Raw genomic sequence first — 54,821 nt, 5'->3', positions numbered from 1 at the left:
GCGCAACCGAGGGCGGTGGCTTCGCGGACCACCGGCACCCGCACCGGCAGGCCGGTGACGTCGCTGAGGATCTGGCTCCACAGCGCTCCCTTCGAGCCGCCGCCGGCAAACACCAGGCTATCGAAAGTCACCCCGGAAAACTGCGATATCTGCGCCAGGTTGCAGGCGGAGACAATCGCCGCGTTCTCCTCCAGGGCGCGGAACAGAGTGGCTTTATTGCACTTCTCCGGATCGATGGAGAGGTTAATAAACGACGGCGCGGCGTGGTACCACTGCTTAAAGTGCATGGCGTCGGAAAAAATAGGCATCACGCCGTGGGAACCGGCGGGTACGCGGCTGGCCATCTCCTCCAGCAGCGAATAGGCATCGACGCCGAGGCGCTCGGCAATCAGCTTTTCTTCAGCGCAGAAGGCGTCGCGGAACCAGCGCATGGTCAGGCCGGTAAAAAAGCTGATGGACTCCGCCTGCGCCATGCCGGGAATGACGTGAGGGTTAACGCGAATATTCATCTGCGGGTCGGTGCGCACCTGCGGCAGATTCACCACCTGCTGCCAGAAGGTGCCGCCGAGCACTGCGCTTTGTCCGGCGCGCACCACCCCGAGCCCCAGGCAGCCGAGCTGCACGTCGCCGCCGCCCATCACCACCGGCGTCCCGGCGCGCAGGCCGCTCTGCTGGGCTGCCGCTTCGGTGACGGCGCCCAGCAGCGTGCCGGTCTCTTTCACCGGCGACAGCATATCGGCGCGCAGCCCGGCCATATCCAGCAGCGCCGGACGCCAGTCGCGGCTGAACAGATCGAGCATGCCGGTGGTGCCCGCGTTTGACGGGTCGACCGCCAGCTCGCCGGAAAGCTTCGCCGCCAGCCAGTCGCTGATCATGGTGATGGTCGCCGCCTTGCGGTAGATATCGGGCCGATGGTGCGCCAGCCACAGCAGGCGCGGCATCGCGCTAAGCGCCAGCGTTTGCCCGGAGACCTCGTACACCTCGGATTCAAAACGATAGTCGTGGATCTCTTTAAGCTCCGCGACTTCGCGGCTGGCGCGGGCATCAACGTTGGCGCAGGCCCAGATGGCCTCGCCGTTGCGGTCATAGAGGACGATCCCTTCGCGCATCGAACAGCAGGCGACGGACTGAATATCGGCGGGAGAGAGCCGGGCGGCGTCGAGCGCCTGGCGAATGCACTGGCAGGCCAGCTGCCAGTTGGTGGTAAGGTCGAACTCCATCGAGCCGGGGACGTTATCGACGCTCAGGTGTTTCCATTCGGCCTGGCCCACTGCCAGCTGGCGGCCATTGAGATCGAAAATGACCGCCCGAATGCTGCCGGTCCCGGCATCTAACGCTAACAGGTAACTCATGACATGCGCCTCGCTGTTGTCGCGCGGCGCCGGGCCTTCAGGAGGCCAGCGCGAGCACCGCGCGTGCTGTTGTCTCTTCCGTTACCAGGCCATTAATCCGCTTGCCAATCAGAGCGGCATGAATCGCCTGCGCTTTTTGTTCTCCTCCGGCGACGCCGACGATGGTCGGCAGCTGCGCCAGCTCATCCAGGGTCACGCCGAGCAGTTCCCGATGGATCTCCAGCCCCTCTACCGGCCGGCCGTCGGCCTGCAGGAAATAACCTAAAATGTCGCCGACCGCCCCTTTGCGGGCGTACATCAGCTGTTCGCCCTCGCTGATATAGCCGGAGCGCAGAATGGTCGCGTCGCGCCGCTGATCGATAGCGCCAATGCCAACCACCGCCGCGTCCGCCGCCGTCGCCGCCAGCATCACATCGCGCACGCTGGATTCGCGGCGCAGGATTTCGGCGACCTCCGCCGACGAGACCCGCAGCGGCGCCGGAATAATGCTCACGCTGCAGGCGGCATCCAGCTGACCGATGCCGGTCATATAGGGGCCGACGCCGCCGGAGAGGGTCACCAGCCGCACCTGCTGCGAGCCGATAAAGCCGCTGAGATGCTGCAGGCAGCTCATGGTGGCTTCGCCGAAGCCGACCGCCAGCAGCTGTCCCGGTTGCAGAATCCCCATCAGCGACTGCGCCGCGCCGATCCCCAGCCGGGTATTCATCGGCGGGGTGTTGAGCGCCGGCAGCACGCGAGCAATCTTGAGGCCAAAGCGCTGCTGGAGTTCGCTTTCCAGCGCCAGACAGCCTTCATAGCGCGAGTTGATTTGCACGCGGATCACCCCGGACTGGCGACCCTTCTCCAGCAGGCGGGAAATCTTCAGCCGCGGCAGCCCCAAACGCTCGCCGATGTCGTTTTGCGTCAGGCCGTCGTGGTAGTAACACCACGCCACCCGCGCCACCAGCTCTTCCTCGGCTAACGCCAGCCCGGCGTAGCGATGGTCTTCCGTAATGCGTTTTTCGCTCATAAATTGAACTCTTATAAAAATTTAGATCATATGTTCGCTATTGCGCGGCCGGAAAGTGTGAGCCGACTGGCAAAACGGATCTTTCCTCTCTGGCCCATTTTTTCCGGACGATCTAAAGCGCCAAACTGTGATCTTCGCACGGTTGTAAATATAGTTCACCGTCTACGCTTTTGAACATTATTAAATTTAAAAATCATTTGTTCAAACGAGGCGCGACGATGAAGCCACTGCTTGAAGCTCGCCAGATCCGCAAACAGTTCTCCGGCGTTGCCGTGCTGAAGGGCATCGACTTTACGCTATGCGCGGGCCAGGTGCATGCGCTGATGGGGGGCAACGGCGCGGGTAAATCGACGCTGATGAAGATCATCGCCGGCGTCGAAACCCCGGATAGCGGTGAACTGACGATCGGCGAACGCGCGTTTGCGCGCCTTAACCCGGCGCTGGCCCACCAGCTGGGCATCTATCTGGTGCCGCAGGAGCCGATGCTGTTTCCCAACCTCAGCGTGGGCGAGAACATTCTTTTTCGTCTGCCGAAGCGGGCGGATACCGCCGCGCGGCTGCAGGAAAAACTGCAGCAGCTGAACTGCCAGATCAACCTGGACGCCAGCGCCAGCACGCTTGAGGTAGCCGATCAACAGATGGTCGAGATCCTGCGCGGCCTGATGCGCGAGGCGCGGATCCTGATCCTTGATGAACCCACCGCCTCTTTAACGCCGGGCGAAACGGAAAGGCTGTTTCAGCAGATCCGGGCGTTGCAGGGGCTCGGCGTGGGGATCGTCTTTATCTCGCACAAACTGCCGGAAATTCGCCAGCTTGCCAGCCATGTGTCGGTGATGCGCGATGGGGCGGTAGTGCTCAGCGGCGAAACGGCGGGCTACGGCGACCAACAGCTTATCAGCGCCATGACGCCGGCCAGCCGCGACCATGCGCTGAGCGACACGCAAAAGCTGTGGCTGGCGCTGCCGGGCAACCGCCGCACCCAGGCGCAGGATTTTCCCGTTTTGCGGGTGGAGGATCTCACCGGCGAAGGTTTTATCGATCTCAGTCTGGAGATCCGCGCCGGGGAGATCGTCGGCCTCGCCGGGCTGGTGGGATCCGGGCGCACCGAATTTGCCGAAACCTTATACGGCCTGCGTCCGCCGCGCGCCGGGCGGATCTGGCTGGAGAACCGCGAGATTAGTCAGGAGAGCACCCGCGCCAGGCTGGCCAGCGGGCTGGTCTATCTACCCGAAGACCGCCAGGTCTCCGGGCTGTTTCTCGATGCGCCGGTGCGCTGGAACACGGTGATGTTCAATCAGCCGTCGTGGTGGCAGCAGGGGAAACGGGAGGCGGCGGTGGTCGAACGCTATCACCGGGCGCTGGGGATCAAGCTGGCCGATGGCGATCAGCCGGTGCGTACCCTCTCCGGCGGCAACCAGCAGAAGGTGCTGCTGGCGCGCTGTCTGGAGGCTAACCCGCTGCTGTTGATTGTTGATGAACCGACGCGCGGCGTGGATGTCTCCGCCCGCGCCGATATCTATCAGTTGCTGAAAAGCGTTGCCGCGCAAAATGTGGCGGTGCTGATGATCTCCAGCGATCTGGATGAGTTCGTTGGCCTGGCCGACCGGGTGTTGGTGATGCATCAGGGCCGCTACAGCGGCGAACTGGCGCGGCAGGCGGTGACCGTCGATCGCATGATGACCCTGGCCTTTGGAGGGCAGGCATGAAAACGTTACTCAAGAATCGCGAACTGAGCGCCTTCTTCGCCATCGTGGCGCTGTTTGCCGTGCTGGTGGCGCTCAATCCGGCCTATTTCAGCCTGCAGACGCTGGCGATGATTTTCGCCAGCTCGCAAATCCTGTGCCTGCTGGCGCTGGGGGCAACGCTGGTGATGCTGACCCGCAATATCGACGTGTCGGTGGGCTCCACCGTTGGCCTGAGCGCCATCGCCGTTGGGGTGGCGCTGAACAACGGCTACGGGCTGGCGACAGCGATCGCCTTCGCGCTGGCGATTGGCGCGCTGGCCGGGGCTTTTAACGGCCTGCTGGTGGTGGGGCTGCGCATTCCGGCGATCGTCGCCACCCTCGGCACGCTGGGGTTGTATCGCGGGGTGATGTTGCTGTGGACCGGCGGGAAATGGATCGAAGGCTTGCCCGATAGCCTGAAATCGCTCTCGGAGCCGCTGTTTATCGGCGTCTCGCCGCTGGGCTGGCTGGTGCTGGCGCTGCTGCTGGCGGGAGCATGGCTGCTGTCGCGCACCGCCTCTGGGCGTGATTTCTATGCCGTTGGCGATAACCTCGCCGCTGCCCGCCAGCTGGGCGTGGCGGTCAACCGCACGCGGATGCTGGCCTTTACCCTCAACGGTATGCTGGCGGCCTGCGCCGGGATCGTCTTCGCCGCGCAGATTGGCTTTGTGCCCAATCAGACCGGCAGCGGCCTGGAGATGAAAGCCATCGCCGCCTGCGTGTTGGGCGGGATTTCGCTGCTCGGCGGCACCGGCACCCTGCTCGGCGCGTTTCTCGGCGCCTTCTTCCTCACCCAAATCGACACCGTGCTGGTGCTGTTCCGCCTTCCCGCCTGGTGGAATGACTTTATCGCCGGCCTGGTCCTGCTCGGGGTGCTGGTCCTTGATGGTCGCCTGCGCCAGGCGCTGACCCGCCATCAGCGGGCGCTGAAGTACAGCCGTTTCCAGCCCGGCAACAAAGGGGGCAAACAGGTTGCCCGCTTTCCCGAACGCAAAAGCAAAGAGGTGGCGTAAATGAAGCTGAAGCTTAACTGGGAAAGCGCGCTGCTGGCGTTGTTAGTCGTGGAAATCCTGCTGTTCGGCGCGCTGAATCCGCGCATGCTGGATCTCAATATGCTGCTCTTTAGCACCAGCGACTTTATCTGCATCGGCATCGTCGCGCTGCCGCTGACGCTGGTGATCATCAGCGGCGGGATCGATATTTCGCTGGGCTCGACCATCGGCCTGTGCGCCATCGCCCTCGGAGTGATGACCCAGGCGGGCTGGCCGCTGTGGCTGGCGGTGTCGCTGACGTTGCTGCTGGGGCTGCTGTGCGGGTTAATCAACGCCGCGCTGATCCACTACACCGGCATCAGCCCGCTGGTGATCACCCTCGGGACGCTGTATCTGTACGGCGGCGGCGCGCTGCTGCTTTCCGGCATGGCCGGCGCCACCGGCTATGAAGGGATCGGCGGCTTTCCCGACAGCTTCACCGCCTTCGCCAATTTAACCCTGGGCGGGCTGCCGCTGCCGCTGGTGCTGTTCGCGGTCATCACCTTTCTCTTCTGGCTGCTGGCCCATCGCGGGCGCTTTGGCCGCCATCTTTTTTTACTCGGGCAAAACCCGCGCGCCGCCCGCTATGCCGCGCTGTCGGTCAACGGCATCCCGTATGTGCTGTATGGCCTGGTGGGCGTGGCGTCGGCAGTGGCGGCGCTGGTGATGGTCTCCTATTTTGGCTCGGCGCGTTCGGATTTAGGCCGTGATCTGCTGATGCCGGCGCTGACCGCGGCGGTGCTCGGCGGGGCCAATATTTACGGCGGCTCGGGATCGATACTGGGTACCGCGCTGGCGGCATTGCTGGTGGGGTATCTGCAACAGGGTTTACAGATGGTCGGCATCCCCAACCAGGTGTCGAGCGCGCTGTCAGGGGCGCTGTTGGTTGTGGTGGTGATGGGGCGTTCGCTGAGCCTGCACCGTGAATGGGTGCGCGCGACCTGGCGGCGTCTTTTCTCGCGTAAAACAATCGGAGCACAACAATGAAAACAAAACGTATCCTGCAGGTCAGCGCGCTGGCGCTGGCGATGAGCGTGGCAACCGCGCAAGCGGCGGACCGCATCGCCTTTATTCCTAAGCTGGTCGGCGTCGGCTTCTTTACCAGCGGCGGCAACGGCGCGAAAGAGGCGGGGAAAGCGCTGGGCGTGGATGTCACCTATGACGGCCCAACCGAGCCCAGCGTCTCCGGCCAGGTGCAGCTGATCAACAACTTCGTCAACCAGGGCTACAACGCGATTATCGTCTCCGCCGTCTCACCGGACGGCCTGTGTCCGGCGCTGAAGCGGGCGATGCAGCGCGGGGTGAAAGTCCTGACCTGGGATTCCGATACCAAGCCGGAGTGCCGCAGCATCTATATCAATCAGGGCACGCCGCAGCAGCTCGGCGGCCTGCTGGTGGAGATGGCGGAAAAGCAGGTGACGAAGCCCGCTGCCAAAGTGGCGTTTTTCTACTCCAGCCCGACGGTGACCGACCAGAACCAGTGGGTGAAGGAAGCCAAAGCCAAAATCGAAAAAGAACATCCGCAGTGGCAAATCGTCACCACCCAGTTTGGCTATAACGATGCCACCAAATCGCTGCAAACTGCCGAGGGGATCTTAAAAGCGTATCCGGATCTCGACGCCATTATCGCGCCGGATGCCAATGCCCTGCCGGCGGCGGCGCAGGCGGCGGAGAACCTCAAGCGTCAGGGCGTGGCGATCGTCGGCTTTAGTACCCCCAACGTCATGCGCCCGTACGTGGAGCGCGGCACGGTGAAAGCCTTTGGCCTGTGGGATGTGGTTCAGCAGGGCAAAATTGCGGTTAACGTCGCCGATCGTCTGCTGAAAAAGGGCGATCTTAACGTCGGCGACAGCGTTGAGGTGAAAGATATCGGCTCGCTGAAGGTCGAACCGAACAGCGTGCAGGGCTACCAGTATGAGGCGAAGGGCAACGGTATCGTGCTGCTGCCGGAGCGCGTGGTGTTCAGCAAAGAGAACATCAATAACTACGACTTCTGACGGAGGATGAGATGGCTGATTTAGACGATATCAAAGAGGGCAAGGACTTCGGCCTCGACCGCCCGCAGCAGAACACGCTGTATACCCTGAAAGGCTGCGGCTCGCTGGACTGGGGCATGCAGTCGCGGCTGGCGCGCATTTTTAATCCGCACAGCAACCGCACGGTCATGCTGGCCTTCGATCATGGTTACTTCCAGGGACCCACCACCGGGCTGGAGCGCATCGATCTGTCGATTGCGCCGCTGTTCGAGGAAACCGACGTGCTGATGTGCACCCGCGGCGTACTGCGCAGTCAGGTGCCGGCCGCGACCAACAAACCGGTGGTGCTGCGCGCCTCCGGCGGCAACTCGATCCTCAGCGAACTTTCCAACGAGTGCGTGGCGGTGGCGATGGAAGATGCGCTGCGCCTGAACGTCTGCGCAGTGGCGGCGCAGGTCTATATCGGCAGCCAATACGAACATCAGTCGATCAACAACATCATCAAACTGGTGGACGCCGGCAACCGCTACGGTATGCCGGTACTGGCGGTGACCGGCGTCGGCAAAGAGATGACCCGCGATGCGCGCTACTTCTCGCTGGCCAGCCGGATTGCCGCCGAAATGGGGGCGCAGTTTGTGAAGACCTATTTCGTTGAGGAAGGCTTTGAAAAAGTGACCGCCAGCTGCCCGGTGCCGATCGTCATCGCCGGGGGGAAAAAGCTGCCGGAGCATGAGGCGCTGGAGATGTGCTGGCGGGCGATCGACCAGGGGGCGTCCGGGGTGGATATGGGGCGCAATATCTTCCAGTCCAGCGCCCCGCGCGCAATGCTGAAGGCGGTGAAAAAGGTGGTGCATGAGAATCTGAACGCGCGCGAAGCGTACCAGTTCTGGCAGGAAGAGAAACAGGGAGAGCGGAAATGAATGTGACGCTGGTGGAGATCAATATCAAACCCGAGCGGGTGGATGAGTTTCTCGAGGTGTTCCGCGCCAACCACGAAGGGGCGCTGCGGGAGCCGGGCAACCTGCGCTTTGATGTCCTGCAGGACCCGGAGGTGAAGACCCGCTTTTTTATCTACGAAGCCTATAAAGACGATGAGGCGGTGCTGGCGCATAAGAAGACCCCGCACTATTTAGCCTGCGTCGAAAAGCTGGAAGAGATGATGTCGCAGCCGCGGCAGAAGCGCAGCTTTATCGGCCTGCTACCGCAGGTGTGAGGGAAATCCAGAGCAGAAGATAATCCCGGTCCTCTTCCATTGGGAGAGGACCGGGGGGAGGGGCAGTTTATTACGCCTCTTCAACCGAGACGCGCAGGGCCGCCAGCGCCTTACGCGCCGCCTTCAGCACCTGTTCGCACTGCTCAAGGGTGAGGGTCAGCGGCGGTTCAACGCGGATCGTCTTGGCGTTGTTTAACGTCCCGGCGACCAGCACCCGCTGTCTGAACATCTCGCTGGCAAAGTCGTAGCCAATCTCGTTATCGACAAACTCGATGGCCATCAGCATGCCTTTCCCGCGCACTTCATTCACCAGGTCCGGATACTCCTGCGCCAGCAGGCGGAAACCGTCCAGCAGCATATCGCCTTTCTGCGCCGCCTGCGCCGGCAGGTTTTGCGTCAACAGCACGTTGATGGTCGCCAGCGCCGCCGCACAGGCCAGCGGGTTGCCGCCGAAGGTCGTGGTGTGCAGGAACGGGTTGTCGAACAGCACCGAGAAGACCTCTTGCGTCGCCACCGTCGCGCCGATCGGCATCACGCCGCCGCCGAGCGCTTTCGCCAGACACAGAATGTCGGGCTGAACGTTCTCATGCTCGCAGGCGAACATCTTGCCAGTGCGGCCCATGCCGGTCTGCACTTCGTCGAGGATCAGCAGGGCGCCAAACTCGTCGCACAGCTTACGCACCGCCGGCAAATACCCCGTCGGCGGCAGGATCACGCCCCCTTCGCCCTGAATCGGCTCAAGGATCACCGCCGCGACGTCGTCGCCGGTTTTCTTGCACTCGCTCAGCATGGTGCGCATGGCGTTGATATCGCCGAACGGCACATGGCGGAAGCCCGGCAGCAGCGGCATAAACGGTTTGCGGAAAGTCGACTTGGCGGTGGCCGACAGCGCGCCCAGCGATTTGCCGTGGAAGGCGCCGCTGGTGGCGATGAAGGTGAATTTACCGCGCGGCGACTGATAGGCTTTCGCCAGCTTGATGGCCGCCTCTACCGATTCGGTACCGCTGTTGCAGAAGAAGCTGTACTTCAGTTTGCCGGGCGTTAAGGCCGCCAGGGTTTTCGCCAGCATCGCGCGTAGCGGATCCAGCAGTTCCTGACTGTGAAGCGGTTGTTTCGCGAGTTGATTCTCGACGGCGGATACCACAACTGGATTACGGTGCCCTACATTGAAGATGCCAAACCCGCCAAGGCAGTCGATAAACTCCTGTCCCTGGGTGTCGACAAGCGTATTTAACCCTCCCGCTTGCCACTCTACGGCTCCGTAATCCCCGCCGGCTGTGACCGATTTTCGATACTCTAAAAACCCCGGATTCACATGCTCTTTAAAGTATTCTCTGACCTCCTGGTTAAGTGCTTTCATTTCCTCATGGTCAAGCGTGCGCTTTTCAATGAGATTCAGTGCGTGTGCGCTGCAGGCCAGAGCCGATGCGCTGGAAGGTAACCTGTTCAAAATGTGCTCCTGGGGCGGACGTATCACACGATACTGGATTAAGTATTGCAGGGATTACGCCAGTTCGGCAGAAGCGGTGAAAATCGGGATAAATGCAAAGTAAAAGACGAAATGTGTAAAATTTAATCTCATGGCGCCATTATTGGCACGTTTTATTCCTGAGCTGACGAGATTTTCTGCCTTGCGGCGTTGAGCGGCACGATCCGTCGTGGTGCGGGCTGCCCCAGCGCGGGGCAGCCGATGGTGAGAAAGGAGGCTTAGTCGAGCTGGGAGATCTCCATCGCCGCCCGGTCGATAATGCCGATGATCTGCTTGAGCTGGGCGGCGCTGCTGGCCTGCTGGTTCACTTTCAGGTCGAGGACCGCTTTGAAATTCTCCAGCGCGCGCTTCATCTGCGGATCGCGGCGCAGCTCGCAGCCGACCATCCGCGCCTGCAGACGCTCCTGGATATGGGCCAGATGCTCCTGGTTCTCCGCGTGCAGCTGTTTCCCCTCTTCGCTGATGACGATTTTTTTGCGTCCGTTGTCGTCTTCCACGCTGATGAGACCCTGGTCCTGGAGCAGATCCAGCGTCGGGTAGATCACCCCCGGGCTGGGACTGTAGTTCCCCTGGGTGAGGGTTTCGATCTCTTTGATCAGCTCATAGCCGTGGCTGGCGCTGCGGCTGAGGATGTCCAGAATAATCAGCCGCAGTTCGCCGTGGCCAAAGAAACGCTGGCGACGTCCGCCGCCGCGACGGCCATGGTCGCCGTGTTCGCTGGGGTCACCGTGGCGCCCGCGCGGCCCACGCCCGTCTTCATGATGATGTCGCATGGTTACCTCCTGCTATGTTTTGATATATCTAATTTATATCTAAAAAATGAATTCTCGCAATGCTGGTTGTGATTTATTTTTTAATTTGTTGATATTTATGTGTTTATTTTTGATGGTGGTATTTTAATGCGGTTTGTTTTGACTATATCAAAAAAAGACTTGCATTCTTTTTAGATGGCAATCATTATCATTTGCATCGAGTTTAGATATATCTATTTACTGTTCACGAAGGCGAACGATGATGACAAAAACCAAAGCAGACAAGTACCCGCAGCGTGTCCGCAATGAGCTGCGTTTCCGTGAGCTGACGGTGCTGCGCGTGGAGCGCGCAGGCACGGCTTTCCAGCGCATCGTGCTGGGAGGCGAGGCGCTGGAAGGTTTCGTTTCCCGCGGCTTTGACGACCACACCAAGCTTTTCTTCCCGGAGCCGGGCGCGGCGTTTGCCCCGCCGCAGGTGACCGAGGAGGGGATTGACTGGGGCGAGGGCGTGCGGCCTGCTACCCGCGACTATACGCCGCTGTACGATGCCGAACGCCATGAGCTGGCGTACGACTTCTTTATCCACGACGGCGGAATCGCCAGCCGCTGGGCGCTGGAGGCAAAAGCGGGCGATAAGCTGGTGATCGGCGGTCCGCGCGGCTCGCTGGTGGTGCCGGAGGATTACGCCTGGCAACTGTATGTCTGCGATGAGTCCGGTATGCCGGCGCTGCGTCGTCGTCTGCTGGGTTTGCGTCAGCTGGCGGTGACGCCGCAGGTGACGGCCATCGTCACTATCGCCGATGCGTCATATAAAGATTATCTGGCGGATCTCGACGGCTTTAACATCGAGTGGGTGGTGGGCCACCATCCGGCGTTCGTCGCCGAGCGTCTGGCGCAGGTGAAGGTGCCGGCGGAGGATTATTTCATCTGGCTGACCGGCGAAGGCGCGGTGGTGAAATCGCTGCTGGCGCGCTTTGAGGATGAGAGCATCGATCAGCAGCTGGTGCGCTCGCAGGCGTACTGGCACAGCAAGTAAAAAGCCATCGTGGTCAAACCCGGATAGCGGCTTGCGCCTTATCCGGGCTACGGTTGGCGCCGATTTGTAGCCCCGGTAAGCGCAGCGCTACCGGGGGAAGTTTATCGTTCCGCCAGCGCTTTAAACACCATCGCCACCGCGTGGGCGCCGGGGTCCATATTGCCGAGCAGGCTGTCGCTATTGAGATAGGACGCCCGTCCGGCGCCGGCTTTGCCCGACTGGCAAGTGCGATCCGCGCCGGCCTGCGCCGCGGCAAAAGCGGCCTGCAGGTTCTCCGGTTCGGCGAGCAGCGCCGCCAGCGCTGGCTGCAGCGCGTCGATCATTGTCCGGTCGCCTTCCTCGGCGCCGCCGTAAAATTTCATCTGCTCCAGACCGGCGTTCAGCGCCTCGGCCACGCTGGCGCCTTGCCCCAGCTTCTGCCCGGCAGCGGTGAAGAAGATCGACATCAATACCCCGCTGGAGCCGCCCATCACCACCGTCAGGCGTTCGCCTGTGAGCGCGAACAGCGTGGGCAGATCGTTCAGCGGCAGCTGCTGGCGCTGCAACAGGTCGGCAATCTCACGCGCCCCGGCGGCGAAGGTGGAGCCGGTATCGCCATCGCCCACTTTGGCATCCAGCGCGTTGAGATGGTCTTCAAGCCCGACGAGGGTGCCGGTCACCTGGGCCACGTAATCACCCACCTGCGGGTTGGCCGAAGGCGTAAAGTCGACGCGCGGGCTGGCGAGAGTGGACGGCATGATGTTAACCGTCCGCGGCTGCACCGGCCGCGGCCAGCCGGCGGTTTCCACATCCGCCAGCAGCGCTTTCTCAATACTCTCTTCCAACACGATGGCGCTCAGCGAGAAACCCTTCATATCCAGGGCCGTCACCAGCGAGGCCGGGCCAATCAGCCAGTCAACGCGCGCCTGCAGCGGCGTGTTGGCCAGTTCGCGGGTCAGGATCGCCATTTCGGCCACCGACACGCCGCCGAGGTTATTGAGCATCACCGCCAGACGGCCGGTTTCCGGCAGGGCAGCGGTCAGTTTTTCCACCATCAGGTTGACGATGTCCGCACTGTTTTGCGTGGCGATGGTGGAGGCGCCAGGTTCGCCGTGGATGCCCATTCCCAGCTCGGCGTGGCCGGCCTGATGGCGCGGCGCGCTGTCGGCCTCCTGCGGCAGATGGCAGCTGGCCAGCGCCACCCCGATGCTGGCGGTGTGGTTGGCGGCATACTGCGCTTCGCGCAGTACGGTGGCGAGATTGTAGCCGCGCTCGGCAAAATAGCCCGCCACCTTATGGACGAACAGCGTACCGGCGATGCCGCGCGGCTGTTTGTTTTCCGGCAGCGAAATGTCGTCGCCGACGATCAGCATTTCCACGTTGTAGCCGAGACGGCGCGCTTTCTCCGCCGCGAGGCCGAAGTTCAGCCGGTCGCCGGTATAGTTTTTTACGATCAGCAGGCAGCCCGCCTCGCCGGTCACCGCCTGAATGGCGGTAAGCACCGCGTCGACGCTCGGCGAGGCGAACAGATCGCCACAAACCGCGGCGGTCAGCATGCCTTTACCAATAAAGCCGACGTGCGCCGGTTCGTGGCCGGCGCCGCCGCCGGCGATCACCGCCACGTTGTTTTTATTCAGGTCGCGACGGACCACCACCCGGATCGCCGGATCGCTCTCCAGCCGGGCGAGGTTGTTCCACGGACTGGCGATGATGGTTCCCTCAATCACATCGTTGACGAGGCTGGCGCGCTGGTTAAAAAAGAATTGAGACATAGTGGTTCCTGAAGAGTAAGTGAAAACTCACCCTCCGGAGGCAGGCCTCCGGAGCGGTAACGGACAAAGTGGATTTAGTGACGGATAAGGCGCTGGCGGCGCATATCGAGCGCGATGGGCTCGCCGGGCTGCACGCTGTTCAGCGCCTCGCCCTGCTGACACAGCCAGGCGATCCCCGCCGCGCGGGCGATAATCGCGCCGTGGGCCTGTTCGCTGCCGTCGCGCAGGCACAGGCCTTTCACGCGGCTGGCATCCAGTTGCAGGACGGCTGACGGGAACATGTTGTCGGCGATAATAATGGTCGGCTCGCCGGGCGTTGGCAGCGTTTCCTGCACGTCCTGCAGATGGCGCAGGGTGCGCTGCAGAATATCTTCGATATCGATATAGCGCGCCTGGAGATAGGGGTCATCCAGCTGGCGATACTGCTGGCTGAGCTCCATCAGCACCTGATGCCACGCCCATTCCGCCGAGCACGGCTCGGTGAGCAGACGATCGTTGGCGGCATCAAACAGATCCTCATCGTCGAGCAGGGTGTGGTGCCCGGCGAAAATCGCCGCGATATCGGCGTTAAATTTATTCTCCGCCAGCTCGGTCAGGGCAGTGAGATCCGCCAGCGTCTGGTCGATAGCCCGGCGCAGTCGCTGCTGCTCGCGGGCGACATCGGCGGCGGCCGGGCGGACCGGCTGGATCAGGGCCAGCGGATAGCGCAGCGCGATGCCTTCGACGCGCTCGGGGGCGGCCGGGGCGGCTGCCGGTTGCGCTGCAGGCGATTCGCCGAAGTTATCGGCGGCCAGCGCCTGAAACGCCGCCAGCGCCGCATCGGCCTCTGGCCCGCGGGCCAGCAGGCGCAGCTTATCGTTGCGCCGCACCTGCAGCAGGGCGATTTGGTTGAGGCTGTCCGGTTTGACGCACTTCCCGTTTTTCTCCAGCAGCAGATCGGCGTTAAAGCCCGCCAGCGCGGCGACCAGCTTCGACGCCGGACGCACGTGCAGGCCGTTGTGGTTCTGTATGACGACCGCAAGCGACTTGCTGTCGCCATCGTCGGCAAGCGTCGGCGCCGGGGCGGCGTCAGGGGTTGGCGAAGGTAAACCCAGCTGGATCCGTTTGGCCTCCAGGGCGTTCATGGCGTCGGCGATCACTTTGTCGATCCCGGCGCCGGAGGCGGCGCTGACGGTGGCCGCCAGCGTCCCCTCCACCAGCGGCGCGGCGCACAGCCGCACCTTCGCGGCAATCGCCGGATCGAGCAGGTCGAGGGCGGTTTCGGCGCTAAGCAACGCGCTGCCAATATCCATCATCACCAGCACGTGGTCGGTATCGGCGACGGATTCGATCGCTTCCATGACCTTGATCGGATCGGTGCCGATCGGGCTGTCGGGATCGTCGATCCCGGCGGCGATCGCCAGCTTGCAGCCGTCGTTGATTAACATCTGCCGGGCCAGTTCTCCGACACCTTCGCCCAGCCGGGCGCTATGAGAAACAATAACCAGGTTTACCATCGCGATTTCCTTACTCTTTGGCCGCGGCGGCCAGCATCTGCATCATAAACATCACTGACGTGGCGCCCGGATCCTGATGGCCGATGCTGCGTTCGCCAAGGTAGCTGGCGCGGCCTTTGCGCGCCTGCATGGTGATGGTGCTGTGGGCGCCGGCCTCCGCTGCTTTGCAGGCGGCATCCAGCGCGGCGGCGATCGACAGATGCTGCTCGCTGGACTGGCGCAGGGAGTCCACCACCGGCAGCCAGACGTCGCACATGGTTTTATCCCCTGGCTCCGCTTTACCGCGGTTGACGACGCCGTCCGCGCCTTCGCGGATCATCAGGTATAGTTCGTCGAGGGTCAGGCTCTGGTGGGCCTGAGTGACCTGCGCGGCGCGAATGAAGAAGGTGCCGAACAGCGGGCCGCTGGCGCCGCCGACGTTGGAGAGCAGCGTCATGCCGGTGTTTTTGAGGATAAAGCCAATATCTTTATCAGCAATCGACGGCAACTTTTCCACCACCTTGCTGAACCCGCGGTGCATATTCAGGCCGTGGTCGGCATCGCCGATCTCTTTATCGAGGCCGGTGAGAAAATCGCTCTCTTTAGTGAAGATATCGCCGCAGCGGTACAGCCAGTCGACGATTTGCGTTCTGTTCAGTGACATGTCGTGCTCCTTAGTTTCCCCAGTTCAGCGCCGGGGTATGAACCGGGGCGTCCCATAGCGCCAGCGTCTCATCATCCGCTTTCAGCAGGGTGATGGAGAAGCCCGCCATATCCAGCGAGGTGCAGTAGCTGCCGACGAGGTTGCGTTCGATGATGATGCCGGACGCTTCACAGCGCTGGGCGAGCCGGTGATAGACGCCGTACAGTTCGGACAGCGGCGTGGCGCCGAGGTTATTGACCATGGCGATGACCCGGTCGCCGTTGTGTAGCGCGGTTTTGCTCTGCTTCACTTCCTGCCACGCGCCCTTAACGGTATCCCACTGGCGCAGCGTGCGGCTGTAGGCGCCATTCTCCAGCAGGGTATCGAACATCTCATCGACGGTTTGGTCCAGTGAGCTGAAGCGACGGCGGTCGATGCCCGGCTCGCCGTGAATGCCGACGCCGAACTCCATTTCATCGTCCTGCAGGGTAAAGGAGGGTTGTCCGGCAGCCGGTACGGTGCAGGCGCCGAGGGCGATGCCAATGGAGTGGCCGAGATTATTCAGGCGGCGCCCCAGTTCAGCGCAGGCCTCCAGCGAATCGCCGCGCTCGGCGGCGGCGCCGACCAGTTTTTCGATCAGAACGGTATTGGCGACGCCGCGGCGGCCTGCGGTATAGAGACTGTCTTTCACCGCCACGTCGTCGTCGACCACCACGGTGGTGACTTTTATGCCGCTCTCATGCAGCAGCTCGGTGGCGGTTTCGAAGTTCAGGATGTCGCCGGTGTAGTTTTTGATAATCAGCAGGACGCCTTCGCCGCCGTCAATCTGCATCGCGCATTCGAACATTTTATCCGGCGTCGGCGAGGTGAAGATTTCCCCCGGGCAGGCGCCAGAGAGCATCCCCTGGCCGATATAGCCGCAGTGCATCGGCTCATGGCCGCTGCCGCCGCCGGAGAGGAGGGCGACCTTGCCGGCCACCGGCGCGTCGGCGCGGGTGACGTACAGCGGGTCCTGATGCAGGGTCAGCTGCGGGTGGGCTTTAGCCAGCCCCTGTAATTGTTCATTCAGTACATCTTCAACACGGTTAATCAGCTTTTTCATTATTCAGTGCTCCGTTGGAGAAGGTTCGATGCGGCCTCTCTGCTGGCGGAGGCGGTCATCGCGTAGGGGTATCGTCTGACGGTGCAGCGTGCCTGGCGATATGATGATTCTGGCTGAGCGGACGAAAAAAAGAATGCTCCGGCGATCGGGTTTCATTACGAAACATCGCCTGCTGATTTTGTTTCTTTATGGAACGTTTTTGCTGAGGAAACGGTGAAAATGCGAGCTGGCGCGCTTTTTTTCCTCTGCCTTAAGCGCCGGTCATCGCGGCTGGCGCAGCGGGCTGAAAAAAATTTTTTGCTAAATTTCCCCCGGCTGTGGGGAAAAAGCCTGCCGCTAAAGGGGGATAGTAAGGGAATTATGCGGCAGAGGAGCGGATCGGGATCGCAATCCTGACGAAGACTAGGGTTTTTTGTTCCAATATGGAACGTAAAAATTTAACCTGTGTTTCATATCAGAACAAAAAGGCGAAAGATTTTTTTGTTCCGTGCCAGCCCTACAGTGATCGCACTGCTCCGGTACATTCCGTTGAGGCCGCGCTTTACCGGCCGGCGCGGATAACGCCAGGGCTCATCATGTCTACATGCGCACTTATTTGAGGGTGAAAGGAATGCTAAAAGTTATTCAATCTCCAGCCAAATATCTTCAGGGTCCTGATGCTGCTGTCCTGTTCGGTCAATATGCCAAAAACCTGGCGGAGAGCTTCTTCGTCATCGCTGACGACTTCGTGATGAAGCTGGCGGGGGAGAAAGTGGTGAATGGCCTGCAGAGTCACGATATTCGCTGCCATGCGGAACGGTTTAACGGCGAATGCAGCCATGCGGAAATTAACCGCCTGATGGCGATTTTGCAAAAACAGGGCTGCCGCGGCGTGGTTGGCATCGGCGGCGGTAAAACCCTCGATACCGCGAAGGCGATCGGTTACTACCAGAAGCTGCCGGTGGTGGTGATCCCGACTATCGCTTCGACCGATGCGCCGACCAGCGCGCTGTCGGTGATCTACACCGAAGCGGGCGAGTTTGAAGAGTATCTGATCTATCCGAAAAACCCGGATATGGTGGTGATGGACACGGCGATTATCGCCAAAGCGCCGGTACGCCTGCTGGTCTCCGGCATGGGCGATGCGCTCTCCACCTGGTTTGAGGCCAAAGCCTGCTACGATGCGCGCGCCACCAGCATGGCCGGGGGGCAGTCCACCGAGGCGGCGCTGAGCCTGGCCCGCCTGTGCTATGATACGCTGCTGGCGGAGGGCGAAAAGGCCCGTCTGGCGGCGCAGGCCGGGGTGGTGACCGAAGCGCTGGAGCGCATCATCGAGGCGAACACCTACCTCAGCGGCATTGGCTTTGAAAGCAGCGGCCTGGCCGCCGCCCACGCGATCCACAACGGTTTCACCATTCTGGAAGAGTGCCATCACCTGTATCACGGCGAGAAAGTGGCCTTCGGCACCCTGGCGCAGCTGGTGCTGCAGAACAGCCCGATGGACGAGATTGAAACCGTGCTGGGCTTCTGCCAGCGCGTCGGCCTGCCGGTGACCCTCGCGCAGATGGGCGTCAAAGAGGGGATCGACGCGAAAATCGCCGCGGTGGCGAAAGCCACCTGCGCGGAAGGGGAAACCATCCACAATATGCCGTTTGCGGTGACCACGGAGAGCGTGCACGCCGCTATCCTCACCGCCGATCTGTTAGGCCAGCAGTGGCTGGCGCGTTAATTCGCGGTGGCTAAACCGCTGGCGCCGGTCGGCGGTCTTTCTTTCTCCCCTCTGGCAGCGGCTGCCGGAGGGGTTCTCTATGGTAAAACGCGGAAAACAGTATGACTGTTCAGACTCAGGATACCGGGAAGGCGGTCTCTTCCGTCATCGCCCAGTCATGGCATCGCTGCAGCAAGTTTATGCAGCGCGAAACCTGGCAAAAACCGCACCAGGCCCAGGGCCTGACCTTTGACTCGATCTGTCGGCGTAAAACCGCGCTGCTGACCATCGGTCAGGCGGCGCTGGAGGACGCCTGGGAGTTTATGGACGGTCGCCCCTGCGCGCTGTTTATCCTTGATGAGACCGCCTGTATTCTGAGCCGCTGCGGCGAACCGCAAACGCTGGCGCAGCTGGCTGACCTGGGGTTTCGCGACGGCAGCTACTGCGCGGAGAGCATTATCGGCACCTGCGCGCTGTCGCTGGCCGCGATGCAGGGGCAGCCGATCAACACCGCCGGCGATCGGCATTTTAAGCAGGCCCTGCAGCCATGGAGCTTTTGTTCGACGCCGGTGTTCGATAACCACGGGCGGCTGTTCGGCTCTATCTCGCTTTGCTGTCTGGTGGAGCACCAGTCCAGCGCCGACCTCTCCCTGACGCTGGCCATTGCCCGCGAGGTGGGCAATTCCCTGCTCACCGACAGCCTGCTGGCGGAATCCAACCGCCACCTTAATCAGATGTACGGCCTGCTGGAGAGCATGGACGACGGGGTGATGGCGTGGAACGAACAGGGGGTACTGCAATTTCTCAATGTTCAGGCGGCGAGACTGCTGCATCTTGATGCCCAGGCCAGCCAGGGAAAAAATATCGCCGATCTGGTGACCCTGCCGGCGCTGCTGCGCCGCGCCATCAAACACGCCCGCGGCCTGAATCACGTTGAAGTCACCTTTGAAAGCCAGCACCAGTTTATCGACGCGGTGATCACCTTAAAACCGATTGTCGAGTCGCAAGGCAACAGCTTTATTCTGCTGCTGCACCCGGTGGAGCAGATGCGGCAGCTGATGACCAGCCAGCTGGGCAAAGTCAGCCACACGTTTGAGCAGATGTCAGCCGACGATCCGGAAACCCGGCGGCTGATCCACTTTGGCCGCCAGGCGGCGCGCGGCGGCTTTCCGGTACTGCTGTGCGGTGAAGAGGGGGTGGGGAAAGAGCTGTTGAGCCAGGCCATCCACAATGAAAGCGAGCGGGCGGGCGGCCCCTACATCGCCGTCAACTGCCAGCTGTATGCCGACAGCGTGCTGGGCCAGGACTTTATGGGGAACGCCCCCACCGATGATGAAAATGGCCGCCTGAGCCGCCTTGAGCTGGCCAACGGCGGCACCCTGTTTCTGGAAAAAATTGAGTATCTGGCGCCGGAGCTGCAGTCCGCCCTGCTGCAGGTGATTAAGCAGGGAGTGCTTACCCGCCTCGACGCCCGCCGCCTGATCCCGGTGGATGTGAAGGTGATCGCCACCACCACCGTCGATCTGGCCAACCTGGTGGAACAGAACCGCTTTAGCCGCCAGCTGTACTATGCGCTGCACTCTTTCGAGATCGTCATTCCGCCGCTGCGCGCCCGGCGCAACAGTATCCCGTCGCTGGTGCATAACCGGCTGAAAAGCCTGGAGAAGCGTTTCTCTTCCCGGCTGAAAGTGGACGATGACGCGCTGGCCCAGCTGGTGGCCTACTCGTGGCCGGGAAATGATTTTGAGCTTAACAGCGTGATAGAGAACATCGCCATCAGCAGCGATAACGGCCACATTCGCCTGAGCAACCTGCCGGAATATCTCTTTTCCGATCGGCCGGGGGCCGATAGCGGCTCATCGCTGCTGCCGGCCAGCCTGACCTTTAGCGCCATCGAAAAAGAGGCCATCATCCACGCCGCCCGGGTGACCAGCGGGCGGGTGCAGGAGATGTCGCAACTGCTGAATATCGGCCGCACCACCCTGTGGCGAAAAATGAAGCAGTACGATATCGACGCCAGCCAGTTCAAGCGCAAGCATCAGGCCTAGTCTCCTCGATACGCGCCATGGAGAACAGGGCGTCCGACAGACGATTGCTGTAGCGTTTGAGCGCGTCGCGCAGAGGGTGCGAGCGGTCCATGGCCGTCAGCAGACGTTCCAGCCGACGGGCCAGGGTGCGCGCCACGTGCAGCTGGGCGGAGGCGAGATTCTTCCCCGGGATCACAAACTGTTTCAGGGGGCCGCTTTCGGCCATATTGCGGTCGATAAGTCGCTCCAGGGCGGCGATCTCCTCCTCGCCGATCGTCTGGCTCAGGCGGACCAGGCCCCGCGCATCGCTGGCCAGTTCGGCCCCCAGCGCGAACAGCGTCTCCTGAATCTGATGCAGACTTGCCCGCAGCCCGGCGTCGCGGGTGGTGGCGTAGCAGACGCCCAGCTGGGATATCAGTTCATCGACGGTGCCGTAGGCCTCGACGCGAATATGGTCTTTCTCGATGCGGCTGCCGCCGTACAGGGCGGTGGTGCCTTTATCTCCGGTGCGGGTATAGATACGGTACATTCAGCTTCTCTCACTTAACGGCAGGACTTTCACCAGCTGCCCGGCGTTGGCGCCGAGCGTACGCAGATGATCGCGGCTATCGGTGACGTGCCCGGTCGCCAGCGGCGCGTCCGCCGGCAGCTGGGCATGGGTTAGCGCGATCTCGCCGGCTGCGCTGAGCCCAATGCCCACCCGCAGCGTCGAGCTTCTGGCCGCCAGGGCGCTCAGCGTATCGGCGTCACCGCCTTCGTCGCAGGATACGGTCTGGCAGGGGACCCCCTGCTCCTCCAGCCCCCAGCACAGCTCATTGATGGCGCAGGCATGGTGCCCGCGCGGATCGTAAAACAGGCGTACGCCCGGCGGTGAAAGCGACATGACGGTCCCCTCGTTAACACTCAGAATGCCTGGCGGAAAATCGCGGCAATCTCCTGCTCGTTGCCCTTACGCGGGTTCGAGAACGCGTTGCCGTCTTTCAGGGCCATCTCCGCCATGTAAGGGAAGTCGGCCTCTTTCACCCCCAGATCGCGCAGATGCTGCGGAATCCCGATATCCATCGACAGACGCGCGATGGCGGCGATAGCTTTTTCCGCCGCGTCGAGGGTCGACAGTCCGGCGATATTTTCGCCCATCAGTTCGGCGATATCGGCGAATTTTTCCGGGTTGGCTATCAGGTTATAGCGAGCCACGTGCGGCAGCAGGACGGCGTTGGCCACGCCGTGCGGCATGTCGTACAGCCCGCCCAGCTGATGCGCCATGGCGTGCACATAACCGAGGTTGGCGTTATTGAAGGCCATCCCGGCCAGCAGAGAGGCGTAGGCCATGTTTTCCCGCGCCTGAAGATTGCTGCCGAGGGCGACGGCCTGGCGCAGGTTGCGGGCGATGAGGCGGATCGCCTGCATGGCGGCGGCGTCAGTCACCGGGTTGGCGTCTTTAGAGATATAGGCCTCTACGGCGTGGGTCAGGGCATCCATCCCGGTCGCCGCGGTCAGGGCGGCCGGTTTGCCGATCATCAGCAGCGGATCGTTGATGGAGACCGACGGCAGGTTGCGCCAGCTGACGATCACAAACTTCACTTTGGTTTGGGTGTTGGTCAGGACGCAGTGGCGGGTGACCTCGCTGGCGGTGCCGGCGGTGGTGTTGACCGCGACGATGGGCGGCAGCGGGTTGGTCAGGGTCTCAATCCCGGCATACTGATAAAGATCGCCCTCATGGGTGGCGGCGATGCCGATGCCTTTGCCGCAGTCGTGCGGGCTGCCGCCGCCCACGGTGACGATAAGGTCGCACTGCTCGCGGCGAAACACGGCGAGACCGTCGCGCACGTTGGTGTCTTTCGGGTTCGGCTCGACGCCGTCAAAGATCGCCACCTCGATGCCGGCCTCCCGCAGATAATGCAGAGTTTTATCCACCGCGCCATCTTTTATCGCCCGCAGGCCTTTGTCGGTAACCAGCAGGGCTTTTTTACCCCCCAGCAGTTTGCAGCGTTCACCGACCACGGAAATAGCGTTGGGGCCAAAAAAGTTAACATTTGGCACCAGATAATCAAACATACGATAGCTCATAATATACCTTCTCGCTTCAGGTTATAATGCGGAAAAACAATCCAGGGCGCACTGGGCTAATAATTGATCCTGTTCGACCGTACCGCCGCTAACGCCGACGGCACCAATTATCTGCTGGTTTAAAATAACCGGCAGGCCGCCGCCAAAAATAATGATTCGCTGTTGATTGGTCAGCTGCAGACCATACAGAGATTGTCCGGGCTGAACCGCTGGCGTAATTTCATGGGTGCCTTGTTTCAGGCTGCAGGCGCTCCAGGCTTTATTCAGCGAAATATCGCAGCTGGAGACAAAGGCTTCGTCCATCCGCTGGACAAGCAGCGTATTGCCGCCGCGGTCAACCACGGAAAATACCACCGCTACGTTGATCTCATTAGCTTTTTTCTCCACTGCCGCCGCCATTTTCTGGGCGGCGGCCAGGGTGATAGTCTGAATGTGTTGGCTCTTGTTCATGATTATCTCCCGCGCCAGGGTAATGCTGACGCGAATAGTCAGTAGGGGGCGAAAGTAAAAAAACTATCGCCACGCGGTTGGCTTAATTTATTTTTCTCAGCGTTATTTTGTCGCCCGCCATGATTTAGTCAACAGGTCTAAAAAGGCTTCGGAAAAACGCGGTGGCGGGCTTTTTTTATTAATTGATTTATATCAATGCTGGCGATCACATTTTTTATTTTAGCCGTTGCGGCGGGGTTTCATAGTGAAACTGTTTGCCGATTTAACGTGCCAGATTGAAACAAAATTAATTTTATTTTTTTCACCAGTGGCTCCTTTAAAGTTCCGCTATTGCCGGTAATGGCCGGGCGGGCAGCGACGCTGGCTCGCGTGTTCGCTACCGTCTGCGGATTTCACCTTTTGAGCCCATGAACAATGAAAAGATCAAAACGATTTGCAGTACTGGCCCAGCGCCCCGTCAATCAGGACGGGCTGATTGGCGAGTGGCCTGAAGAGGGACTGATCGCCATGGAAAGCCCCTTTGACCCGGTCTCGTCGGTCAAAGTGGAAAACGGTCGGATCGTCGAGCTGGACGGCAAGCGCCGGGACCAGTTTGATATGATCGACCGGTTTATCGCCGACTACGCGATCAACATTGAGCGCACGGAGCAGGCGATGCGTCTGGAGGCGCTGGAGATAGCCCGCATGCTGGTGGATATCCACGTCAGCCGGGAGGAGATCATCGCCATCACCACCGCCATCACGCCGGCCAAAGCGGTTGAAGTCATGGCGCAGATGAACGTGGTGGAGATGATGATGGCGCTGCAAAAGATGCGCGCCCGCCGAACGCCCTCCAACCAGTGCCATGTCACCAACCTGAAGGATAATCCGGTGCAGATTGCCGCCGACGCCGCCGAGGCCGGGATCCGCGGCTTCTCCGAGCAGGAGACCACGGTCGGTATTGCGCGCTATGCCCCGTTTAACGCCCTGGCGCTGCTGGTCGGCTCGCAGTGCGGCCGCCCCGGCGTGTTGACGCAATGCTCGGTGGAAGAGGCCACCGAGCTGGAGCTGGGCATGCGTGGCTTAACCAGTTACGCCGAGACGGTGTCAGTCTACGGCACCGAGGCGGTATTTACCGACGGCGATGACACCCCATGGTCAAAGGCGTTCCTCGCCTCGGCCTACGCCTCCCGGGGGCTGAAAATGCGCTACACCTCCGGCACCGGCTCCGAAGCGCTGATGGGCTATTCGGAGAGCAAGTCGATGCTCTACCTCGAATCGCGTTGCATCTTCATTACCAAAGGCGCCGGGGTGCAGGGTCTACAGAACGGGGCGGTGAGCTGCATCGGCATGACCGGCGCCGTGCCCTCGGGCATTCGGGCGGTGCTGGCGGAAAATCTGATCGCCTCCATGCTCGACCTCGAAGTGGCCTCGGCCAACGACCAGACCTTCTCCCACTCGGATATCCGCCGCACCGCGCGCACCCTGATGCAGATGCTGCCGGGCACCGACTTTATTTTCTCCGGCTACAGCGCGGTGCCGAACTACGACAACATGTTCGCCGGCTCGAACTTCGATGCGGAAGATTTTGATGATTACAACATCCTGCAGCGCGACCTGATGGTTGACGGTGGACTGCGTCCAGTGACCGAGGCGGAAACCATCGCCATTCGCCAGAAAGCGGCGCGGGCGATCCAGGCGGTCTTTCGCGAGCTGGGGCTGCCGCCGATCGCCGACGAGGAGGTGGAGGCCGCCACCTACGCGCACGGCAGCAACGAGATGCCGCCGCGTAACGTGGTGGAGGACCTGAGCGCGGTGGAAGAGATGATGAAGCGCAATATTACCGGCCTCGATATTGTCGGCGCGCTGAGCCGCAGCGGCTTTGAGGATATCGCCAGCAATATTCTCAATATGCTGCGCCAGCGGGTCACCGGCGATTACCTGCAGACCTCGGCCATTCTCGAGCGACAGTTCGAGGTGGTGAGCGCGGTCAACGACATCAATGACTATCAGGGGCCGGGCACCGGCTATCGCATCTCCGCCGAACGCTGGGCGGAGATCAAAAATATTCCGGGCGTGGTCCAGCCCGACACCATTGAATAAGGCGGTATTCCTGTGCAACAGACAACCCAAATTCAGCCCTCTTTTACCCTGAAAACCCGCGAGGGCGGGGCGGCTTCTGCCGATGAACGCGCCGATGAAGTGGTGATCGGCGTCGGCCCCGCCTTCGATAAACACCAGCATCACACCCTGATCGATATGCCCCATGGCGCGATCCTTAAAGAGCTGATTGCCGGGGTGGAGGAAGAGGGACTTCACGCCCGAGTGGTGCGCATTTTGCGCACGTCCGACGTCTCCTTTATGGCCTGGGATGCGGCGAACCTGAGCGGCTCGGGGATCGGCATCGGTATCCAGTCGAAGGGGACCACGGTCATCCATCAGCGCGATCTGCTGCCGCTCAGCAACCTGGAGCTGTTCTCCCAGGCGCCGCTGCTGACGCTGGAGACCTACCGGCAGATTGGCAAAAACGCCGCGCGCTATGCGCGCAACGAGTCACCTTCGCCGGTGCCGGTGGTGAACGACCAGATGGTGCGGCCGAAATTTATGGCCAAAGCCGCCCTGTTTCATATCAAAGAGACCAAACATGTGGTGCAGGACGCCGAGCCCGTCACCCTGCACGTCGACTTAGTAAGGGAGTGACCATGAGCGAGAAAACCATGCGCGTGCAGGATTATCCGTTAGCCACCCGCTGCCCGGAGCATATCCTGACGCCCACCGGCAAACCATTGACCGACATCACCCTCGAGAAAGTGCTCTCTGGCGAGGTGGGCCCGCAGGATGTGCGGATCTCCCGGCAAACCCTTGAGTACCAGGCGCAGATTGCCGAGCAGATGCAGCGCCATGCGGTGGCGCGCAATTTTCGCCGCGCGGCGGAGCTTATCGCCATCCCTGACGAGCGCATTCTGGCTATCTATAACGCGCTGCGCCCGTTCCGCTCCTCGCAGGCGGAGCTGCTGGCGATCGCCGACGAGCTGGAGCACACCTGGCATGCGACGGTGAATGCCGCCTTTGTCCGGGAGGCGGCGGAAGTGTATCAGCAGCGGCATAAGCTGCGTAAAGGAAGCTAAGCGGAGGTCAGCATGCCGTTAATAGCCGGGATTGATATCGGCAACGCCACCACCGAGGTGGCGCTGGCGTCCGACGACCCGCAGGCGAGGACGTTTGTTGCCAGCGGGATCGTCGCGACGACGGGCATGAAAGGGACGCGGGACAATATCGCCGGGACCCTCGCCGCGCTGGAGCAGGCTCTGGCGAAAACGCCATGGTCAATGCGCGATGTGTCTCGCATCTATCTTAACGAAGCCGCGCCGGTCATTGGCGATGTGGCGATGGAGACCATCACCGAGACCATTATCACCGAGTCAACCATGATCGGTCATAACCCGCAGACCCCGGGCGGGGTGGGCGTCGGCGTGGGGACGACCATCGCCCTCGGCCGGCTGGCGACGCTGCCGGCGGCGCAGTATGCCGAGGGGTGGATCGCGCTGATTGACGACGCCGTCGATTTCCTTGACGCCGTGTGGTGGCTCAATGAGGCGATCGACCGCGGGATCAACGTGGTGGCGGCGATCCTCAAAAAGGACGACGGCGTGCTGGTGAACAACCGCCTGCGCAAAACCCTGCCGGTGGTGGATGAAGTGACGCTCCTGGAGCACGTGCCCGAGGGGGTGATGGCGGCGGTGGAGGTGGCCGCGCCGGGGCAGGTGGTGCGGATCCTGTCGAATCCCTACGGCATCGCCACCTTCTTTGGGCTGAGCCCGGAGGAGACCCAGGCCATAGTCCCCATCGCCCGCGCGCTGATTGGCAACCGCTCAGCGGTGGTGCTCAAGACCCCCCAGGGCGATGTGCAGTCGCGGGTGATCCCGGCGGGCAAGATCTACATCAGGGGCGAAAAGCGCCGTGGAGAAGCCGATGTCGCCGAGGGCGCGGAGGCGATCATGCAGGCGATAAGCGCCTGCGCTCCGGTACGCGACATCCGCGGCGAACCGGGCACCCACGCCGGCGGCATGCTCGAGCGGGTGCGCAAGGTGATGGCGTCCCTGACCGGCCATGAGATGAGCGCGATTTACATCCAGGATCTGCTGGCGGTGGATACATTTGTTCCGCGCAAGGTGCAGGGCGGGATGGCTGGGGAGTGCGCCATGGAGAATGCCGTCGGGATAGCGGCGATGGTGAAATCGGATCGTCTGCAGATGCAGGTTATCGCCCGTGAGCTGAGCGCCCGACTCCAGACTGAGGTGGTCGTGGGCGGCGTGGAAGCCAACATGGCCATCGCCGGGGCGTTAACCACGCCGGGCTGTGCGGCGCCGCTGGCGATCCTCGACCTCGGCGCCGGTTCGACGGATGCGGCGATCGTCAGCGCGGAGGGGCAGATCGCCGCGGTGCATCTCGCCGGGGCGGGAAATATGGTCAGCCTGCTGATTAAAACCGAGCTGGGTCTCGAGGATCTTTCGCAGGCGGAAGCGATAAAAAAATACCCGCTGGCCAAAGTGGAAAGCCTGTTCAGTATCCGCCACGAGAATGGCGCAGTGGAGTTCTTCCGGGAAGCCCTCAGCCCGGCGGTGTTCGCCAAAGTGGTGTACATCAAGGAGGGCGAACTGGTGCCGATCGATAACGCCAGCCCGCTGGAAAAAATTCGTCTTGTGCGCCGCCAGGCGAAGGAGAAAGTGTTTGTTACCAACTGCCTGCGCGCGCTGCGCCAGGTCTCCCCCGGCGGTTCCATTCGCGATATCGCCTTTGTGGTGCTGGTGGGCGGCTCATCGCTGGATTTTGAGATCCCGCAGCTGATCACCGACGCCCTGTCGCACTACGGCGTGGTCGCCGGGCAGGGCAACATTCGGGGAACAGAAGGGCCGCGCAATGCGGTCGCCACCGGGCTGGTGCTGGCTGGTCATGCCGATTAAGCCGGCGCTCGCGCCAGCCTCTCTCTATAACGTGCTATTTCAGGATGCCAATGATGAACCAGACTTCTAGCTTAACCGGGCAGTGCGTGGCCGAGTTTCTTGGCACCGGACTGCTCATTTTCTTCGGCACGGGCTGTGTCGCTGCGCTGCGGGTCGCCGGAGCCAGCTTTGGCCAGTGGGAAATCAGTATTATCTGGGGCCTCGGCGTCGCCATGGCCATCTATCTGACGGCTGGCGTCTCCGGCGCGCACCTTAATCCGGCCGTCACTATTGCCCTGTGGCTGTTCGCCTGTTTTGAACGCCGTAAAGTACTGCCGTTTATTGTCGCCCAGACGGCCGGGGCATTCTGCGCCGCCGCCCTGGTGTACGGGCTCTATCGTCAGCTGTTTCTCGATCTTGAACAGAGCCAGCATATCGTTCGCGGTACCGTCGCCAGCCTTAACCTGGCCGGGGTCTTTTCCACCTACCCGCATCCGCATATCACCTTTTGGCAGGCGTTTGCCGTAGAGACCACCATCACGGCGATCCTGATGGCGATGATCATGGCTCTGACCGACGACGGCAATGGCATCCCGCGCGGGCCGCTGGCGCCGTTGCTGATTGGCTTGCTGATCGCCGTGATCGGCGCGTCGATGGGGCCGCTAACCGGCTTTGCGCTGAATCCGGCGCGTGATTTTGGCCCTAAACTGTTTACCAGTCTGGCCGGCTGGGGCGCGATGGCCTTTACCGGCGGGCAGTCGATACCCTACTTTTGGGTGCCGCTGCTGGCGCCGGTGGTGGGGGCGATTATGGGGGCGTTTTTATACCGCAAGCTTATCGGCCACCATCTGCCGTGCGAATGCGCTAGCGATGAGTGAGACGGGGCCCGCCGCATCTCGGCGGGCAACGAGGTTAACTTCCCCCGGCGAGTCGCCGGGGATCGGGGTTATTTCTTGATGACCGCATTGAGCTCGCCGAGTTTGGCGGCGGGGTTCTTGTGGCACTGCTGCAACATTTTCGGCACCGAAACGGTCTCGACTTCATGCCAGTCGACGTAGTCCCCGCCGCTGAAGTCGGTGTTGCGGTTCACCACCCAGAAGGCCACCGGGGTCATGCTTTTTGGGTTCATATCCATAAACTCCTGACAGGTCATATTCTGCGGTGTGGTTTCCAGAACCGCGAACGCCGGGCTGGTCATCAGACAGAATGTGGTGGCCGCTACGGTCAGTACGAGTGCTTTAGGCAAATTCATTTTCTTCTCCAGTGACAAAATAGGGCTTAAGCCTGGGCGTGCTTCATTTTATTGCGCAGGACCAGCAAGCCGATGGCGCTAAATATCATTTCAACGCCGATAAAGGCGGTAATAAATATCCAGCTTTGCTGCGGATTCATGACCAGCCACAGGCAGGCGATAAGTAAATCCAACAGGCCGATAAAAATATTCCAGCCGGCGCCGCTTTGTTTTCGGGTTTGACATCCGTTGACGATGCGGGAAATACCGCCGAGAACAAATAAAAAGCCGAATAAGAGGGCCAGGCTGCTCATGCCGTTAAGAGGATTAACGACAAAGCTCAGGCCGAGCACGATCCAGGCGATGGCGAAGATCAGCGCCACCAGGCGTGATTTCCAGTGCTGCTGGCGGAAGACGATCAGGCTGTACAGTGAGTAGAAGCCGCAGATCATCAACAACATGCCGGTGACCGTGGCGAGATACCAGCCGGCGACCAGCGGCCAGGCCAGGCAACAGGCCCCGCAGATAAACAGCAGCGCGGCCATCAAGCCGGCATGCCGTTTATATCGAATCAAGACGCGTGGGTTAAACGCATTTAAGGTGTAATGGCTAAACATAAACATAATTGCTCCGCAGATCCCGGTTGCCGGCCTGACGCTGAATAAAATGCGTCATGCTTTATTCAGCGGGCCAAAAGAAAGGTCTGAGGAAAATAGTAGGCCGCGCTATCGGCAGGCGTAAATAAGAGCGCTGAGGTGACTTTATACGCCTTGTCTGACAGCTGTCAGACAACGCCCGCAATATTCCTTCCGGGCTCTGATTCTCAATGCCCATGATATTTTTTAAGCTGGCTGCGTTTGGTGATGCTTACCGATTTTAATCAGGAGTTAACGATGAAAAAAGTCATTCTGGCGAGCCTGCTGGCAACCATGATGGGTACCTCTCCGGTGTGGGCAGCAGATAGCGCGACGGCAGCGCCAGCCGCGGCAGCCACAGCGCAGGTGCAGAAAGAAGCCGCCGATGTGCTGCAGGTGGCGGTGCAGGGCGCGAACGCGATGCGCGACGTCCAGTTCGCCCGTCTGGCGCTGTTCCATGGCCAGCCGGATAGCGCGAAAAAACTGACTGACGACGCCGCCGCGCTGCTGGCCGCCGATGACGCCAGCTGGGCGAAGTTTGTGAAAACCGATGCTAAAGCTAAAATGATCGCCGATCGCTATGTGGTCATTAACGCCTCTATCGCTCTGTCTGAAGACTATGTAGCCACGCCGGAAAAAGAGAGTGCCATTAAATCCGCTAACGAAAAACTGGCGAAAGGCGATCAGAAAGGGGCTATCGATACCCTCCGTCTGGCCGGTATTGGCGTAATTGAGAACCAGTATCTGATGCCGCTCAACCAGACCCGTAAGGCGGTGGCGCAGGCGCAAGACCTGCTGAAAGCTGGAAAATATTACGAAGCGAATCTGGTGCTGAAAGGCGCTGAAGAGGGCATCGTGGTGGACAGCGAGATGCTGGTGGCAGGCAACTGATACCTGTTCCACCCTGAGAGAGCGCAGAGGAAGAAACTGACAAGGATGTCCCCTTAACGGCCGGGCAGGCGGACTGCCCGACCGGAACGGCTAGCGGCCGATCAGGGCGTCGATTTCGCCATCGATCTCGCGCATGACGCCGGTGATGCGCTGTACCACCTCCAGACAGCTTGCCGGCGTTAGCGAGTCAGGCCGCTTCGCCTCAAAAGGGGCGCACAGCGCTTGCAGCGCAGTAATCCCCAGAATTTGCGCTGAACCGTGCAGACGGTGCAGCGCTCGCAGAAAGATCTGCGGCTCATGCCGGGCGATTGCCTGTCCGGCAGCCTGTAAATCCGCGGCCGACGCATCGCGGAACGTCTCCAGCATCTCAGTCATCAGCGCCTGGTCTCCCCCGGTATTTTCGGTCAGCACGCTGAGCCGCAGGTGTCGGGCGACGTTTGGCGATGCGTGGCCCACCGCTAAACGGCTCAGCTCGTGGCTCAGCGTCTGAACCGACACTGGCTTAAACAGACACATATTCATGCCGCTGGCCAGACAGGCCTCCCGCGACTGCGGCAGCGCGCTGGCGGTCACCCCCCAAATCATCAGGTCCGGGTAGCGCCGACGTAGCGACGCCGCCAGCGCCAGGCCATCTTTCTTCGGCATATTGAGGTCCGTGATCAGCAGATCGTAATGTTTGCCAGCGAGCTTATTCTCCGCCTCTTCACCGTCGCAGGCTTCATCGACGCTATAGCCGATAGTGCTGAGCTGGCGCTTGAGCAGCAGCCGGTTGGTGGGATGGTCGTCGGCTATCAATATCGACAGCCCGGGCAAGGCCTGCTGCCTGGCCGGCAACGCCTTCGGCGCGCGAACGGTGCAGCGACTCACCTTGACTGGCAGGGTGATGGTGAAGGTGGTCCCCACGCCAGGATGGCTAACCATCTCCAGTCGGCCCTGCATGAGTGCGACCAGCTCCTGGCAAATGACCAGACCCAGGCCGGAACCGGTCTGTTTGCGCCCCTGGCGCGCCTGCGCATAACGGTGAAAGAGAGTGGTCTGCTCTTCTTCGCCGATCCCGCAGCCGCTGTCGCTAATGATGAGGGTCAGCTCCCCCTGCGTCTCATCCGCTTGCGTCAGCCGGCAGTCGACCTGAATCGCGCCCTCGGTGGTAAACTTCAGCGCATTGCCGATGAGATTATTGAGGATTTGCCGCAGCGCCTGCGGGTCGATCCACAGCATGGTCCCCTCCTGTAGCGCGTTATGGTCGTGGAGCGCGATCCCCTTTTGCTGCGCCAGCGCGCCGAAGGTGTGACACTGCTGCGACACGACCTGTGCGACATCGCTCCACTGCGGGGTGATCTGGTATTTTCCCGACTCAATCTTGTCGATATCGAGAATATTACCGATCAGCCCCAGCAGGGTTTGCGCCGTCGACCCCGCCAGCTCGATCGCCTCTTTACGCTGACCGACGTTCAGCTCCGGTTTCGCCAGCAGTTCCAGAAAGCCGACGATGGCGCTTACCGGCGTGCGCAGCTCGTGGCTCATGCTGGCCAGAAAGCGACTCTTGGCTTTTGTCGCCTGAATCGCTTTGTCTTTTTCCCGCTCCAGGGCGCAGGAGAGGGCCTCCTTCTGCGCCAGCTCCTCCTCCAGCCGCTGCTGAGAGTCTTTGCGTTTGCGCACTTCCCGGCACAGGGAGAGTCCCCACCCGAGGCTGATGGCGATCAGCACCAGCGCGAAGGCGATCAGCTGGTAAAACTGGCGGCTGTACTGGCTCCAGTTCTCTATTTGCTGGCTGGAAATTTTCGACCATTTCTCGGTCATCTGCAGAATATCCCGCGGCGGAATGGCCTGCAGCGCTTTGCTGAGGATGGCGGCCAGCACCGGCTCATCGCGCGGGATCGCCAGCCGAATGGCGGCGACCGGGAGTCCGTCGATGCGGGCGTAGTGCAGACCCTGTGGATAATAGTGGTCGATCATATAGCGGGCGGAAAGCTCCGACGCTACCGCGGCATCCACCTCGCCTTCCTCCACCATCTTCATCGCGACGCCAACGTTATCCGTCTCCACCCAGTCAACCTGTGGAAAGCGCGCTTTCAGGTCGTGGGCGGCGATTGGCCCCACTGGCAGGGCGATCCGCGCCGGGCGGGCCAGCAGATGTGGGTCGGGGGCGCTGCCGCGGGCGACCAGCACAAAAGCCACGTTAATCATCGGGTCGCTGAGGGTGACGTAGGCCTGCGGCTGCGGGGTCAGGGTCGCGGCGGGCATGATCGCCCAGTCCTCTTTTTCCATCCGCTTCGCCAGATCCTGACGGTTGCGTACCAGGATGGGGTCAAACTGCAGCCCGGTCTGTAGCGAGAAAATATTCAGCATATCGGCCATAATGCCGCGCAGCTCGTCCTCGTCATCCACCAGAGTAAAAGGCGGAAAGTAGGGGTTGACCAGCAGGCGGACGCGACGATGCTTCTGTAGCCAGCGCTGCTCTTCGGCGCTAAAGGATAGCGGCGTATTGAGAAATGACAGATCGCCGCGGTTGAGCCAGTTTTGCATGATCCGCATCGCGGTATCGCTGTCGATAGCGTGGATAAAACGGTCAAGGAGCTGGTGCAGCGCCGGTCGATCCTCGCGGGTGACAAAGCGGTTGTGCTGCTCCTGCTGACGAAAATAGTGTGCGATGACCAGCGATTGCGAGAAATATTTCGAGATGCAGTGGCCGGTGGTGATGTTATTGCCGATGAAATACTGATTCTCGCCGCTGACCACCGAGGCGAGAGCCTGATAGTCGCTATCGTAAAGGGTGATTTTGGCGTTGGGAAACGCCTGCTGAATGATATCGAAAAAGGCGCAATCGCGGGTGCAGGCCAGCGTGACGCGGCGGTCGGTGGTCAGCGGCGGCAGGGGGGATTTTAGCGAGGTGACCAGCGTCGGCCAGGTTTTGATCAGCGGTGCGGTGTGCGTCAGTCCCGGGGCGAGCGCATCCCGGTGCGCCACCTGAGTGAGCAGGGTATCCACCTGGCGGTCGTCCAGGGCGGCCAGCGCCTGCTGCTCGGTGTCATATTGGCGGATAACCACCTTCAACCCGAGGCTGTGCGCCATTAGCGCCAGATAGTCGGCGTTAATCCCCTGATAGCTCTCCTCGTCGCTGTCGTAGACGATGGGCGTCATCTCAGGTAGCCAGGTGCCGACGGTCAGCGTCGGCCGGGCGGCCAGCCAGACCTTTTCCGTATCGTTAAGCGGAATGTCGATTGCCGCAATGTGGGCATGGCTTTTCAGCTCCAGTTGCTTCATGGCAAACGCGGCGGGGGAGTGGCTTAGCGCCAGTCCGACAATCAGGGATAAAATAAGACGAACGACCATGGCATCACCCTATTTTATTGCGTTGCGCAAAGTCATAAAGCTCGAGCAGGGAGCTGCAGCCTAATTTATCCATCAGACGGACCTTATAGGTGCTGACCGTCTTATTGCTGATATTCATTTTGCTGCCGATGGTGGTGTAGTCGACGCCGCTGAGGATATAGCGGAAGACTTTCATCTCCTGCGTTGACAGCGTATCCAGCCGGTCCTGATCGGTGATGCCGTGGGTGCAGAAGCGCTCCAGTGAAAAGGGGAAATAGCTGTAGCCATTATTGGCCGCCTCGATCGCGGCGAGGATATTATTCATTCCCTCTTTTTTACTCACAAAACCATTGGCCCCGCAGTCGGCGCTGCGTTTGCCGTAGAACCGTTCATTTTTGGCGGAAATGACGATAATTTTTCCCTGGTAGCGGCGTTTGCGCAGCTGCTCAAGAACGTCGATGCCGCTGAGCTCCGGAATATCGACGTCAACGATCAGCAGGTCAGGCTGCATCGTTTCGGCGGCCTGCACCGCATGAGCGCCGCTGTCGAGCTCTGCCGCGACGGTAATACCGTTGGTATCGAGTAGGTTGCGAATGGCGATACGTGCCAATGGATGATCGTCAATGATTATCGCATTCATGGGGGCGTAAATCCTGATATGAAAAAGAAGGGCGATGTCTGGTGCAGGTGCGGCGGGGGTTATTTTTATCGATGCCGTAATAAGGCGCAATTGTAACACAAATCGTTTTCGCCCGGGGAAGATATTCTGGGCGAACCCTCGCTGAATATATTTGCATATCTGGATGACAGCTGTAGGAACAGGCGTTCGCTTACTTCAGCGCTGTCTGGTATTAAAAAAAATGCAAACGATTAATCTGCTCTTTTTAAGGTGAGTTGCCGGGAATATCGTCCGGTGACAACTGGCAGGTAAAATAATAACAATGGCAAAAGTGAAGCTCGCCCTTTGGCAAAAATGGGTTTGGAAACGTCTAATGGCAGGAATAATACTCGTGGCAATGAGTAGCGCCGCGGTGGGAAAGGACGCCTCGCCCGCTGAGGCGCGGACGCGCGATATGATGCGCTGTCAGGATTATCTGCAGCTGGATCCGCGCACCTGGACGCCGATGGTGATCTGGCTGATGAACGATCCTTTTTCCCTGCAGCCGCCGGAGTGGACCGACTTCCATGAAGCCGAGCTGGTGCTGACGCCGATCCTCACCGAAATCTGCCGTCAGGAGCCAGATGCCTGGCTGACTTCGCTGCGTGAACGGCTCAATTCCTACCAGCAGGTGCGGTCGCTAAATTAAGCGACCGCGATAAAGCGGCAGAAAAAGTGACTAAATGTGCAGTTAGCAGCCCATTCCTGCGCCGGGGATCGGCAGCGGTCCGCTTTTTGCGACAGGGCGTCGCAGGCCTTGCTCGCTGGCGTCGGGTTGGCGCCGGCGCAGATGGCATCCAGAGGCGCTGTCATCTGCGCGCTTTCACATTTATTTCCCGGCGGCAGAAAAATTCAGCGTTAATCCAACGCCGACCTCGTTAATTTTGATAAAACGCGCCAGGCTAACCTTCGCCGCAAGATCGGTACAATGGCATGGATAGACGGAGCCCGGGGACAATGCTTTGAGGTAATCCCCTGTCTGTGTGAGGCGATCTTCATCAGCATTTTGCAAATGGAACCCGCCAATGACCGAAACAATGTGATGTTCTCCGGTAACCTGTTTCGCATATTCAATAATGTTAGCTATTCCCGCGTGAGAACAACCTGTGACTACCACCAGTCCATCTTCTGTTTTTATTGCCAGCGCAGAATCATCCATAACGTAATCATCAGTGATTTCGCCTTTCTCATCCACCGTTTGGCCTACCGGTGTCAGCATCTCGAATTTATTGTCCCTTGGTATTTGACCAAGGAAGATGATGTTTTCAGTGAGTGGATAAGGTTTTTGGCTGCAAATTTTGTTGAAGAAGAGATCATTTTTATCGAATCTGTAGTTTATCCCTATAGATTTTTCATCAAAATACTTTGGGCTTAATGCATCTGGATGGCAGATTAAGTTTATCTTTTTCTCGGGAGTGAAGTTGAGTCGATCATAATATTGGGTTAAATGATTGAGTCCCCAGGTATGATCGTTATGGCCATGGGATAACACGATACTATCGATACTGGTCAAATCTATTTTCAACGTTTGCGCATTTTGCAGGAAAACATCTGAATATCCCGTATCGAAAAGAATTTTTTGACCATCATACTCAATCAGATAAGACACACCAGGTTCACCGATAAGGTACCTGTCAATGAATGTATTATTATCAACCAGAACCGTTAATTGCATCAATAAATCCTCGATGTGGCGCCAACAATATAAAAACGACATCTTTCTATTCTGGACTGGTGTTATGCCACAGTCATTGCGGATAAGCAATTCACCAACATTTGTCATGCATGCCAGGGTTGACCAGATGTCGCCGGGAAAAAGGATGAGCTTAACTAAAAAATTTGCATCGTGCCGTTTCTCGCTTGCGTTAGCCATTTATGCAATCGCGGCCATGCTCATCGCAAGGGAGACGGTAGTTATGCAATCGCTGTTTTTTATCCCTGACAACACAACCGGTCTATGGGGATACCGATATCGCGCCACGCCCTGATGGTCGACCAATCGAACGCTACCGTAAAGTCGGGCCGTTCGACATGAACGATCCTGAGGGCTGCAGGGATAGGAATGCGCAGTTGCCCACATCGCTACCTGACTTGAGAAACGTCGTATCCAGTAGCGTTGCTAATATTGATATATCTTATTTCTATTTGTTATTAATGAATCATTGACAGCGTTTAGCTGAACTGATTCAGCTAACGGCTCGCAGGATAATATTTTGTAAAAATTATGTGATTAAAATTTAAAGGTTTGTAGTCAGCGCTAAAGATAGAAAGATCGTCTGGATTTTATCCGCTACCTTGAAGGGATTAATAAACCTGCGTTATAAATTAACCGCACTATTTAGAATGAAATGGAAATATCTGAATGAACAATTCAGAGAAATAGTGAAATAAATCTTATTATACTGGTAGCTTCAGGACAGGGTATGTTTATGAAGAATGGAATTATTCTATCAATCGCCGACCGTATCAAAGACGCGCTTCCCATACCAACAGACGAATTCAGGAAAAGGCTTGAAGAGGACTGTTATGTAATATGGAAATTGCCACACTTTGATGCACAAGAAATCACTCAAACCCCCGTTGTTCCCTCTTATGCTGATTATGTCGAGTCAAAAAATGCAGAGTTACATGGCGCTTATCTTTCTGCACATTTTCAGGCCGGCCTATGGCCCGTCGTCTATCAGGGCGAAAATAACGGACATCTTATAAGGCATGTCTGCCCGATGCTCCAGGCAGAAGAGAAAATAAGTTCTCAGGGGGCTAAGTATGACTTTTACCCGCATGTCGATAATCCCGATCTGTACATTACCGGCGAGACGCCGTCTAACCGACTTGGCGGCTGTCCTGACACTCTGAGTTTGTTGTGTCTCAGGAAAGAGGAAGGCGTTCACACCAGTCTGTTAAAACTGGATCAGATTCTGAAGGGGCTTTCTGATAAGGATATCGCTATTCTTGCCAGCCCCGCCTTCAGGATTAAACGGCCAGCCAGCTTTACAGAGGGATCCAGTATTGAGAAGGTGCCGATTATTGTGAGCGACAACGGTGTCTGGTATTCACGATTTGACTGGCACAATACTCAAGGTATGACTCTCGAAGCCGAAGCCGCGCTGGAAAAAATGCGATTTATCACCCTGGAACATGACCTGTGGTTCAATGTTCCGCTGGAGCCAGGCTATGCAGTGACTTTTTTAAACCAAAGAACAATGCATACCAGAAATGCTTTTGAACCTCGTTTTGATGGCACGGACAGGTGGTTATTGCGGGTTTTTGCTATGAAACACAGACCAACTGATACGCAGCTTGTCGATTCTTCACTTTGTCTCCACCACCTGCGCACACTATAACGGAACAAAAAATGTCAGATTTAGTTAATCACTCAATGTTCATTGAGGGAAGCGTTATTGCTCATTACCTTATTCTCGGGGTGATCCTGCTGGTTATTGCATCATTTATCGCGGGCTATATTGATGCGATTGCGGGCGGTGCTGGACTCGTGTTAATTCCAGCCTTTATCCTGACAGGGCTACCACCTCAGCTTGCGCTGGGACAGGAAAAACTGGTCAGTACTATAGGCACCATCGCTGCCATTAAGAACTTTGTTAAAAATAAGTCTGTTATCTGGCGCGTTATCCCTGCGGGATTAATTTCTGCCCTGGCGGGAGCCTATGTGGGCGCGAAGGTGATATTACTTTTGCCTGTGGAGACCTTATCGATCGTCATTGTGGTGCTATTACCCGTTGGTTTACTCGCAGCAACGATTAAGGGAAAAATTAAAGAGTCCGCAGACGACTCTGCCAGGACTAACTTTCTGGCAATCTTTGTAGTGTGTTTTATCGTGGGTTTTTATGATGGTTTTTTTGGCCCTGGGACCGGTAGCCTTTTCATCATTGCCTTAACGGTTATTAATAAGTTTGGACTGCTGCAGGCATCCGCGACCAGCAAAATCTTTAATTTTGCATCCAATATAGGGGCGTTTGTTGCCTTTGCGATTGCCGGTAAGATGGCTTATTTAATCGGCATTCCGATGATTATTGCCAGCCTGGCTGGTAATCATATTGGCAGTCTGCATGCCATTAAAACCAATGGTGAAATTATCCGCAAAGTTCTGTTTGTCACCGTGGGTGCGATGATGGTGACGCTTTCAGTAAAATATTTTACAGGAGTATGAAATGGCAATGGGCAATGAAAATATCGTCGTGCGGCTGGCGCAAGACTCAGATATTCCAGAGGTGAAACAACTGCTGGAGCGCTATCACGCAAAAAATCTTGCGGGAGAGCAGCGGGCGAATGGATTTGTCACCACCGATATGACGGAGCAGCAGTTAAATGAACTGCGTTCAGCCGAAAGTGGTGTGGTGATTGCGGTTGATAGTACATGCGACAAGGTCATTGGCCTGTTGCTTGGTGGATCGTGGGAATTTCTCAGCCCCTGGCCCATGTTTAAATACATGGCAAGTATTCTCAATGAATATCACTACCAGGGAAAAAATCTGGATGCGGTTAGCTCATACCAGTATGGCCCCATCTGTGTCGCAGAAGAGTATCGTGGCCAGGGCGTAGGCGAGATGCTGCTTGAGTATCAACGCAAGGTGTTTGCACCGCGTTATCCCGTCATCGTTACCTTTGTCAATGTGCTGAACCCGCGCTCGTATGCATTTCATACCCGCAACCAGTTTGAGGACGTCGGTTTCTTTCACTTCAATGGCAATAAGTACCACATGATGGCATTACCGACCTCCTGAGAGGTGGGCTGATACATTGCGGCAGACCCGGCGGGCGTCTTCGGCGCCTGCCGGCATAAGCGAAGGTCCGGGTTTGGCCGGTGGCTAACCGATCTTTGCTCTTTTCAGGGGCGTCTGGAAAAGGAAAAGGGCCTACGTTTTCACGTAAGCCCTTGATATCTGGTGGCCCCTGTTGGGTTTGAACCAACGACCAAGCGATTATGAGTCGCCTGCTCTAACCACTGAGCTAAGGGGCCGTGGCGAGGGATTATAAAGTAACTGACGGTTGCAATCCAGCGTAAAGCGCGCAGCTGCTGTTTTTATAAACAATGCATTTTCAATCCTTTATAATCATGTTTTAGCCATACAGCCGGAGAAAACATGATTAGCGATATCCTTGCGCCGGGCCTGCGCGTTGTCTTTTGCGGTATCAACCCGGGGAAGTCCTCCGCCCATACCGGCTTTCATTTTGCCCATCCTGGCAATCGCTTCTGGAAAGTCATCCATCAGGCCGGGTTTACCGACCGACAGCTCAGGCCGGAAGAGGAGCTGCAGCTGCTGGATACGCGCTGCGGCATCACCATGCTGGTTGAGCGTCCGACGGTGCAGGCCAGCGAGGTCGCCCTGCAGGAGCTGCGCAGCGGCGGCCGTGAGCTGGTGAGGAAGATTGAGGAGTATCAGCCGCAGGCGCTGGCGGTGCTCGGCAAGCAGGCCTTCGAGCTGGCCTTTAACCAGCGCGGCGCGAAGTGGGGGAAACAGGCCATGACCATCGGCACGACCCAGGTGTGGGTGCTGCCCAATCCCAGCGGCTTAAACCGGGCGACGCTCGATAAGCTGGTGGCGGCCTATCGTGAACTGGATGATGCCCTGGCGACCCGCGGCCAGTAGCGGAGAGGGGCGACTTTCCCCGAGCGACCAGCGAAACGCCATAAAAAAAGCTCCCCGCAGGGAGCTTTTTAACAGGCTGTAGACGATGCCCCGCGACGATTAATCGTCGAGGAAGCTACGCAGCACTTCAGAACGGCTCGGGTGGCGCAGTTTACGCAGCGCCTTCGCTTCGATCTGACGGATACGTTCGCGAGTAACGTCGAACTGTTTACCCACTTCTTCCAGCGTGTGGTCGGTGTTCATGTCGATACCGAAACGCATACGCAGGACTTTCGCTTCACGAGCGGTAAGGCCGGCCAGCACGTCGTGCGTTGCCGCGCGCAGGCTCTCGGTGGTCGCGGAATCCAGCGGCAGCTCGAGGGTGGTATCCTCGATGAAATCCCCCAGATGCGAATCTTCATCGTCGCCGATCGGCGTTTCCATGGAGATAGGCTCTTTGGCGATCTTCAGCACTTTACGGATCTTGTCTTCCGGCATCAGCATGCGCTCAGCCAGCTCTTCCGGGGTCGGTTCACGGCCCATCTCCTGCAGCATCTGGCGGGAGATACGGTTGAGCTTGTTGATGGTCTCAATCATATGCACCGGAATACGGATGGTGCGCGCCTGATCCGCGATGGAGCGGGTAATGGCCTGACGGATCCACCAGGTGGCGTAGGTCGAGAACTTATAGCCGCGACGGTATTCGAACTTATCAACCGCTTTCATCAGACCGATGTTGCCTTCCTGAATCAGGTCGAGGAACTGCAGACCGCGGTTGGTGTATTTCTTGGCGATCGAGATAACCAGACGCAGGTTCGCTTCCACCATCTCTTTCTTCGCCCGGCGGGCTTTCGCTTCACCGATGGACATGCGACGGTTGATATCCTTCACCTGCTCGATGGTCAGGCCGGTCTCTTCTTCGATCTGCTGCAGCTTCTGCAGGCCGCGCTGCACGTCTTCTTTCACTTCCAGCAGCTTCTCGGACCACGGCTTGTTCATCGCCACCGCGGCGTTGAACCAGGTTTCGCTGGTTTCGTTGCCGGTGAACAGGGTGATGAAGTTTTTCTTCGGCATTTTGCACTGCTCAACGCACAGCTTCATGATGATACGTTCCTGAGTACGAACGCGATCCATCATGCTGCGCATGCTGTTGACCAGGTAATCGAACTGCTTCGGCACCAGGCGGAACTGCTTGAAGACTTCGGACAGCTTCAGGATCTCTTCCTGGGCGGCGGCATGGCTACGACCTTTGGCTTTGATGGTGTCGCGCGTCAGCTCGTACTGGGTACGCAGCTCGGCGAACTTCTCACGGGCCAGCTCAGGGTCGATGCTGTTGTCGTCATCGCTGTTGTCGTCGGCGTCTTCATCTTCGTCTTCGTCTTCGTCGTCATCCATCTCTTCCTGAGACAGCTCGGAGCCAACGTGGGTGGCGGTCGGCGCCATATCTTCTTCGGCGTTCGGATCGACGAAACCGGTGATCAGATCGGACAGACGGGCTTCTTCCGCTTCAACGCGGTCGTACTGCTCAAGCAGGTAGGTGATCGCTTCCGGATATTCGGCAACGGAGCACTGCACCTGGTTGATGCCGTCTTCGATGCGTTTGGCGATGTCGATTTCGCCTTCACGGGTCAGCAGCTCTACGGTACCCATTTCACGCATGTACATGCGCACCGGGTCGGTCGTGCGCCCGATTTCGGATTCCACGCTGGAGAGCACCTGCGCGGCGGCTTCGGCAGCATCTTCATCCGCGGTGTTTTCGGCAAGCATCAGATCATCGGCATCCGGTGCTTCTTCCATCACCTGAATGCCCATGTCGTTGATCATTTGGATGATGTCTTCGATCTGATCGGAATCGACGATATCTTCCGGCAGATGGTCATTGACCTCGGCATAGGTCAGATAGCCTTGCTCCTTACCACGTTGGACAAGAAGCTTCAGCTGTGACTGCGGGTTTTGCTCCATAAGACGGTATCCACACTTAATTCGTTTGATTGGTGTCGGCAGGCGGGCTGTCGACATTTAAAGCGAGGGCGTACTTATATTATTGCCGCTGCGCCTCTGCGCGGCTGTCGGGGGCTTCCCGATCGATACTCGGCACTTAAGCCGTTAAATACGGTGTCCTTCACGTTGCTCTGCGTTCTGCTGCTGCATCAATGCAACGTGAATGACTGAGTCTGTCATTTATTTCTTCGCCAGCTCCTGGCTGATGGTCCAGAGCTCCCGGCGTTCCTCACTGCTTAAACCGTGTGTGCGATCGCGAGCTATCAACTCTTCCTGTCGCAGTTCCAGCAGTGAATCAAACATATGGTTGAGCGAGTCGGTGAAGGTTTGTTCAGCGATATCTTTATCTGCTATATCGTCCCACATCGACAGTTTTTCAAGGGTTGCGGCCTCTTTTGTGCCGCGATATTGCTCTAAAAGTTGCCCGGTTGTCAGACCAGGCTGCGCCAGACAGCTTTTCACCAGCTCGCCGAACAGGCTCAGCCCCGGCATTTTGCGCGAGTCCAGCCCTTCCAGCGGTGGGACTAACGGCGCCAGATCCGGGTTTTGCACCAGCAGTCCTATCAGTATACGCATGGTCGTGCGTTTTAGCTGTGGTGCGGGGCGCGGCGCGCCATTTTCCGCCTGTTTTGGCATTAAACGTTCAAGCTGGGCGTCATCTAAAATGCCCAGCTTGTTGCCCAGCTCCTGACGCAAATAGATGCGCAGGGTTTCGCCCGGCACCTGGGTTATCAGCGGCAGCGCCAGCGTGCTCAGCTGCGCGCGCCCGTCCGGCGTGCTGAGGTCGACCTGCGGCAGCAGGCTGTTAAACAAGAACGTGGAGAGCGGCTGAGCCTGCTCCATCCGCGCCTCGAACGCCGCTTTGCCCTCTTTACGCACCAGCGTATCCGGGTCTTCGCCGTCAGGCAGAAACATAAAGCGCAGCTGGCGACCATCGGTCATGTACGGCAGCGCCGTCTCCAGCGCGCGCCAGGCGGCATCGCGGCCGGCCCGGTCGCCGTCGTAGCAGCAGATGACGTTATTGGTCACCCGGAACAGCAGCTGGATATGGTCGGCCGTGGTCGAGGTACCCAGCGAGGCGACAGCATAGTTGATGTCGTACTGCGCCAGCGCCACGACGTCCATATAGCCTTCGACAACCAGCAACCGCGGTGGTTCGGGGTTGTCCTGCTGCGCTTCATACAGGCCATACAGCTGACGGCCTTTATGGAATATGTCGGTTTCCGGGGAGTTGAGATACTTAGGCAGGGCATCGCCCAGCACCCGTCCGCCAAACCCAATCACCCGGCCTCGCTTATCGCGGATGGGAAACATTACCCGTTCGCGGAAGCGATCGTAACTGCGTCCCTGATCGTTGGTGACCAGCATGCCGGCATCAATAAGCGACTGGCGGTTTTCCTGATTGCCGCCAAAACGTTTTAAAACGTTATCCCAACCTGGGGGAGCATAGCCGATGGCAAAGCGCGTAATCACCTCGCTGCTTAACCCCCGTTTTGCCAGGTACTGGCGCGCAGGGTCGGCGGCGGGCTGCATCAGAGACTGTTGATAAAACGTATTCAGACCATCCAGTAACTGGTAGAGGTTCTGCCGTTGATGGCGCTCTATCTGGCTGGGTCCGTTGCCTGCTTCATAAGGCACTTCGAGGTTGTGCATGGCGGCCAGCTCTTCGACCGTTTCCACGAACTCGAGCTTGTCGTAGTTCATCAGGAAATCGATAGCATTGCCGTGCGCCCCGCAGCCGAAGCAGTGGTAAAACTGTTTTTCACCGTTGACGGTGAAAGAGGGGGTTTTTTCGTTATGGAACGGACAGCACGCGTGAAAATTTTTGCCCTGCTTTTTCAGCTTTACCCGCGCATCGATCAGATCGACGATGTCGGTTCTGGCAAGCAGATCGCTAATAAATACACGTGGAATTCGTCCAGCCATAAGCCCCGTTATTTCTGATGACTATAAACGAAAATAAGCCGCGCATTCCTTTCGGAAGCACGGCCTTACAACTACAACTCGGTCTGAATTGAGAGCGTCGCTCTCAACAGATTAGTACAGACGAGTACGGCGTGCGTTTTCGCGAGCCAGTTTCTTCGCGTGACGTTTCACTGCAGAAGCTTTAGCGCGCTTACGTTCGGTAGTCGGTTTTTCATAGAACTCACGACGACGAACTTCCGCCAGAACACCTGCTTTTTCGCAGGAACGCTTGAAGCGACGCAGAGCTACGTCGAACGGCTCGTTTTCACGTACTTTAATTACCGGCATGTGCCTCTCACCTTTGATTAATTCGGTTTGCCGCTGGCCGCAATGCCAGCTTATTTCAAAATGGTGCGGAATTTTACTGCAACTACTGCTGCTTTGTAAAGCACCGGCGCCTTTTTTGAAAGGGACTTTTATAAGGGTGAGGAGTATACACGAAGAGAGCACCAGGGGTGAGCAAAGTTTTACATCGCCGGTCATTGGACCTACACTGCGCGGTATTGAAGCGAGGTAAAACAACTCATGCGTGTACTGGGCATTGAAACATCCTGCGATGAAACCGGCATCGCGATTTATGACGACCAGCAAGGTCTGTTAGCCAACCAACTGTATAGTCAGGTGAAACTGCATGCGGACTACGGCGGCGTGGTGCCGGAGCTGGCATCGCGCGACCACGTGCGCAAAACGGTGCCGCTTATCCAGGCGGCGCTGAAAGAGGCCGGTCTGACGGCGAAAGATATCGATGCCGTCGCCTATACGGCGGGTCCTGGCCTGGTGGGGGCGCTGCTGGTCGGCGCCACCGTGGGCCGGTCGCTGGCCTTCGCCTGGAACGTGCCGGCGATTCCGGTACACCATATGGAAGGGCACCTGCTGGCGCCGATGCTGGAAGATAACCCGCCAGCGTTCCCGTTCGTCGCGCTGCTGGTCTCCGGCGGTCATACTCAGCTGATCAGCGTCACCGGCATCGGCCAGTACGAGCTGCTGGGCGAGTCGATTGACGATGCGGCGGGCGAAGCCTTTGATAAAACCGCGAAACTGCTGGGGCTGGATTATCCCGGCGGGCCGATGCTGTCGAAAATGGCGTCCCAGGGTACTGAAGGCCGCTTCGTCTTCCCGCGTCCGATGACCGACCGTCCGGGGCTGGACTTCAGCTTCTCCGGTCTGAAAACCTTCGCCGCCAATACCATTCGCAGCAACGGCGACGATGAGCAAACCCGCGCCGACATCGCCCGCGCGTTTGAGGATGCGGTCGTCGATACGCTAATGATTAAATGTCGCCGCGCGCTGGAGCAAACCGGCTTTAAGCGTCTGGTGATGGCGGGAGGCGTGAGCGCCAACCGCACCCTGCGGGCGAAGCTGGCGGAGATGATGCAAAAACGCGGCGGCGAGGTGTTCTACGCCCGCCCTGAGTTCTGTACCGATAACGGCGCGATGATCGCCTACGCCGGCATGGTGCGTCTGCAAACCGGCGCCAAAGCCGAGCTCGGCGTGACGGTCCGCCCGCGCTGGCCGCTGGCCGAGCTGCCTGCCGCCTAAAGCGTCCTGACACAGGCCGACGTCACGTCGGCCTGCCTTCCTAACTACTCCATACTTTTACACAGCGAGCAGATGGCGCCCTTATGCTTATGCGAGTGCATCACGTCCGGGCGCTCGTACTCTTCCTCACAGCTAACGCATTGATATACGGTGGTCGAGGCGTTCCCCGCCGCGTCATAGCGCGGTTCGGCGATCCCGTCATCTCTCTGCTTAATGTAGTAGCGCCCGCGGGTGAGGATCCCCATCAGCGGGGTCATGACAAAGGCGACGACCAGCGCAATCAGCGGCGAGAAGGGCGCCAGCGTCGCCCCCAGCAGGCCGAAGAAGGCGCAGATCGACAGCCCGGCGGCCAGGCCAAAGGAGACTACGCCCACCGGGTTCACGTTGTAGATCATGCCGCGACGATACTCCGGCTGCGCCGGCGCCAGCTTGAGCAAGCCTTTATTAAAGGTGATGTCGGTCGCCACCACCACGACCCAGGCGATGGCGAAGTTGGAGTAAAAGCCGAGGATCCACGACAGGGCGCTGAACATATCGCCTTCCATCAGCGCCAGGGCAATCGCCAGGTTGACCACCACAAAAATAATCCGCCCCGGATAGCGTTTGGTGGTGCGGGTCCAGGCGCTGGTCCACGCCAGCGAGCCGGAATAGGCATTGGTGACGTTAATTTTGATCTGCGAGATCACCACCAGCACCACCGCCAGCGTCAGAGCCAGCCAGCCGGGCACCAGGTTATCGAAGACGCTGACGAACTGCTGCACCGGTTCGGTATTGTGTACCGCCGGGAAACGGGTCAACAGATAGAAGCCGAGGAAAGCGCCGATAATCTGTTTGATCGCGCCTAGCACCACCCAGCCCGGGCCGGCGGAAAAGACCGCCAGCCACCAGGCTTTACGGTTCTCAGCGGTTTTAGGCGGCATAAAGCGCAGGTAATCAATTTGCTCGCCAATCTGCATGATCAGCGACAGGCATACCCCGGCGCCGAGCATGATGGCGGTGATATCCACCGTCGACGCGCTGTTTTTACCGGCGAAATGCAGGAAGCCGTCCACCAGCTGCGGATCCTTGACAATCAGCCACACCACCGGCACCACCATCAGCACCAGCCACAGCGGAGTGGTCCACACCTGCAGGCGGGTCAGGGCTTTCATGCCATAGACCACCAGCGGGAGCACCATCAGGGTGGCGATCAGATACCCCATCCACAGCGGGATCCCGAGGCCCACCAGCAGCCCCTGGGCCATGATCGAGCCTTCGAGGGCGAAGAAGATAAAGGTGAAGCCGGCAAAAATAATGCTGGTGATCACCGAGCCGAAATAGCCGAAGCCGGCGCTGCGGGTGATCAGGTCAAGGTCAATGTTGTAGCGCGCGGCGGTGATCGCCAACGGAATGCCGGTGAGGAAGATCACCAGCGCCGCCACCAGGATCGAATAGATGGCGTTGCTGGTGCCCCAGGCCATACCGATGCTGGCGCCGATGGAAAAGTCCGCCAGATAGGCGATGCCGCCCAGCGCCGTGACCGCGACGACGCCCGGTCCCCAGCGGCGGAAGCTCAGCGGGGCGTAACGTAAGGTGTAATCTTCTAAGGTTTCCCGGGAGCCGGAAGTCCGCGCGGTCGCGGGTAATTCAGGGTTGAGATCCAGTGATGACATAGTCATTCCTTAATGGTTAGGCATGACTTGAATTAGCAAACCTTATGCCATATTGCAGGGCAGGCGTGGCGGGGAGGGTGGTGCAGGGTGACAAAAGAGAGGGCAGGAGCTGCACCATCCGGACGCGCTTGCGCCCGGCTGGTGCAAAAGGCCTATTTGCCGAGCATGCCTTTGTCTTCGAGGAAGGCAATAATGGTGCTCAGGCCGTCGCCACGCTTCAGGTTGGTGAAGGTCCATGGGCGATCGCCGCGCATACGCTGGGTATCGCTCGCCATCACCTCCAGTGAAGCGCCCACATAGGGGGCAAGGTCGGTTTTATTGATCACCAGAAAATCGGATTTGGTGATCCCCGGCCCGCCTTTGCGCGGGATCTTCTCCCCTTCGGCCACGTCGATAACATAGATGGTCAGATCCGCCAGCTCCGGGCTGAAGGTGGCGCTCAGGTTATCGCCGCCGCTTTCCACGAAGATAAGGTCGAGGTTACCGAACTTTTCACTCAGCGCTTCCACCGCGGCGAGGTTCATCGAGGCATCTTCACGGATCGCCGTGTGCGGGCAGCCGCCGGTTTCCACCCCGACAATGCGTTCAGGCGCCAGCGCGCCCGCTTCAGTGAGGATGCGCTGATCTTCTTTGGTGTAGATGTCGTTGGTGACCACCGCCAGCTGCCAGGTATCGCGCATCGCTTTGCACAGCGCTTCCAGCAGGGCGGTTTTACCGGAGCCGACCGGGCCGCCAACGCCGACGCGCAGCGGGTGTTTATAAGAATTCATGGCTTCTCCTAGGAACGGAATAATCGGGAGTATTGGGTTTCATGCCGGGCAGAGGCGATGGCGGCGAGCGGCGTGGCCGATCCGATATCGCCGTCCGGCGCGGCCAGCGCGCGGGGCATCGCCGCCGCGTAGTGGTCGCAAAGACGTAAAATCAGCTGTTGAGCGGCCTGCTGGCCGAAGGGCACCAGCTTAACGCCGGCCATCACGGCGCTCTCAATCCAGCTGTAGCCCAGGCTTAGGGCCATCTCGGGCAGCGCGATGCGCCAGCGCACGCCGAGCCAGGCCATCCCGGCGAGCTGGCTTTGCTGGCACAGCGTGCGCCACGGCGGTGGACAGTCCGGCTGCCAGTCGCCAAGCAGGCGGGCAAACGCCGCGCCGCGGTTGCGCTCTTCCTCCCGCAGTTCACGGGTCTCCCGGCAGGCCAGCAGATAAGCCGTCCAGCGCCGGGCCGCGGCGATATCGCCTTGTTCGCAGGCGCGGTACAGGCGGGCGAACAGCGGCAGGTCGACGGTAAAAAAGCCTTCCGTCATCTGCCGTCGCTGCCAGTGCTCGAAGGCCGCGACGTCCGGCACCCATCCGGCTTCCACAGCCCACTCCAGCCCCTGGGACCAGCTGTAACCCCCTACCGGCAGGTTGCTGCTGGCCAGCTGCATCAGCCGCAGACGTTGTTCCGCTGTCGACATGCTAGTGGCTGTGAGCGTGGTGGTCATGATGAGCATGATGATGACCGTGGCTTTCGCTGGCGTAAGCGCCGGCTTCCGGCTCGAACGGCAGCTGGCCAAAGGTCACCGTCAGGCCGAACTGGCGCAGCATATCGTCCAGCACGTGATCGTGATGGTAGCGCAGCTCGCCCGGCATAATCTGCAGCGGTACGTGACGATTGCCGAGGTGGTAGCAGGCCTTCGCCAGCATAAACGGATCGTCGCAGCGCACCACCGACACTCCTTCATCAGCGGCAATCACCTGCACAAATTCGGTGCCGTCTTCGTTGCTGAGCACATCGCCGCCGCGCAGCAGCAGCCCGCGGGGCAGCAGCAGGCCAGCTTCCCGGCCATCGTTGAGGGTGACTTTTACCCGGCTTTTGACGCGAACATCAATCGGCAGCGTAACGCTGGCGGTCGCGGCGGCGGGGGTCTCCAGACGTTGAGTTAAATAAAGCATCCGCTCTCCTTAAAACAGAAAATAACGTTGCGCCATCGGCAGAACCTCTGCCGGCTCGCTGGTGATGAGTTCGCCATCCACCCGCACCTCATAAGTCTGCGCGTCGACGGTGATGTTAGGCTGCAGGCTGTTGTGCACCATGTCGGCTTTCTGCACCGTACGGCAGCCTTTCACCACGGCGATCGCGCTGCGCAGGTTCAGCCGCTCGGCTACGCCGTTGTCCGCCGCCGCCTGCGACAGGAAGGTGAGGCGGCAGTGATGGCGGGCGCTGCCCAGCGCGCCAAACATCGGACGGTAGTGCACCGGCTGCGGGGTTGGAATAGAGGCATTGATATCGCCCATCGGCGCGATGGCGATCATGCCGCCTTTGATCACGGTGGCCGGTTTCACGCCGAAGAAGGCAGGCGACCAGACCACAAGGTCCGCAAGCTTACCCACCTCAATGGAGCCGACTTCATGTGCGATGCCGTGGGTCAGCGCCGGGTTGATGGTGTATTTGGCGATGTAGCGCTTCACGCGAAAGTTGTCGTTATCCCCGGTCTCCTCCGCCAGCGCTCCGCGCTGCACCTTCATGCGGTGCGCCACCTGCCAGGTGCGGAGAACCACTTCCCCGACGCGGCCCATGGCCTGCGAATCCGAGGAGGTGAGCGAGAAGGCGCCAAGGTCGTGCAGCACGTCTTCCGCAGCGATGGTTTCCCGGCGAATGCGCGACTCGGCAAAGGCCACGTCCTCGGCGATGTCCGGGTCCAGATGGTGGCAGACCATCAGCATATCGAGATGTTCATCGATGGTGTTAAGGGTGTAGGGTAGCGTTGGGTTGGTGGAGGACGGCAAAATGTTCGGGTGGGCGCAGGCGGTGATGATATCCGGCGCATGGCCGCCGCCGGCCCCTTCGGTATGGAAGGTGTGAATGGTGCGCCCGCCGATGGCGGCGAGGGTATCTTCCACAAAACCGGACTCATTGAGCGTGTCGCTGTGCAGCGCGACCTGAATATCCATCTCATCGGCGACGGTTAACGCGCAGTCGATCGCCGCCGGGGTGGCGCCCCAGTCCTCATGGATCTTCAGGCCAATAACGCCCGCCGCCACCTGCTCGCGCAGAGCGTCCGGCTGAGAAACGTTGCCCTTGCCCAGCAGGCCGATATTGACCGGCAGGCTGTCGGCCGCCTGCAGCATGCGTGAGATATACCATGGCCCCGGGGTGCAGGTGGTGGCATGGGTACCCGCCGCCGGGCCGGTGCCGCCGCCGACCATGGTGGTCACGCCGGAGACCAGCGCCTCTTCCGCCTGCTGCGGACAGATCCAGTGAATATGGGTATCGATCCCGCCGGCGGTGACGATTTTTCCTTCGGCGGCAATGACTTCCGTCGCGGCGCCGATGGGGATGGTGACGTTGGGCTGAATGTCGGGGTTGCCGGCTTTGCCGATGGCGAAGATCCGACCGTCCTTCACACCGATATCGGCCTTAACGATCCCCCAGTGATCGACGATCAGCGCATTGGTGAGCACCAGGTCGACACAGTCGGCGGCCAGCATCTGTCCCTGACCCATCCCGTCGCGGATCACTTTGCCGCCGCCGAATTTGACCTCTTCCCCGTAGGTGGTCAAATCGTCCTCCACCTCTATCCACAGCTCGGTATCGGCCAGGCGCACCTTGTCGCCGATGGTGGGGCCGAACATGTCGGCATAGGCCTGGCGTGAAATATTACTCATCGTTTGCCTCCAGAGGGCCCATGACCTCGCCGCGGAAGCCGAAAACGGCGCGGTGACCGGCGAAGGCCACCAGCTCAACCTCGCGTTTCTGGCCAGGTTCAAAGCGTACCGCCGTGCCGGCCGGGATATTCAGGCGATAGCCGGTGGCCTGCTGACGGTTGAACTTCAGCGCCGGGTTGACCTCGGCGAAATGGTAGTGCGAACCGACCTGAATCGGCCGATCGCCGTGGTTTTCAACGACCACGCGACAGGTCGCCCGGCCGGTGTTGAGGGCTATCTGGCCGGGCTTAACGTGATATTCACCGGGGATCATGGCGCTACCTCAGATAATCGGGTTGTGAACGGTGACCAGCTTCGAGCCGTCCGGGAAGGTGGCTTCGACCTGGATATCCGGGATCATTTCCGGGACGCCCTCCATCACCTGCTCGCGGGTCAGGACGTGACGGCCTTCCTCCATCAGCGAGGCCACGCTTTTGCCGTCGCGGGCGCCTTCCATAATAAAGGCGCTGATCAGGGCCACGGACTCCGGATAGTTGAGCTTCAGTCCGCGGGCCAGGCGGCGTTCCGCCACCAGCGCGGCGGTAAACAGCAACAGCTTGTCTTTTTCTCGGGGGGTCAGTTCCATAACGTTCTCTTAAGTCAGCCAGATTCGGGGAAGTACGGGGGATTTGCCGGTGAGATGAGGGCGCAGAAACTGCCAGACGTCGCGCATCACCTGCTGGCAAACCAGATTATCGTCACTGAGGAAGCGCACCGTCAGCAGGCGGTCGGTCAGGCTGGCGCCGGCGTAGAGGCCGAGCGGCGCCAGCGCGTCGCGCACCCCGTCGAGCAGGGCATCGGTTGCCGGATAGCACAGCAGCGTGCCGACCCAGGGGCGTCCGGCGACGCTGGACAGCTCTCCCTCCTGCAGGTGCAGGCGCTCGACCAGCAGCGGCTCATCGTCCACCCATACCTCCAGCCGGTTGCTGAGGGTGCCGTGGCTGAAGGTTTCGCCGATCACCGGGCGGCCAAGGCAGAGCAGATCCCAGGCCAGCAGCGTGCTGGAGGCACAAAGGTGAAAGGTGGTGGACAGCCGGGCGTTCGCCCCGGGAAAGAAGATGGCATCCTGCGGGAGCCACTCCAGGGTCGCCTGCGGGGCGAGGGTCAACTGCTGGCGCAAAAGCGCTTGCGCGCCGCTGCTGCGGTAAAACTTGCTGGCGCCAGGCATGGTTATCAGGGTATGGCAGCCGGGATCAAGGTGGGCGCTAATCGTCAGCTCATCACCGCCGACGATGCCGCCGGGGGGGTGAAGCAGATAGAGATGACAGGTCTCTTCTTCCGGGTAAAACGGGCGCTGGACGGTCAGTGGGCCGACGTGTTGGGCGCTGGCGAGAACGGTCTTGCCGCCGGCCTGCTGAAAGCGCAGATCCAGCGTGGCCTGCCAGCCTTTTTTGAGTGGTGGTAACACGGTGCCGTGCAATGTTGCGCCCCTGCAAAATCAAGATAAAACAGCAGCAATGAGTATTGATCGGCGGGAGATTATCCCGGTCATACGAAACGCTTATGTCATCTGTTACCCGGAGCGTCGCATCGGGCGCGAGGGGAAAGCGGCATAACCGCTCCGGATTATTCACCCGGATAATCATTGCCGTCAATATCCTGATCCGTTGCCTGGCCGCGGCGGAAAAGGCGTCAGCGCGGTTCACGCCGCGCCGCCGGTCGCTGGCGTGATTTTTGCTGTGGGTCGCCGCTAACGCATTGTTACAAAAGGGGGATGTGGCGATGATCGCCAATCATGATGACGTAAGGCGAAAGAGCGGGTGAGACCGCTAAATAGAATCGGGGATCCCTCCGGCTGGGGTGGCCGGGAGGGGAGATTACTTCTCTTCTGGCGTTTTTTTCTTCTTCACCCGCGTCCAGATTTTGCTCTCCTGGCGGCGCCACAGACGCTGAATGTTGTCGTGATGGCGCAGCAGGATCAGGCAGGAGAGCATCGACACCGGGAAGGTGTACTGTGGTTTGAACCACCAGACGTAGAACGGAGCGATCAGCGCGCTGACGATAGCGCCAAGGGAAGAGTAACCGCTGAGCAGGATGGTCAGCAGCCAGGTCCCGGCCATCACGCCGGTCAGGTCGAGGCCGATGGGGGCGATAGCGCCGAAGGCCGTGGCGACGCCTTTACCGCCGCGGAAATGAAAGAAGACTGGCCAGATGTGGCCCACGCAGGCGGCAATCGCCACTAAACCCAGCCAGAACGGCGTCAGGCCCAGCGCCCAGGCGCCCCATACCGGCAACATGCCCTTCAGCACATCAAAAATAAGTACCGCTACGGCCGCCCCTTTTCCGCCGATTCGTAGTACGTTAGTGGCCCCGGGGTTGCCTGAGCCGCTGTCGCGTGGGTCGGGCAGGCCAGCAAGGCGACATACCAGAATGGCGCTGGAAATGGAGCCGCAGAGGTAGGCGAGGAGTACCAGTCCAGGCGCGATTGCACTCATAACGCTGTTCCGTTTTGAAAATGTCGTTGTATTCTCTGCATCTGTGGATAATACGCATAATTCGCCGGAAGTGGTATCCGGTTTAGCTAAAAAGCAGGCAGGGCGTGATGGATATTGTATTTATAGAGCAACTTTCGGTAATCACCACCATTGGTGTTTATGACTGGGAACAAACCATTGAACAGAAGCTGGTGTTCGATATCGAAATTGCATGGGATAACCGCAAGGCGGCCGCCAGCGATGATGTCAGCGATTGCCTTAGCTATGCTGATATCAGCGAGCGCGTCATCGCGCATGTTGAGGGGGGAAAATTCGCGTTAGTGGAGCGGGTGGCGGAAGAGGTGGCCGACCTGCTGCTGGAGACATTCCAGTCGCCATGGGTGCGCATTAAAGTCAGCAAACCTGGCGCCGTGGCTCGCGCGGCAAACGTCGGGGTGATTATTGAACGTGGCCTTAATCTGAAACAAAACTTTTCAGGTCATACTTGTTAAACAAATTGCGTTTATACCGGTCATAGCATCCGGTCATCAGGCAATTTTACTGGCGATCTCCTACCAGAACGGCAGGTGAATCCTTGTGTACGCCGTGTACGCTGCGGATTGCGCGCCCTCTGGCAGCCGGGTTATGCCTGTTGAACGATACCGTGTTCCTGGTTTTTTTCATTTTACTTTTTTAAAGGGTTTAATTGGATGAGCGATATACACTCGCTGCTGGTGGCGGCAATATTGGGTGTGGTTGAGGGGTTAACAGAATTTTTACCTGTTTCCAGTACCGGTCATATGATTATTGTTGGTCACCTGCTGGGGTTTGAAGGTGATACGGCAAATACCTTTGAAGTGGTTATTCAGCTAGGCTCGATACTCGCCGTGGTGGTGATGTTCTGGCGTCGCCTGTTCGGCCTGATCGGCATCCATTTCGGCAAGCCGCCGGCGCATGAAGGCAAGGGCAGCGGTCGCTTATCGCTTATCCATATCCTTCTCGGCATGATCCCCGCGGTGGTGATGGGGCTTATTTTCCACGACACCATTAAGTCCTTGTTTAACCCGGTAAACGTGATGTACGCCCTGATTGTCGGCGGTGTGCTGTTAATTGCGGCGGAAGTGCTGAAGCCGAAACAGCCGCGCGCGGTCGGGATTGACGATATGACCTATCGTCAGGCATTCGTTATCGGCTGCTTCCAGTGCCTGGCGCTGTGGCCGGGCTTCTCCCGCTCAGGGGCGACCATCTCCGGCGGCATGCTGATGGGCGTTAGCCGCTACGCGGCGTCGGAGTTCTCATTCCTGCTGGCGGTACCGATGATGATGGGCGCCACGGTGCTGGACGTCTACAAGAGCATCGGCTTCCTCAACATGGGCGATGTTCCGATGTTTGCCGTCGGCTTCGTGATGGCGTTTATCGTGGCGCTGATTGCGATTAAAACCTTCCTGCAGCTGATCAAACGGATCTCGTTCATTCCGTTCGCTATCTACCGCTTTATCGTCGCGGCAGCGGTGTACGTGGTCTTTTTCTAAGGCCTGCGCCCTCA

The 54,821-nt window shown here is 59.3% G+C and carries 56 protein-coding genes, 1 tRNA gene and 1 pseudogene (2 of these 58 only partly in view); 24 read left to right on the top strand and 34 right to left on the bottom strand.

Going from position 1 to position 54,821, the window contains the following annotated elements; all coding sequences use genetic code 11:
* A protein-coding gene (gene lsrK, locus ACOI7D_RS14115; protein ID WP_023291078.1) for an autoinducer-2 kinase crosses the window boundary here: on the bottom strand, positions 1-1,352 show its 5' portion. Its footprint begins 247 nt before the window's first position; only the first 1,352 of its 1,599 coding nucleotides appear in the window; the start codon lies at positions 1,350-1,352; its stop codon lies beyond the left edge, outside the window.
* Between the two features lie 37 nt (positions 1,353-1,389).
* Positions 1,390-2,361: a transcriptional regulator LsrR gene (lsrR, locus tag ACOI7D_RS14110; protein ID WP_004206105.1), complete on the bottom strand. Its 972-nt coding sequence runs from the start codon at positions 2,359-2,361 to the stop codon at positions 1,390-1,392.
* Positions 2,362-2,579: 218 nt separating this feature from the next.
* Between lsrR and lsrA the strand changes: the two genes are divergently transcribed.
* The 6 genes from lsrA to lsrG are packed head-to-tail and all read left to right on the top strand — an operon-like array spanning position 2,580 to position 8,305.
* Complete coding sequence (lsrA, locus tag ACOI7D_RS14105; RefSeq protein WP_110243495.1) at positions 2,580-4,067, top strand: autoinducer 2 ABC transporter ATP-binding protein LsrA; 1,488 nt, start codon at positions 2,580-2,582, stop codon at positions 4,065-4,067.
* Positions 4,064-5,098 (top strand): autoinducer 2 ABC transporter permease LsrC, encoded by a 1,035-nt coding sequence (gene lsrC / locus ACOI7D_RS14100; RefSeq protein ID WP_023291075.1) that lies wholly within the window; start codon positions 4,064-4,066, stop codon positions 5,096-5,098. Before lsrA ends, lsrC begins: the two co-directional genes overlap by 4 nt.
* Positions 5,099-6,103: an autoinducer 2 ABC transporter permease LsrD gene (gene lsrD / locus ACOI7D_RS14095; RefSeq protein WP_109546889.1), complete on the top strand. Its 1,005-nt coding sequence runs from the start codon at positions 5,099-5,101 to the stop codon at positions 6,101-6,103.
* On the top strand, positions 6,100-7,113 hold the full coding sequence (gene lsrB, locus ACOI7D_RS14090; protein ID WP_004206101.1) for an autoinducer 2 ABC transporter substrate-binding protein LsrB: 1,014 nt from the start codon (positions 6,100-6,102) through the stop codon (positions 7,111-7,113). Before lsrD ends, lsrB begins: the two co-directional genes overlap by 4 nt.
* An 11-nt stretch (positions 7,114-7,124) precedes the next feature.
* Complete coding sequence (lsrF, locus tag ACOI7D_RS14085) at positions 7,125-8,012, top strand: 3-hydroxy-5-phosphonooxypentane-2,4-dione thiolase (protein WP_023291072.1); 888 nt, start codon at positions 7,125-7,127, stop codon at positions 8,010-8,012.
* Positions 8,009-8,305, top strand: coding sequence for a (4S)-4-hydroxy-5-phosphonooxypentane-2,3-dione isomerase (lsrG, locus tag ACOI7D_RS14080; RefSeq protein WP_004181386.1), 297 nt, complete (start codon positions 8,009-8,011; stop codon positions 8,303-8,305). The genes lsrF and lsrG overlap by 4 nt, the downstream gene beginning before the upstream one ends.
* Positions 8,306-8,375: 70 nt before the next feature.
* Here lsrG and ygjG read toward each other — a convergent pair whose 3' ends face one another.
* The gene (gene ygjG / locus ACOI7D_RS14075) at positions 8,376-9,755 is read right to left on the bottom strand and encodes a putrescine aminotransferase (RefSeq protein WP_109546890.1); all 1,380 of its coding nucleotides are present in this window, start codon (positions 9,753-9,755) and stop codon (positions 8,376-8,378) included.
* A gap of 257 nt (positions 9,756-10,012) precedes the next feature.
* Positions 10,013-10,567 (bottom strand): PadR family transcriptional regulator, encoded by a 555-nt coding sequence (locus ACOI7D_RS14070; protein ID WP_023291070.1) that lies wholly within the window; start codon positions 10,565-10,567, stop codon positions 10,013-10,015.
* Between the two features lie 238 nt (positions 10,568-10,805).
* On the opposite strand from ACOI7D_RS14070, the gene ACOI7D_RS14065 reads away from it, so the two are divergent.
* Positions 10,806-11,582, top strand: a complete 777-nt coding sequence (locus ACOI7D_RS14065) for a siderophore-interacting protein (RefSeq protein ID WP_162543106.1) — start codon at positions 10,806-10,808, stop codon at positions 11,580-11,582.
* Positions 11,583-11,683: 101 nt separating this feature from the next.
* Here ACOI7D_RS14065 and ACOI7D_RS14060 read toward each other — a convergent pair whose 3' ends face one another.
* The 5 genes from ACOI7D_RS14060 to ACOI7D_RS14040 form a co-directional block, all read right to left on the bottom strand.
* Complete coding sequence (locus ACOI7D_RS14060; protein ID WP_101989299.1) at positions 11,684-13,333, bottom strand: glycerone kinase; 1,650 nt, start codon at positions 13,331-13,333, stop codon at positions 11,684-11,686.
* 74 nt (positions 13,334-13,407) lie between these two features.
* Positions 13,408-14,829, bottom strand: a complete 1,422-nt coding sequence (gene dhaM, locus ACOI7D_RS14055) for a dihydroxyacetone kinase phosphoryl donor subunit DhaM (protein ID WP_101862525.1) — start codon at positions 14,827-14,829, stop codon at positions 13,408-13,410.
* 10 nt (positions 14,830-14,839) lie between these two features.
* Complete coding sequence (gene dhaL / locus ACOI7D_RS14050; RefSeq protein ID WP_017899726.1) at positions 14,840-15,472, bottom strand: dihydroxyacetone kinase subunit DhaL; 633 nt, start codon at positions 15,470-15,472, stop codon at positions 14,840-14,842.
* 10 nt (positions 15,473-15,482) lie between these two features.
* On the bottom strand, positions 15,483-16,553 hold the full coding sequence (dhaK, locus tag ACOI7D_RS14045) for a dihydroxyacetone kinase subunit DhaK (RefSeq protein ID WP_064155343.1): 1,071 nt from the start codon (positions 16,551-16,553) through the stop codon (positions 15,483-15,485).
* Between the two features lie 155 nt (positions 16,554-16,708).
* Positions 16,709-16,912 (bottom strand): hypothetical protein, encoded by a 204-nt coding sequence (locus tag ACOI7D_RS14040; protein WP_032429218.1) that lies wholly within the window; start codon positions 16,910-16,912, stop codon positions 16,709-16,711.
* A gap of 251 nt (positions 16,913-17,163) precedes the next feature.
* Here ACOI7D_RS14040 and ACOI7D_RS14035 point away from each other — a divergent pair, with 251 nt between their 5' ends.
* Together ACOI7D_RS14035 and dhaR are read left to right on the top strand one after the other, a co-directional pair.
* Entirely contained in the window at positions 17,164-18,261 is a 1,098-nt protein-coding gene (locus tag ACOI7D_RS14035) for a glycerol dehydrogenase (RefSeq protein ID WP_087826710.1), read from the top strand.
* A 101-nt stretch (positions 18,262-18,362) separates the two neighbouring features.
* Positions 18,363-20,288, top strand: a complete 1,926-nt coding sequence (gene dhaR, locus ACOI7D_RS14030; RefSeq protein ID WP_060590416.1) for a dihydroxyacetone kinase operon transcriptional regulator DhaR — start codon at positions 18,363-18,365, stop codon at positions 20,286-20,288.
* On the opposite strand, the gene ACOI7D_RS14025 is transcribed toward dhaR, so the two are convergent.
* The 4 genes from ACOI7D_RS14025 to ACOI7D_RS14010 are packed head-to-tail and all read right to left on the bottom strand — an operon-like array spanning position 20,266 to position 22,784.
* The gene (locus ACOI7D_RS14025; protein WP_109546892.1) at positions 20,266-20,796 is read right to left on the bottom strand and encodes a cob(I)yrinic acid a,c-diamide adenosyltransferase; all 531 of its coding nucleotides are present in this window, start codon (positions 20,794-20,796) and stop codon (positions 20,266-20,268) included. The two genes, dhaR and ACOI7D_RS14025, sit on opposite strands and share 23 nt — an antisense overlap.
* Complete coding sequence (locus ACOI7D_RS14020; RefSeq protein ID WP_023291062.1) at positions 20,797-21,150, bottom strand: glycerol dehydratase reactivase beta/small subunit family protein; 354 nt, start codon at positions 21,148-21,150, stop codon at positions 20,797-20,799.
* A gap of 20 nt (positions 21,151-21,170) precedes the next feature.
* Positions 21,171-22,334 carry a 1,3-propanediol dehydrogenase gene (dhaT, locus tag ACOI7D_RS14015; RefSeq protein WP_032454132.1) on the bottom strand — a complete coding sequence of 388 codons (1,164 nt, stop codon included), beginning with the start codon at positions 22,332-22,334 and terminating at the stop codon, positions 21,171-21,173.
* A 21-nt stretch (positions 22,335-22,355) separates the two neighbouring features.
* Positions 22,356-22,784: a GlcG/HbpS family heme-binding protein gene (locus tag ACOI7D_RS14010; protein WP_032454130.1), complete on the bottom strand. Its 429-nt coding sequence runs from the start codon at positions 22,782-22,784 to the stop codon at positions 22,356-22,358.
* Between the two features lie 414 nt (positions 22,785-23,198).
* On the opposite strand from ACOI7D_RS14010, the gene ACOI7D_RS14005 reads away from it, so the two are divergent.
* From ACOI7D_RS14005 to ACOI7D_RS13985, 5 genes are read left to right on the top strand one after another with little or no spacing between them, the layout of a single operon-like run.
* Complete coding sequence (locus tag ACOI7D_RS14005) at positions 23,199-24,866, top strand: propanediol/glycerol family dehydratase large subunit (protein ID WP_281166481.1); 1,668 nt, start codon at positions 23,199-23,201, stop codon at positions 24,864-24,866.
* 12 nt (positions 24,867-24,878) lie between these two features.
* Complete coding sequence (locus ACOI7D_RS14000; protein ID WP_023291058.1) at positions 24,879-25,463, top strand: propanediol/glycerol family dehydratase medium subunit; 585 nt, start codon at positions 24,879-24,881, stop codon at positions 25,461-25,463.
* Between the two features lie 2 nt (positions 25,464-25,465).
* On the top strand, positions 25,466-25,891 hold the full coding sequence (locus ACOI7D_RS13995) for a glycerol dehydratase small subunit DhaB3 (protein WP_023291057.1): 426 nt from the start codon (positions 25,466-25,468) through the stop codon (positions 25,889-25,891).
* A gap of 12 nt (positions 25,892-25,903) precedes the next feature.
* Complete coding sequence (locus tag ACOI7D_RS13990) at positions 25,904-27,727, top strand: diol dehydratase reactivase subunit alpha (protein ID WP_109546893.1); 1,824 nt, start codon at positions 25,904-25,906, stop codon at positions 27,725-27,727.
* Positions 27,728-27,780: 53 nt separating this feature from the next.
* Complete coding sequence (locus ACOI7D_RS13985; RefSeq protein ID WP_109547581.1) at positions 27,781-28,584, top strand: MIP/aquaporin family protein; 804 nt, start codon at positions 27,781-27,783, stop codon at positions 28,582-28,584.
* 68 nt (positions 28,585-28,652) lie between these two features.
* Here the strand turns inward: ACOI7D_RS13985 and hdeB are convergent, their stop codons facing one another.
* Together hdeB and ACOI7D_RS13975 are read right to left on the bottom strand one after the other, a co-directional pair.
* The gene (gene hdeB, locus ACOI7D_RS13980) at positions 28,653-28,958 is read right to left on the bottom strand and encodes an acid-activated periplasmic chaperone HdeB (protein ID WP_023291054.1); all 306 of its coding nucleotides are present in this window, start codon (positions 28,956-28,958) and stop codon (positions 28,653-28,655) included.
* Between the two features lie 26 nt (positions 28,959-28,984).
* Complete coding sequence (locus ACOI7D_RS13975; RefSeq protein WP_044524797.1) at positions 28,985-29,560, bottom strand: HdeD family acid-resistance protein; 576 nt, start codon at positions 29,558-29,560, stop codon at positions 28,985-28,987.
* A gap of 240 nt (positions 29,561-29,800) precedes the next feature.
* On the opposite strand from ACOI7D_RS13975, the gene ACOI7D_RS13970 reads away from it, so the two are divergent.
* A complete protein-coding gene (locus ACOI7D_RS13970; protein WP_072096602.1) occupies positions 29,801-30,463 on the top strand; it encodes a YfdX family protein in 663 nt (220 codons plus the stop codon).
* A gap of 90 nt (positions 30,464-30,553) precedes the next feature.
* On the opposite strand, the gene ACOI7D_RS13965 is transcribed toward ACOI7D_RS13970, so the two are convergent.
* The gene (locus tag ACOI7D_RS13965; RefSeq protein WP_109546894.1) at positions 30,554-33,796 is read right to left on the bottom strand and encodes an ATP-binding protein; all 3,243 of its coding nucleotides are present in this window, start codon (positions 33,794-33,796) and stop codon (positions 30,554-30,556) included.
* A 4-nt stretch (positions 33,797-33,800) separates the two neighbouring features.
* Positions 33,801-34,415, bottom strand: a complete 615-nt coding sequence (evgA, locus tag ACOI7D_RS13960) for an acid-sensing system DNA-binding response regulator EvgA (RefSeq protein WP_023291050.1) — start codon at positions 34,413-34,415, stop codon at positions 33,801-33,803.
* 301 nt (positions 34,416-34,716) lie between these two features.
* Between evgA and ACOI7D_RS13955 the strand changes: the two genes are divergently transcribed.
* A complete protein-coding gene (locus tag ACOI7D_RS13955) occupies positions 34,717-35,082 on the top strand; it encodes an HdeA/HdeB family chaperone (protein ID WP_072096603.1) in 366 nt (121 codons plus the stop codon).
* Here the strand turns inward: ACOI7D_RS13955 and ACOI7D_RS13950 are convergent.
* The gene (locus ACOI7D_RS13950; protein ID WP_156835173.1) at positions 35,079-35,246 is read right to left on the bottom strand and encodes a hypothetical protein; all 168 of its coding nucleotides are present in this window, start codon (positions 35,244-35,246) and stop codon (positions 35,079-35,081) included. The genes ACOI7D_RS13955 and ACOI7D_RS13950 overlap by 4 nt on opposite strands.
* Positions 35,247-35,262: 16 nt before the next feature.
* A complete protein-coding gene (locus ACOI7D_RS13945) occupies positions 35,263-36,108 on the bottom strand; it encodes an MBL fold metallo-hydrolase (protein WP_109547582.1) in 846 nt (281 codons plus the stop codon).
* Between the two features lie 748 nt (positions 36,109-36,856).
* Between ACOI7D_RS13945 and ACOI7D_RS13940 the strand changes: the two genes are divergently transcribed.
* Genes ACOI7D_RS13940 through ACOI7D_RS13930 form a run of 3 tightly spaced genes read left to right on the top strand, consistent with a single transcriptional unit; the run spans position 36,857 to position 39,175 of the window.
* Complete coding sequence (locus ACOI7D_RS13940) at positions 36,857-37,777, top strand: TauD/TfdA family dioxygenase (protein WP_109546895.1); 921 nt, start codon at positions 36,857-36,859, stop codon at positions 37,775-37,777.
* 11 nt (positions 37,778-37,788) lie between these two features.
* Positions 37,789-38,601 carry a sulfite exporter TauE/SafE family protein gene (locus ACOI7D_RS13935; RefSeq protein ID WP_224222703.1) on the top strand — a complete coding sequence of 271 codons (813 nt, stop codon included), beginning with the start codon at positions 37,789-37,791 and terminating at the stop codon, positions 38,599-38,601.
* A gap of 1 nt (position 38,602) precedes the next feature.
* The gene (locus tag ACOI7D_RS13930; protein ID WP_064155335.1) at positions 38,603-39,175 is read left to right on the top strand and encodes a GNAT family N-acetyltransferase; all 573 of its coding nucleotides are present in this window, start codon (positions 38,603-38,605) and stop codon (positions 39,173-39,175) included.
* A gap of 160 nt (positions 39,176-39,335) precedes the next feature.
* On the opposite strand, the gene ACOI7D_RS13925 is transcribed toward ACOI7D_RS13930, so the two are convergent.
* A tRNA-Ile gene (locus ACOI7D_RS13925) sits at positions 39,336-39,411 on the bottom strand.
* Between the two features lie 124 nt (positions 39,412-39,535).
* Here ACOI7D_RS13925 and mug point away from each other — a divergent pair.
* The gene (gene mug / locus ACOI7D_RS13920) at positions 39,536-40,042 is read left to right on the top strand and encodes a G/U mismatch-specific DNA glycosylase (RefSeq protein WP_002917636.1); all 507 of its coding nucleotides are present in this window, start codon (positions 39,536-39,538) and stop codon (positions 40,040-40,042) included.
* 99 nt (positions 40,043-40,141) lie between these two features.
* Here the strand turns inward: mug and rpoD are convergent, their stop codons facing one another.
* From rpoD to rpsU, 3 genes are all read right to left on the bottom strand, one after another.
* A complete protein-coding gene (rpoD, locus tag ACOI7D_RS13915) occupies positions 40,142-41,983 on the bottom strand; it encodes an RNA polymerase sigma factor RpoD (protein ID WP_004174339.1) in 1,842 nt (613 codons plus the stop codon).
* 219 nt (positions 41,984-42,202) lie between these two features.
* The gene (gene dnaG, locus ACOI7D_RS13910; RefSeq protein WP_017899733.1) at positions 42,203-43,948 is read right to left on the bottom strand and encodes a DNA primase; all 1,746 of its coding nucleotides are present in this window, start codon (positions 43,946-43,948) and stop codon (positions 42,203-42,205) included.
* A gap of 111 nt (positions 43,949-44,059) precedes the next feature.
* Positions 44,060-44,275: a 30S ribosomal protein S21 gene (rpsU, locus tag ACOI7D_RS13905; RefSeq protein ID WP_001144069.1), complete on the bottom strand. Its 216-nt coding sequence runs from the start codon at positions 44,273-44,275 to the stop codon at positions 44,060-44,062.
* A gap of 237 nt (positions 44,276-44,512) precedes the next feature.
* Here rpsU and tsaD point away from each other — a divergent pair, with 237 nt between their 5' ends.
* Positions 44,513-45,526, top strand: coding sequence for a tRNA (adenosine(37)-N6)-threonylcarbamoyltransferase complex transferase subunit TsaD (gene tsaD / locus ACOI7D_RS13900; RefSeq protein WP_002916879.1), 1,014 nt, complete (start codon positions 44,513-44,515; stop codon positions 45,524-45,526).
* A 44-nt stretch (positions 45,527-45,570) separates the two neighbouring features.
* Here the strand turns inward: tsaD and ACOI7D_RS13895 are convergent, their stop codons facing one another.
* The 8 genes from ACOI7D_RS13895 to ACOI7D_RS13860 form a co-directional block, all read right to left on the bottom strand.
* Positions 45,571-47,178 carry a purine-cytosine permease family protein gene (locus ACOI7D_RS13895; RefSeq protein WP_064155333.1) on the bottom strand — a complete coding sequence of 536 codons (1,608 nt, stop codon included), beginning with the start codon at positions 47,176-47,178 and terminating at the stop codon, positions 45,571-45,573.
* A 152-nt stretch (positions 47,179-47,330) separates the two neighbouring features.
* Positions 47,331-47,948: an urease accessory protein UreG gene (gene ureG, locus ACOI7D_RS13890; protein ID WP_023291043.1), complete on the bottom strand. Its 618-nt coding sequence runs from the start codon at positions 47,946-47,948 to the stop codon at positions 47,331-47,333.
* A gap of 8 nt (positions 47,949-47,956) precedes the next feature.
* On the bottom strand, positions 47,957-48,631 hold the full coding sequence (locus tag ACOI7D_RS13885) for an urease accessory protein UreF (RefSeq protein ID WP_049015106.1): 675 nt from the start codon (positions 48,629-48,631) through the stop codon (positions 47,957-47,959).
* Position 48,632: 1 nt separating this feature from the next.
* On the bottom strand, positions 48,633-49,109 hold the full coding sequence (gene ureE / locus ACOI7D_RS13880) for an urease accessory protein UreE (RefSeq protein WP_017899736.1): 477 nt from the start codon (positions 49,107-49,109) through the stop codon (positions 48,633-48,635).
* A 9-nt stretch (positions 49,110-49,118) separates the two neighbouring features.
* A complete protein-coding gene (gene ureC / locus ACOI7D_RS13875) occupies positions 49,119-50,822 on the bottom strand; it encodes an urease subunit alpha (RefSeq protein WP_023291041.1) in 1,704 nt (567 codons plus the stop codon).
* Entirely contained in the window at positions 50,815-51,135 is a 321-nt protein-coding gene (locus ACOI7D_RS13870) for an urease subunit beta (protein WP_023291040.1), read from the bottom strand. The genes ureC and ACOI7D_RS13870 overlap by 8 nt, the downstream gene beginning before the upstream one ends.
* Positions 51,136-51,144: 9 nt before the next feature.
* Positions 51,145-51,447 (bottom strand): urease subunit gamma, encoded by a 303-nt coding sequence (locus ACOI7D_RS13865; RefSeq protein WP_002916871.1) that lies wholly within the window; start codon positions 51,445-51,447, stop codon positions 51,145-51,147.
* A 9-nt stretch (positions 51,448-51,456) separates the two neighbouring features.
* Positions 51,457-52,281, bottom strand: coding sequence for an urease accessory protein UreD (locus ACOI7D_RS13860; RefSeq protein ID WP_032454085.1), 825 nt, complete (start codon positions 52,279-52,281; stop codon positions 51,457-51,459).
* Between ACOI7D_RS13860 and ACOI7D_RS13855 the strand changes: the two genes are divergently transcribed.
* Positions 52,271-52,417 (top strand): hypothetical protein, encoded by a 147-nt coding sequence (locus ACOI7D_RS13855; protein WP_032428993.1) that lies wholly within the window; start codon positions 52,271-52,273, stop codon positions 52,415-52,417. The two genes, ACOI7D_RS13860 and ACOI7D_RS13855, sit on opposite strands and share 11 nt — an antisense overlap.
* 10 nt (positions 52,418-52,427) lie before the next feature.
* Here the strand turns inward: ACOI7D_RS13855 and ACOI7D_RS13850 are convergent.
* Both ACOI7D_RS13850 and plsY read right to left on the bottom strand, forming a co-directional pair.
* Positions 52,428-52,529, bottom strand: a pseudogene (locus ACOI7D_RS13850) (hypothetical protein); the annotation flags it as partial.
* Positions 52,530-52,678: 149 nt separating this feature from the next.
* Positions 52,679-53,296 (bottom strand): glycerol-3-phosphate 1-O-acyltransferase PlsY, encoded by a 618-nt coding sequence (gene plsY, locus ACOI7D_RS13845; RefSeq protein WP_004205257.1) that lies wholly within the window; start codon positions 53,294-53,296, stop codon positions 52,679-52,681.
* A 107-nt stretch (positions 53,297-53,403) separates the two neighbouring features.
* Here plsY and folB point away from each other — a divergent pair, with 107 nt between their 5' ends.
* Together folB and bacA are read left to right on the top strand one after the other, a co-directional pair.
* Complete coding sequence (gene folB, locus ACOI7D_RS13840) at positions 53,404-53,787, top strand: bifunctional dihydroneopterin aldolase/7,8-dihydroneopterin epimerase (RefSeq protein WP_004150923.1); 384 nt, start codon at positions 53,404-53,406, stop codon at positions 53,785-53,787.
* A gap of 198 nt (positions 53,788-53,985) precedes the next feature.
* Positions 53,986-54,807 (top strand): undecaprenyl-diphosphate phosphatase, encoded by an 822-nt coding sequence (gene bacA, locus ACOI7D_RS13835; protein ID WP_023291038.1) that lies wholly within the window; start codon positions 53,986-53,988, stop codon positions 54,805-54,807.
* An 11-nt stretch (positions 54,808-54,818) separates the two neighbouring features.
* Here the strand turns inward: bacA and ACOI7D_RS13830 are convergent, their stop codons facing one another.
* Positions 54,819-54,821, bottom strand: the 3' end of a protein-coding gene (locus ACOI7D_RS13830; RefSeq protein ID WP_023291037.1) for a multifunctional CCA addition/repair protein. The gene runs 1,239 nt beyond the window's last position; only the last 3 of its 1,242 coding nucleotides appear in the window; its start codon lies beyond the right edge, outside the window; the stop codon is at positions 54,819-54,821.

Origin of the sequence: Klebsiella sp. C360 (assembly GCF_048822415.1) — a bacterium.
In the GTDB taxonomy this organism is placed as follows: domain Bacteria; phylum Pseudomonadota; class Gammaproteobacteria; order Enterobacterales; family Enterobacteriaceae; genus Klebsiella; species Klebsiella quasipneumoniae.
Note: the sequence above shows the minus strand (reverse complement) of the source record. Positions and strands in the feature narration are given on the sequence as shown.

Excerpts from the sequence above, each read along its gene's own strand:
- lsrD (WP_109546889.1), top strand. The coding sequence starts at position 5,099 with ATGAAGCTGAAGCTTAACTGGGAAAGCGCGCTGCTGGCGTTGTTAGTC.
- ACOI7D_RS14025 (WP_109546892.1), bottom strand. The coding sequence starts at position 20,796 with ATGTACCGTATCTATACCCGCACCGGAGATAAAGGCACCACCGCCCTG.
- ACOI7D_RS13965 (WP_109546894.1), bottom strand. The coding sequence starts at position 33,796 with ATGGTCGTTCGTCTTATTTTATCCCTGATTGTCGGACTGGCGCTAAGC.
- ACOI7D_RS13870 (WP_023291040.1), bottom strand. The coding sequence starts at position 51,135 with ATGATCCCCGGTGAATATCACGTTAAGCCCGGCCAGATAGCCCTCAAC.
- dhaT (WP_032454132.1), bottom strand. The coding sequence starts at position 22,334 with ATGAGCTATCGTATGTTTGATTATCTGGTGCCAAATGTTAACTTTTTT.
- lsrG (WP_004181386.1), top strand. The coding sequence starts at position 8,009 with ATGAATGTGACGCTGGTGGAGATCAATATCAAACCCGAGCGGGTGGAT.
- ACOI7D_RS13935 (WP_224222703.1), top strand. The coding sequence starts at position 37,789 with ATGTCAGATTTAGTTAATCACTCAATGTTCATTGAGGGAAGCGTTATT.
- ACOI7D_RS14060 (WP_101989299.1), bottom strand. The coding sequence starts at position 13,333 with ATGTCTCAATTCTTTTTTAACCAGCGCGCCAGCCTCGTCAACGATGTG.
- ACOI7D_RS13990 (WP_109546893.1), top strand. The coding sequence starts at position 25,904 with ATGCCGTTAATAGCCGGGATTGATATCGGCAACGCCACCACCGAGGTG.
- rpoD (WP_004174339.1), bottom strand. The coding sequence starts at position 41,983 with ATGGAGCAAAACCCGCAGTCACAGCTGAAGCTTCTTGTCCAACGTGGT.
- ACOI7D_RS14035 (WP_087826710.1), top strand. The coding sequence starts at position 17,164 with ATGCTAAAAGTTATTCAATCTCCAGCCAAATATCTTCAGGGTCCTGAT.
- ACOI7D_RS13865 (WP_002916871.1), bottom strand. The coding sequence starts at position 51,447 with ATGGAACTGACCCCCCGAGAAAAAGACAAGCTGTTGCTGTTTACCGCC.
- mug (WP_002917636.1), top strand. The coding sequence starts at position 39,536 with ATGATTAGCGATATCCTTGCGCCGGGCCTGCGCGTTGTCTTTTGCGGT.
- ACOI7D_RS13995 (WP_023291057.1), top strand. The coding sequence starts at position 25,466 with ATGAGCGAGAAAACCATGCGCGTGCAGGATTATCCGTTAGCCACCCGC.
- ACOI7D_RS13895 (WP_064155333.1), bottom strand. The coding sequence starts at position 47,178 with ATGTCATCACTGGATCTCAACCCTGAATTACCCGCGACCGCGCGGACT.
- ACOI7D_RS13930 (WP_064155335.1), top strand. The coding sequence starts at position 38,603 with ATGGCAATGGGCAATGAAAATATCGTCGTGCGGCTGGCGCAAGACTCA.
- rpsU (WP_001144069.1), bottom strand. The coding sequence starts at position 44,275 with ATGCCGGTAATTAAAGTACGTGAAAACGAGCCGTTCGACGTAGCTCTG.
- lsrB (WP_004206101.1), top strand. The coding sequence starts at position 6,100 with ATGAAAACAAAACGTATCCTGCAGGTCAGCGCGCTGGCGCTGGCGATG.
- ACOI7D_RS13940 (WP_109546895.1), top strand. The coding sequence starts at position 36,857 with ATGTTTATGAAGAATGGAATTATTCTATCAATCGCCGACCGTATCAAA.
- hdeB (WP_023291054.1), bottom strand. The coding sequence starts at position 28,958 with ATGAATTTGCCTAAAGCACTCGTACTGACCGTAGCGGCCACCACATTC.
- evgA (WP_023291050.1), bottom strand. The coding sequence starts at position 34,415 with ATGAATGCGATAATCATTGACGATCATCCATTGGCACGTATCGCCATT.
- lsrF (WP_023291072.1), top strand. The coding sequence starts at position 7,125 with ATGGCTGATTTAGACGATATCAAAGAGGGCAAGGACTTCGGCCTCGAC.
- ACOI7D_RS13985 (WP_109547581.1), top strand. The coding sequence starts at position 27,781 with ATGAACCAGACTTCTAGCTTAACCGGGCAGTGCGTGGCCGAGTTTCTT.
- ACOI7D_RS13885 (WP_049015106.1), bottom strand. The coding sequence starts at position 48,631 with ATGTCGACAGCGGAACAACGTCTGCGGCTGATGCAGCTGGCCAGCAGC.
- bacA (WP_023291038.1), top strand. The coding sequence starts at position 53,986 with ATGAGCGATATACACTCGCTGCTGGTGGCGGCAATATTGGGTGTGGTT.
- dhaR (WP_060590416.1), top strand. The coding sequence starts at position 18,363 with ATGACTGTTCAGACTCAGGATACCGGGAAGGCGGTCTCTTCCGTCATC.
- ureE (WP_017899736.1), bottom strand. The coding sequence starts at position 49,109 with ATGCTTTATTTAACTCAACGTCTGGAGACCCCCGCCGCCGCGACCGCC.
- folB (WP_004150923.1), top strand. The coding sequence starts at position 53,404 with ATGGATATTGTATTTATAGAGCAACTTTCGGTAATCACCACCATTGGT.
- ureG (WP_023291043.1), bottom strand. The coding sequence starts at position 47,948 with ATGAATTCTTATAAACACCCGCTGCGCGTCGGCGTTGGCGGCCCGGTC.
- dhaK (WP_064155343.1), bottom strand. The coding sequence starts at position 16,553 with ATGAAAAAGCTGATTAACCGTGTTGAAGATGTACTGAATGAACAATTA.
- ACOI7D_RS13975 (WP_044524797.1), bottom strand. The coding sequence starts at position 29,560 with ATGTTTATGTTTAGCCATTACACCTTAAATGCGTTTAACCCACGCGTC.
- ureC (WP_023291041.1), bottom strand. The coding sequence starts at position 50,822 with ATGAGTAATATTTCACGCCAGGCCTATGCCGACATGTTCGGCCCCACC.
- dhaM (WP_101862525.1), bottom strand. The coding sequence starts at position 14,829 with ATGGTAAACCTGGTTATTGTTTCTCATAGCGCCCGGCTGGGCGAAGGT.
- tsaD (WP_002916879.1), top strand. The coding sequence starts at position 44,513 with ATGCGTGTACTGGGCATTGAAACATCCTGCGATGAAACCGGCATCGCG.
- dnaG (WP_017899733.1), bottom strand. The coding sequence starts at position 43,948 with ATGGCTGGACGAATTCCACGTGTATTTATTAGCGATCTGCTTGCCAGA.
- ACOI7D_RS14070 (WP_023291070.1), bottom strand. The coding sequence starts at position 10,567 with ATGCGACATCATCATGAAGACGGGCGTGGGCCGCGCGGGCGCCACGGT.
- ACOI7D_RS13970 (WP_072096602.1), top strand. The coding sequence starts at position 29,801 with ATGCTTACCGATTTTAATCAGGAGTTAACGATGAAAAAAGTCATTCTG.
- ACOI7D_RS13945 (WP_109547582.1), bottom strand. The coding sequence starts at position 36,108 with ATGCAATTAACGGTTCTGGTTGATAATAATACATTCATTGACAGGTAC.
- ACOI7D_RS13955 (WP_072096603.1), top strand. The coding sequence starts at position 34,717 with ATGGCAAAAGTGAAGCTCGCCCTTTGGCAAAAATGGGTTTGGAAACGT.
- ACOI7D_RS14005 (WP_281166481.1), top strand. The coding sequence starts at position 23,199 with ATGAAAAGATCAAAACGATTTGCAGTACTGGCCCAGCGCCCCGTCAAT.
- ACOI7D_RS13950 (WP_156835173.1), bottom strand. The coding sequence starts at position 35,246 with ATGACAGCGCCTCTGGATGCCATCTGCGCCGGCGCCAACCCGACGCCA.
- ACOI7D_RS14010 (WP_032454130.1), bottom strand. The coding sequence starts at position 22,784 with ATGAACAAGAGCCAACACATTCAGACTATCACCCTGGCCGCCGCCCAG.
- plsY (WP_004205257.1), bottom strand. The coding sequence starts at position 53,296 with ATGAGTGCAATCGCGCCTGGACTGGTACTCCTCGCCTACCTCTGCGGC.
- lsrA (WP_110243495.1), top strand. The coding sequence starts at position 2,580 with ATGAAGCCACTGCTTGAAGCTCGCCAGATCCGCAAACAGTTCTCCGGC.
- lsrR (WP_004206105.1), bottom strand. The coding sequence starts at position 2,361 with ATGAGCGAAAAACGCATTACGGAAGACCATCGCTACGCCGGGCTGGCG.
- lsrC (WP_023291075.1), top strand. The coding sequence starts at position 4,064 with ATGAAAACGTTACTCAAGAATCGCGAACTGAGCGCCTTCTTCGCCATC.
- ACOI7D_RS14065 (WP_162543106.1), top strand. The coding sequence starts at position 10,806 with ATGATGACAAAAACCAAAGCAGACAAGTACCCGCAGCGTGTCCGCAAT.
- ACOI7D_RS14020 (WP_023291062.1), bottom strand. The coding sequence starts at position 21,150 with ATGTCGCTTTCACCGCCGGGCGTACGCCTGTTTTACGATCCGCGCGGG.
- dhaL (WP_017899726.1), bottom strand. The coding sequence starts at position 15,472 with ATGTCACTGAACAGAACGCAAATCGTCGACTGGCTGTACCGCTGCGGC.